The following is a 57,189-nucleotide window of genomic DNA, read 5'->3' as shown; positions in this document are numbered from 1 at the left end:
TGCGCGCCGCCGAACTGCTCGCCGGCCCCTGGCGCGAGACCATCGCCGCCTCCACCATGCTCGGCCAGTCCAAGACCGCCCAGCAGGCCGAGATCGACAGCCCCTGCGAGCTGGTCGACTTCTGGCGGTTCAACGTCCACTACGCCCGCCAGATCCTGGCCGAGCAGCCCCCGGCCAACTCCCCGGGCGTCTGGAACCGCCTCGACCACCGCCCGCTGGAGGGCTTCGTCTACGCGATCACGCCGTTCAACTTCAGCGCGATCGCCGGCAACCTGCCGACCGCGCCCGCGCTGATGGGCAACGTCGTGGTCTGGAAGCCGTCGCCGACCCAGACCCACGCCGCCGTGCTGCTCATGCGGCTGCTGGAGGAGGCGGGTCTCCCCAAGGGCGTCATCAACCTCGTCACCGGCGACGGCATCGAGGTCTCCAAGGTCGCCCTCGAACACCGCGACCTGGCCGGCATCCACTTCACAGGCTCCACCAAGACCTTCCAGTACCTGTGGAAGACGGTCGGCAACAACATCGAGAAGTACCGCTCCTACCCGCGTCTGGTCGGCGAGACCGGCGGCAAGGACTTCCTCGTCGCCCACCCGAGCGCCGACCGGGCCGTCCTCAAGACGGCACTCACCCGCGGTGCCTTCGAGTACCAGGGCCAGAAGTGCTCGGCGACCTCCCGCGCCTACCTCCCCGCGTCCATCTGGAACGACGGCTTCCGCGAGGAGTTCGCCGCCGAGGTCGACTACCTGACCATGGGTGACGTCACCGACCTGTCGAACTTCGTCGGCGCCGTGATCGACGACCGCGCGTTCGCCAAGAACAAGGCCGCGATCGACCGCGCGAAGACCGACCCGTCCTGCGAGATCGTCGCGGGCGGCTCCTACGACGACTCGGTCGGCTGGTTCGTCCGCCCGACCGTCGTCGTGTGCAGCGACCCGGAGAACGAGGTCTTCCGTACCGAGTACTTCGGCCCGTTCCTCGCCGTGCACGTCTACGAGGACGACGAGTACGACGAGATGCTGACCCAGATGGAGTCGGTGTCCGACTACGCGCTCACCGGCTCGGTCATCTCCAACGACCGCGCGGCGGCCGCGTACACGATGGAGAAGCTGCGCTACGCGGCCGGCAACTTCTACATCAACGACAAGTCGACCGGCGCCGTCGTCGGCCAGCAGCCCTTCGGCGGCGGCCGCTCCTCCGGCACCAACGACAAGGCCGGCGCCCCGCAGAACCTGCTGCGCTGGACGCTGACCCGCGCGATCAAGGAGACGCTGGTCGCGCCGACCGACTACGCGTACCCGCACATGGGCTGACCTTCAGCCCCCCGAGCACGGGCCGGGAAGCCTGACCCACGAGCAGGCTTCCCGGCCCGTTCCCATGAGACTCAGCCCGCCGGTGTCACCGCGTCCCGGAACCTGCCCTCCGCCTCGGTGTCCGGCGCCGCCGACAGGATCACGATCTTCAGCTCCGAGTCGCCGTCCGTCAGGACGTCGCAGTCCACCGGCACCGGCCCCACCCTCGGATGCTCGACCGTCTTGCGGTCCTCGCGGTGGCCCGCCACCGTGCCGCTCGCCCACATCCGGGCGAACCGCTCGTTGCCCTCGGACAGTTCCCTGATCAGCTCCGCCAGCCGGGCGTCCCGCGGAAAGCGGCCGGTCGCGCGGCGCAGGTCGGAGACGAGCGCGAGGTCCGAGCCGTCGACGTCGTCGACGTGCACCGGCCACCAGGTGACACGGGCGTCCGCGGCGCCCACCGGGAACCGCTCCCGGGCGAAGTTGCGCAGCTCCGGCGGGGTGGCCGACGGATCACCGAGGAGCGCGGCCCAGCGGGCGTTCCAGCACAGCAGCTGCCAGTGCGCGGTGAAGACGGCGACCGCGACGTCCCCGAGCCGGCCGAGCACGCGGCACACGCCCGGCGGGAGGTCGTCGGGGATCGGACCGCCGTCGGGCGGGACCAGGCCCGCCAAGCGGTAGAGGTGCTCGCGCTCGTCGGCGGTGAGCCGCAGGGCACGGGACAGGGCGGCGACCACCTGCCCGGACGGCGCCGTGGCGCGGCCCTGCTCCAGCCGTACGACGTAGTCCACCGACACCCCGGCCAGCTCGGCGAGTTCCTCGCGGCGCAGCCCCGTCGCGCGGCGGGCCCGGCCGGTCTCGGGCACGCCCACGGCGGCCGGTGACAGCCGCTCCCGCCAGGCCCGGATCGTCGGGCCCAGACCGGCTTCCTCTTTCCTGGCCATGGCCCCCATCCTGCCCCAACCCGGTGATCCTGGTACCGCCGTTCCTACGGTCGAGGCGTCCCTGGCTGCGGCCCCACGCCGGGCAGACGATCGACGCATGACCATCACCTTCATCACCGGGGCCAACAAGGGCCTCGGCCGCGAGACCGCCCGCCGCCTCGCCGCACTCGGCCACACCGTGCTCGTCGGTGCCCGCGACCCGGAGCGGGGCGCGGCGGCCGCCGACACGCTCGGCGCGCGGTTCGTGCGGATCGACGTGACCGACGACGCCTCGGTCGCCGCCGCGGCCGCCGACGTCGCCGCCCACGAGGGCCGGATCGACGTACTGATCAACAATGCCGGTGTGGCAGGCCCGCACGGCGACCCGGGCGAGCTCAGCGCCGCCGACGCCCTCGCCGTCTTCGACGTCAACCTCTTCGGCGTGATCCGCACGACCACCGCGTTCCTGCCCCTGCTGCGCCGGTCGGCGGACCCCGTCGTCGTCAACGTCAGCAGCGGACTGGGGTCGGTCGCCGTCACCCACGACCCGGCCCGCGTCGAGTCCACGGTCGTGGCGCCGCTCTACAACTCCTCGAAGGCGGCCCTCGTCATGCTCACCACCCAGTACGCCAAGGCCTTCAAGGACATCCGCGTCAACGCCGTCGACCCCGGCTACACGGCGACCGACCTCAACGCCCACAGCGGCCCGCAGACCGTGACCGAGGGCACCGACGCGATCGTCCGCCTCGCCACCGAGCCGTCCGGCGCCGGGACCGGCCGCTTCGTCGACCGCGACGGCCCCGTCGCCTGGTAGGCCGTACGGCCCCGCGGTGCGGTGGCCCCGTACGACACTGGGGCCATGTCTCTCACCGTCGCCCACACCGCCGACCTCGACCCCGCCGACCTGCGCGCCGCCCGGGCCCTCCTGCACGAGGCGTTCGGCGGGGACTTCGCCGACAGCGACTGGGAGCACGGCCTGGGCGGCCTGCACGCCCTCGTGCACGACGAGGCGGGGCTCGCCGCCCACGGCTCGGTCGTCATGCGCCGCGCCCGGCACCGGGGCCGCTGGCTGCGCGTCGGCTACGTCGAGGCGGTGGGCGTACGGCCCGACGCCCGCCGCCGGGGTCTGGGCGGTCAGGTGATGGCGGCGCTGGAGGGGATCGTCGGCCGGGCCTACGACCTCGGCGCGCTGTCCGCCAGCGAGGACGGGGCCCGGCTCTACACCGCCCGGGGGTGGGGGCGCTGGGACGGACGGGTCTGCGCGGTGTCCCCGGAGGAGGGGATCGTGCGGCTGGCTGACGAGGAGGGGGACGTGTACGTGTGGCCCGGCCTCGCCGGGGACGTCCTCGACCCCGCCCACGAGCTGGTCTTCGACTGGCGGGACGGGGACGTCCTGTAACCCGTTCGCCCCATCCGTTTCAGACCTCAAAACCCCAGGTCACTGTCGTGTGACCGGCTTCGCCGTCTCAGATAGTAGGAAGTCCGAGTAATTGTGCAGACAGAAGCGGGCCGCTCCCTTACTTTTGTAGGAGCCGAACGTCTCGCTCGATCAAGCGAATGGCGGTCGTGAGCCGGGCCCCGTGCAGGCAACCCCTGCGGCACCGCTCCCCGCCCCTTCCGGCGTCTCGTATCCCCCCTGCCGTACTCCATGTATGTCGAAGGAGTCGATTTCCATGGCCGAGACGACCGTCCGCCGCCGAGTCCGCCACGTGTCCCGCACGAGCGATTCCGACCGCAAGAACGCCGCCGCCGCCCTCCAGCGCGCCCTCGACCGCCGCGACAACGGCGGCGAGACCGGCCACTGAGCGGCCGCTGAGCACGCCTCACCACGTCGGTAACACGTGTCACACCCGCCAGACGGGAGCCGCACCCGCACGGGGTGCGGCGCGGCCGGGACAGCCGCGCCGTACCCTGCGGAGCACTCCCCGCGTCACTGCCCGCGCCGTACCTCGAAGTGGTCGATCCGCGCACCGCTCTGCGCCAGCGCCGACACCTTCAGCCTCGGGGCCGTGCCCGCTTCCGCCTCCACCTTGAGGAAGGAGAAGCCGGTGTACCGCACCCGCGACCACTCCACCGTCTCCGCCACGTTGTGCTGCCCCTTGGCCCAGTGGAAGCTGTCCACCGCGCCGTGCCGGGGGACGTGCCCCTCGTAGCTGTCCTTGACCCCGGACGGGAACCCGTAGAGGTTCCGCCCGCCGCCGCCCGCCGTGACGTACACGATCCCGTCCCGCGTCGGGTCGGTCGAGCCGCCGACCGGGACCGCGCGGCCGACCCCGCCGTTCCGCACCGCGTCCGTGCGCTCGTAGACGTGGTTGTGGCCGTTGATCACCAGGTCCACCTGGTACTTGGCGAACAGCGGCAGCCAGGCCGCCCGGATCCCGCCGTCGGAGGCGTGCGAGGACGTCGAGTACGCGCAGTGGTGGAAGAAGACGACGACGAAGTCGACCTCCTTCGCCGCCCGCAGCTCCTTCAGCTTCTTCTCCAGCCACTTCGTCTGCCGGCCGCCGCTGTAGCCGAGGTTGGCGGGGATCTCGTACGACACGTCGTTCGCGTCGAGCGCCACGAAGCCGACGTTGCCGTAGGTGAACGCGTACACGCCCGGCGAGCCGTGCGGGTCGAAGCCGTTGTCCGGGAGGGCGAAGCGGGCGTACTGGCCGCCGTAGCCGTCGGGGGAGTACCAGGCCTCCATGTCGTGGTTGCCGGTCGTCACCATCCACGGGACGGACCGCGCCACCGGGTCGTTCTGCTTCAGGAACCGGTCCCACTCCCGGGCGTCGTAGCCGTCCGAGGTCTTCCCGGCGCCGTTGCCGTCCGCGTAGCAGATGTCGCCGGCGTGCAGGTGGAAGGCGGGGCTCTGCTTCAGCAGCGCGTTGTCACTGGCCTTGCCGGCCTGGCTGACGCCCTGGTCGCCGAAGGCGGTGAAGACGAACCGCTCCGGGCTCGCGGGCGCGGTGTGGAACGGGGTGATGGCGGAGCGGTGGCTCGGCGCGGCCGGGTCCCAGCCGTCGTGGCCGACGCCGTAGTAGTACGTGGTGCCGGGCGTGAGGCCGTCCAGGGCCGCGTGCACGTAGTACTGCTCGACCACCGGGCGCACCCCCTGCACCCCGGGCGTGTGCAGATGCCGGATCTCCGCGGCGACACGCGTGCCCAGCTCGTCCGGGCGCGTCCCGATCCGCACGAACGGCTTGCGCACCGCGGACGGCACCTGCCAGGAGATCCGCATCCGGGTCCGCGGGTCGGAGCCGAAGGCGAGATGGCGGCCGAACGGCACGACCGCCGCGCCCCGCACCGCCGAGGTGGCCGGCGCCGGACTCGCCGACTTCGCCGCACAGCCGGCGACCAGCCCGCCGCCCGCCACCGCGCCCGCCGTCACCAGGGTGCGGCGGCTCACCAGCCGGGTGCGCAGGTACTCGTACTGCTCGGCCATGCTCATCCGGGCGGCCAGCCGCGGCGGGATGCCGAAGTCGGGGATGTCCATGAGGAGGACGCTGCCCAGCGCAGGCCAACACCAGCCACACATACGGGTGAACGCAGGTCGACGGAACGACCCGCCGTGTCCGTATGCCGGACGATGTGTGTCATCCCATGGGACGAGGAGTAGGGTGCCCGCATGTCTCGCAGCATCAATCTCGCAGTGATCCCCGGTGACGGCATCGGGCAGGAAGTCGTGGCCGAAGGCCTCAAGGTCCTCTCCGCCGTCCTCCCGCAGGATGTGAAGCTGGAGACCAAGGAGTACGACTTCGGCGCCCAGCGTTACCACGCCACCGGTGAGACCCTCACCGACGCCGACCTCGACGCGCTGAAGCAGCACGACGTCATCCTGCTGGGCGCCATCGGCGACCCGAGCGTCCCCTCCGGCGTCCTGGAGCGCGGCTTCCTGCTGAAGCTCCGCTTCGCCTTCGACCACCACGTCAACCTGCGTCCGTCGAAGCTGCTCCCGGGTGTCGCCACCCCGCTCGCCGGCGAGCCGCAGATCGACTTCGTCGTGGTCCGCGAGGGCACCGAGGGCCCGTACACCGGCAACGGCGGCACCATCCGCAAGGGCACCGAGCACGAGGTCGCCACCGAGGTCTCCGTCAACACGGCCTTCGGTGTCGAGCGCGTCGTCCGGGACGCCTTCGCCCGTGCCCAGGCCCGCCCGCGCAAGAAGCTCACGCTGGTCCACAAGAACAACGTGCTGACCTTCGCCGGGCACCTGTGGACGAACATCTTCAACAAGGTCGCCGCGGACTTCCCCGAGGTCGCGACGGACTACATCCACGTCGACGCGGCGACGATCTACCTCGTCACCGACCCCGGCCGCTTCGACGTCATCGTCACCGACAACCTCTTCGGCGACATCATCACCGACCTCGCCGCGGCCGTCTCCGGCGGCATCGGCGTCGCGGCCAGCGGCAACATCAACCCGAGCGGCGAGTTCCCGTCGATGTTCGAGCCGGTGCACGGTTCCGCGCCCGACATCGCCGGCCAGGGCAAGGCGGACCCCACCGCCACGGTCCTGTCCGTCGCCCTGCTGCTCCGCCACCTCGGCTACGAGGCCGAGGCCGCCCGGATCGACGAGGCCGTCACCGCCGACCTCACCGAGCGCCAGGGCAAGCCCGCCCGCTCCACCTCGGAGATCGGCGACGCGCTCGCCGTACGAGTAGCCGGCTGACCCGCCGAGCTTCTCGAAGTACTTCGAAGCCGCCGGGTCGCACAAGCGCTCGGCGGCTTCCCCATGCCTGCCGCCGGGTGCCACCATCTACCCCGGTCCGCATTCACCCCGATTCCTTCCACCCCGGCCCCCGCGCGATAATCGAACGCGGAGCCGCGCCATGAGGGAATGCTCGGACGTCCTACGACAGGGCACTCGCCCTGCTACCGGACACCGGCCGTACGGGTGTGAGCGCGGCCCCATCACTACAACCGGTGCTGCATCTCCCGGGGGACAACCCCCGGACCCCCGGCCGAAAGACCGCAGCCGCCCCGGCCCAAGCCTGGAAGCGAAGGACCCTACCGATGACGACGCCCACGATCGAGCTCAAGCCGTCCGCACACCCGCTGCCCGCCGCGGAGCGGCAGGCGATCCTGGCCAACCCCGGATTCGGCCGCCACTTCACCGACCACATGGTCACCATCAAGTGGACCGAGGGCCGCGGCTGGCACGACGGCCAGCTCGTTCCGTACGCGCCGATCCCCCTCGACCCGGCCACCAACGTCCTGCACTACGCCCAGGAGATCTTCGAGGGCCTGAAGGCCTACCGCGGCCCCGACGGCTCGGTGGCCACCTTCCGCCCCGACCAGAACGCCAAGCGCTTCCAGCGCTCCGCCCGCCGGCTCGCCATGCCCGAGCTGCCGGTGGAGACCTTCATCGAGGCCTGTGACCTGCTCGTCCAGCAGGACAAGGACTGGGTGCCGGCGCACGGCGGCGAGGAATCCCTCTACCTGCGCCCCTTCATGATCGCCACCGAGGTCGGCCTGGGCGTCAAGCCGGCCAACGAGTACCTCTTCCTGGTCATCGCCTCCCCGGCCGGCGCCTACTTCCCCGGCGGGGTCCGGCCGGTCTCCATCTGGGCCTCCGAGGACCGCGTCCGCGCCGTCCCCGGCGGCATGGGCGACGCCAAGACCGGCGGCAACTACGCGGCCTCCCTGCTCGCCCAGGCCGAGGCTGCGGCCCAGGGCTGCGACCAGGTCTGCTACCTCGACGCGGTCGAGCACAAGTGGGTCGAGGAGCTCGGCGGCATGAACCTGTACTTCGTGTACGGCGCTGCGTCCAATGAAAAGCCGGTGATCATCACCCCGACCCTCACCGGTTCGATCCTCGAAGGCGTCACCCGCGACTCCCTCCTCACCGTCGCCCGCGACCTCGGTTACGAGTCCGAGGAGGCCCGGGTCTCCATCGAGCAGTGGCAGCGCGACTCGGAGAACGGCACCCTCACCGAGGTCTTCGCCTGCGGCACCGCCGCCGTGATCACCCCGGTCGGCACCGTCAAGCGCACGAACGCCGAGTGGCAGCAGTCGGGCGGCGAGCCCGGCGAGGTCACCCTCAGGCTCCGCGAGGCGCTCCTCGACATCCAGCGCGGCACGGTGGAGGACAAGCACGGCTGGATGCACCGGCTCGGCTGAGCCGGCCGACCGCACCACCGGTGGCCCCTCCGGCCGCACCAACGGGCGATCTTCGACCGGTCGTTCGACGCGTAGTGCCTCCCCCGTGCGGGTATCTCCTGAGTCCACGGGGGAGGGAGCACGCGTGAGCGGACGATCGCCGATGCCACGGCTGCGCTGGCTGATGCGCACGTTACGCACCCCGCGCCGCCCGCAGAGCCTCACCGTGCTCGCCCTGCTCACCGCCGTCGCGGCCATGCTGCTGTGGCGGGCCTCGTCCATGGGCAACTACGGGCAGAACCTCGCCCTCAACCTCGGCACCGACATCGTCGGCGTGGTCGTCACCGTGTTCGTCATCGGCCCCCTGATATCCCGGGCCCAGGAGGGCCGGGTCCGCGAACACACCCGGCTGGACTACGAGTGGTTCGCCGGGCAGGTGCACGGCTCGACCTCCAACGTGAAGGTCCTGGACACCTTCTCCAACCTGTTCGGACCCCAGTTCTCCGAGCGCCTGTTCCGGGGCGTCAGATCCGCCACCGCGAGCGGCGCCCGGGTGCAGATCCTGCTCCTGGACCCCGACTCCCTCGCGGTCATCCTGCGCGGCCGCGAACTGGGCGAGCAGAGCGCGGACATCCGCCGCGACATCATGCGCAACCTGCGCACCCTGGACGCGTTCGCCCGCCGCCTCGACACCACCTCCCGGCCGCTGCTGGAGGTACGGCTGTGCTCCACCTCCCCCGGTGTCACCCTCTACCGCTGGGACGAGCGCTGCCTGGTCTCCTTCCTGACCGTCGGCCGGCTCTCCGGCGAGGGCGTCCAGCTGGAGGTCGCGGTCCGCTCCCCGCTGGGCACCTTCGTCGAACAGCGCTTCGACGAACTCTGGCAGCAGGGCAAGCCGATGGAACGGTTCACCCGCATTCCCGTCACCCTCGTCGACGCCACGGACGGGCGACGGGAGTTCGTCTGCCACTTCGTCTTCCTCGACGACCGCCTGTACGTCGCCGCCCCCGACCTCGTCACCTACCTGGCCCGCCACCGGCTCGACCAACTCAGCGCCTACAGCGAGGCACTGAGCGGGTCCGGCGCGCACGACGTCATCGTCGTGGACGACGAGAGCGAGCTGCACCGACGGCTCATCCAGCACTTCGGGGAGAAGTACGATGCGCGGGCGGCCGCCTTCGTGGAGTTGCGGCCGTCCACGGTCCTGGTCACGGAATGACGGTCCGGGTCAAGGAATGACGGTCCTGGTCACGGAATAGAGGGCCCCGCCACACATGAGCTCAGCGCACCACCCCCGCTTTCGCGCCTTCACGCCCCGTGACCTGGACGGTCTGCTCCGGCGTGTCCCCCTGACGGACGATCAGCGGCTGGCGCTGCGGGCGGTCTCCTCGGTACTGCCGTTCCGTACCAACGCGTATGTCGTCGACGAGCTGATCGACTGGTCCGCCGTGCCCGAGGACCCGGTCTTCCGGCTGACCTTCCCGCAGTCCGGGATGCTGCCCGCGCCCGACGTCCGCCGGATGGCCGAACTGCTGGCCGCGGACGCCCCGCGCGCCGAGATCCAGCGCGCCGCGCACGAGATCCGGATGCGGCTCAACCCGCACCCCTCCGGCCAGCTCGACGCCAACGTCCCCGTGCACGAGGGACAGCGGCTGACCGGCCTGCAGCACAAGTACCCGGAGACGCTGCTGCTCTTCCCGCGCCAGGGCCAGACCTGCCACGCCTACTGCACCTACTGCTTCCGCTGGCCGCAGTTCGTCGGCGAGGCCGACCTGCGCATCGCCACCGACGACATCGCGGCCACCGGCTCCTATCTGCGCGCCCACCCCGAGGTCGCCAGCATCCTGGTCACGGGCGGCGACCCCCTGGTGATGAGCACACAGGTGCTGCGCCGCTACGTCGAGCCGCTGCTGCGGATCGACACCGTCCGCTCGATCCGCGTCGGCACCAAGTCCCTCGCCTTCTGGCCGTACCGCTTCACCACCGACCGCGACGCCGACGACCTGCTGCGCCTCTTCGAGGAGGTGGTGGCGAGCGGCCGGCACCTCGCCCTGATGGCCCACTTCACCCACCCGCAGGAGCTGCGCCCGCCCGTCGTCCGGGAGGCGATGCGGCGCGTCCGTGACACCGGGGCCGTGATCCGCTGCCAGGGCCCGCTGGTGGCCGGGATCAACGACAGCGCGGACGCCTGGGCCGAGCTGTGGGAGGAGACGACCACGCTCGGCGCGGTGCCGTACTACCAGTTCGTGGAGCGGGACACCGGCCCCCAGGGCTACTTCGGCGTCCCGCTCGCCCGCGGCCACGCCATCTTCCGCGACGCCTACGCGCGGGTCTCCGGCCTCGCCCGCACGGTCCGCGGCCCGGTCATGTCGGCGATGCCCGGCAAGGTCTGTGTGGACGGCGTCACCGAGGTGGCCGGCGAGAAGGTCTTCGCCCTCCATCTCATCCAGGCCCGCGACCCGGACCTGGTCGGCCGCCCCTTCTTCGCCGCGTACGACGAGGGCGCGACCTGGTTCACCGACCTCAAACCGGCGTTCGGGGCGACCCGGTTCCTGCCGGGGCTGGAGGCGGGCTGACCCGTTTCGGGGAGAAGTGCGATGCCCCCGGTGACCGGAGCGCGCTGTGAACGCCCCCGTCGCCACGGCGGGTGGCACCCTCGCCATATCGCTCACGGCACTCGCCCACACGCCGTGGCCGATCGTCAGCGTCGTCACGGGCTGCTTCGTCGTGGTCAGCAGCGCCCAGCGTCTCGTCAACGCGTGGAACACACTCATGCGCGGCGTCTATGAACGACGGGCGCTGCGAGCCTCGGAACCGGCCGAGGTGCTGGCGCACCTGAGCAGAACCCCCGCGAGTGGCGACGAAGACCCTGCCGAGCCGGAGGAGCCTCGGTAGGGCCTCGTCCTCAGACGCCGGACGGGCTGGGATGCGGGGCCGAACGGTCTTCGTTCTCGGGGACCGGTCGGGCCGGGTTTGCCGGTTTCGATGTGAGCAGCAGGTAGACCGCTCCGCCCACCAGCCCTGACAGCAGGAAGCTGCAGTCCACCCCGCCCGTCAGCGTGAGCAGCGGGCCCTCGTACGACGGGAGCGACACCGCCAGCAGGCCGACGCCCGCGCCCAGGGCCCAGGACGCCGTGGCCCGGATGTTCCAGCCGGCCCGGTACCAGTAGATCCCGCCCCGTGAGCGGCGGTTGAAGACCTGCAGGGCGTCCGCGTCGTACACGCCCCGGCAGCGGACGAAGCCGATCAGGGTGATGACCGCCCACGGGGTGCCGATGGCGGTGAGCAGGAGGACGAAGGACGTCATCGCCGACTGCGCGTTCCAGGCGTAGTGGCCGGCGAAGACGCAGGCGGTGGCGACGACCGCGACCGTGCAGGTGGCGCGGGCGCGGGACGCGCGGGGCAGGATCGCGTCCAGGTCCAGGCCCATCGAGTAGAGCATCAGGCCCGCGTTGCCGACCGAGCCCGCGGAGGCGGAGAGCAGGAGCGGGACCAGGTACCAGGCGGGGGAGGCCGACACCAGCGGGCCGGCGTAGTCCGTCGCCGCCCGCGCGGCGTACGCGGTGAACGTGCCGAACAGCTGCGGGACCAGGAGGCCCAGGACCAGGCCCAGCCAGGTTCCGTGCAGGACCCGGCGGGAGGTGTGGCGGGCCGGGGAGATGTAGCGGGTGTAGTCGCCGAGGAGGGTGATGAAGGCGACCGGCCCGGACAGCCCGGCGGCCACCGCCGCCAGACACCACGTCGGCCAGAAGCCGCCCAGCAGGTAGCCGCCCGCCTCCGGCAGCGCGGAGGTGGTGAAGTGCGGGGCGTAGGCGAAGATCCCGAGGACCAGCAGGGCCGTCATGCCGATGGCGAGGACCTTGGACATGGCGAGCAGCACCCGGTAGCCGTACACCGCGCCCGCCACCGTCGCCGCCGCGAGCACCGTGTAGACCGCGGCGTACGCCACCCCGTCCGCCGGCATCCCGAACAGCCGTCCCAGCACGCTCACCATCACGTCGCCGCCGATCCACACGGTCAGCGCGGTGTAGCCGAGGGCGAGCAGCAGGCCCACCACCGAGCCGACCAGCCGCCCGCGCACCCCGAACTGGGCGCCGGAGGAGGTGGACAGGTTGGTCGCGGTGCGCAGCGAGACCAGGGCCAGCGGGGCCGTGAACACCGTGCCGACCAGCGTGCCCGCCACGATCGCGGTCACCGACGCCCACCAGCCGAGCCCGAAGGACGGCGGCAGCCAGCCGAAGATGATCACGCCGAGGCAGAGGTTGGAGCCGAGCAGGATCGAGACCAGGTCCTTCGGCCCGCTGCTGCGTTCCCCGTCCGGGATGGTGTCGACTCCGCGCTGTTCTATCGGCATGGCTGGTCTCCTCCGACGGCCGCCTAGGGGTTAGAACGACGTTCAATGTGAGTGACCATCCAGGCGATGTCAATGGTTCCCTTCTCGTAATCCGGCATTTAGAGTGTTGTTCTAAGTCGAGTCAGGCAAGAGGAAGCGAAGGAGGTGCCGGGCGTGCGACTGACCCCCACGGAACGTGACCGGCTGCTGCTCTTCGGAGCCGCCGAGCTGGCCCGTGCCCGCCGCGCCCGGGGCCTCAGGCTCAACGTGCCGGAGGCCACCGCGCTGATCGCGGACACCGTCTGCGAGGCCGCCCGGGACGGCCGGCGGCTCGCCGAGGCGATCGAGGCGGCCCGCGCCGTCCTCGGCCCGGCCGACGTACTGCCCGGCGTCGCCGACGTCGTCACCGAGGTGCATGTCGAGGCCGTCTTCGACGACGGATCGCGGCTCGCCGTCGTCACCGACCCGATCGGCGGCGGCGGACTGGGCGAGGACGCGCCCGGCGCGCTGCTGCCGGGGCCCGAGCACGCCGACCCGGAGGCGGTCGTACGGCTGACCGTCACCAACACCGCGACCGTGCCCGTCTCCGTCACCTCGCACTTCCACTTCTTCGAGGCCAACCCGCGCCTCGACTTCGACCGCGCCGCGGCCTACGGCCTGCGGCTCGCCGTGCCCGCCGGGTCGTCCGTGCGGTTCGGGCCGGGGGAGTCGCACGAGGTCGGTCTCGTCCCGATCGGCGGCGCCCGGGTCGCCATCGGCTTCGCCGGGCTCGTGGACGGGCCGCTGGACGCGCCCGGCGCCCGCGAGGAGGCGCTGCGCCGCGCCGCCGCCTGCGGATACCTGGGCATTCGAGAGCAGGAGACCGAGCGATGAGCCGCCCCGGAGGCCACCCCGCCGAGGACCGCCGCCTCACCCCGCACGAGTACGCGGCCACCCACGGCCCCCGCGCCGGCGACCGCGTCCGGCTCGGCGACTCGGGGCTCGTGATCCGCGTCGAGGACGACTCCCAGCGCCACGGCGACGAGTTCCTGGCCGGCTTCGGCAAGACGGCCCGGGACGGGCTGCACCTCAAGGCCGCCGCCGTCCGTGACACCTGTGACGTCGTGATCAGCAACGTCGTCGTCATCGACGCCGTGCTCGGGATCCGGAAGGTGTCCATCGGGATCCGCGAGGGGCGGATCTGCGCGATCGGGCGGGCCGGGAACCCCGACACCCTCGACGGGGTGGACGTCGTGGTCGGCACCGGTACGTCCATCGTGTCCGGCGAGGGGCTCATCGCCACCGCCGGGGCCGTCGACACGCACGTCCACCTGCTGTCGCCGCGCATCATGGAGGCCTCGCTGGCCTCCGGTGTCACGACGATCATCGGGCAGGAGTTCGGGCCGGTGTGGGGCGTCGGCGTCAACTCGCCCTGGGCGCTGAAGCACGCCTTCAACGCCTTCGACGCCTGGCCGGTCAACATCGGCTTCCTCGGCCGGGGTTCGTCCTCGCACGCGGCTCCGCTGGTTGAGGCGCTGGCCGAGGGGGGTGCCTCCGGCTTCAAGGTGCACGAGGACATGGGCGCCCACACCCGGGCGCTGGACACGGCCCTGCGGGTCGCCGAGGAGCACGACGTCCAGGTCGCCCTGCACAGCGACGGGCTGAACGAGTGCCTGTCGGTGGAGGACACCCTCCGCGTCCTAGAAGGCCGCACCATCCACGCCTTCCACATCGAGGGCTGCGGCGGCGGACACGTGCCCAACGTCCTGAAGATGGCCGGTGTCCCCAACGTCATCGGCTCCTCCACCAACCCCACCCTGCCCTTCGGCCGGGACGCGGTCGCCGAGCACTACGGGATGATCGTCTCCGTCCACGACCTCAAGACCGACCTGCCCGGCGACGCCGCCATGGCCCGCGACCGCATCCGCGCCGGGACCATGGGCGCCGAGGACGTGCTGCACGACCTGGGCGCGATCGGCATCACCTCGTCCGACGCGCAGGGCATGGGCCGGGCGGGGGAGACCGTCCGCCGCACCTTCGCCATGGCCGGCAAGATGAAGGCCGAGCTCGGCGCCCCGGACGACGGCCACGACAACGAGCGCGTCCTGCGCTACCTGGCCAAGCTGACCATCAACCCCGCCATCGCCCACGGCCTCGCCCACGAGGTCGGCTCGATCGAGGTCGGCAAGCTGGCCGACATCGTGCTGTGGAACCCGGAGTACTTCGGCGCCAAGCCGCAGCTCGTCCTCAAGTCCGGTTTCCCCGCGTACGGCGTGACCGGCGATCCGAACGCGGCCACCGACACCTGCGAACCCCTCGTCCTGGGGCCGCAGTTCGGGGCGTACGGCGCCACCCCCGCCGACATCTCCGTCGCGTTCGTGGCCCAGGCCGCCCTCGACCAGGGCCACGACACCATGCCCACCCGGCGCCGCCGGGTCGCCGTCCGCGGCACCCGCGGCATCGGCCCCGCCGACCTGCGGCTCAACACCCGGACCGGAGCGGTCGACGTGGACCGGCGCACCGGCCTGGTCACCCTCGACGGCGAGCCGCTCAGCTCGGAGCCCGCCGACTCCGTCTCCCTCAACCGCCTCTACTTCCTGTAAATGCCAGAGCCTCTAAGGACCCCCATGAACAAGGCTGCCTCCGACGGCTTCCGGATGCCCGCCGAGTGGACCCCGCACGAGCGGACCTGGATGGCGTGGCCGGGCCCCAACCCCACCTTCGACGACGCCGACGACCTCATCGCCGCCCGGATGGCCTGGGCGTCGGTGGCCCGCACGATCCTCCGCTTCGAACCGGTGACGGTCGTGTGCGGCCCGGGCCAGTCGGCCGAGGCGCAGGCGCTGCTCGGGCCCGGCGTCGACACCGTCGAGCGTGACCTCGACGACGCCTGGATGCGGGACATCGGCCCCACCTTCCTCACCAACGGCCGCGAACTGGCCGCCGTGGACTGGACGTTCAACGGCTGGGGCGCCCAGCACTGGGCCCGCTGGGAGCACGACGCGAAGATCGCCGCGTATGTCTCGGACCTCGCGGGCGCGCGGACGTACGCCTCGAAGCTGGTGAACGAGGGCGGTGCGATCCACGTCGACGGCGAGGGGACCGTCCTGCTGACCGAGACCGTGCAGCTCGGCCCCGAGCGCAACCCGGGCTGGACCAGGGAGGAGGTCGAGGCGGAGATCCACGGGATGCTCGGCACCCGCAAGGCGATATGGCTGCCCCGCGGCCTCACCGGCGACTACCCCCCGTACGGCTTCGGCACCCTCGGGCACGTCGACATCGTCGCCGCCTTCGCCCGCCCGGGCGTCGTGGTGGCGCACTCCCAGCCCGACCCCGCGCACCCCGACCACGAGGTGTCCCAGGAGATCATCGGCCTGCTGCGGTCCCGGACCGACGCGCGCGGCCGGACCCTGGAGGTCGTCGAGGTGCCGGCCCCGACCGCCCTGGAGGCCGACGGCCACTGGGCCGACTACTCCTACATCAACCACTACCTGTGCAACGGCGGGGTCGTGCTGTGCGGGTTCGACGACCCGCGCGACGAGATCGCCGCCGGGATCTTCCGCCGTCTCTTCCCCGAGCGGACGGTCACCCTGGTGGACGCCCGTACGATCTTCGCGGGGGGTGGAGGCATCCACTGCATCACCCAGCAGCAGCCGAGGATCTAGTTCCAGGGGACCTGGTTCTGGTCGTAGTTCGAGGAGCCGAAGATGGCCGGTGGGCGCAGACAGGCCCCGCCCCGCGAGGAGGTGCTCGCCGCCGCCATGACGATGATCGCCGCACGGGGCCTGGAGAAGCTCACCATGGCCGCGCTCGGCCGCGAGGTCGGGATGAGCAGCGGCCATCTCCTCTACTACTTCCACTCCAAGGACGAACTGCTGCTGCAGACCCTGGAGTGGAGCGAGGGCCGGCTGGGCGCCGAGCGCGGCCGGCTGCTCACCCGGCGCGGCACCGCCCGCGAGCGCCTCGACGCCTACGTCGACCTGTACGTGCCCGACGGGCACCGGGACCCGCACTGGACGCTCTGGCTGGAGGTCTGGAACCGCTCGCAGAACGCCGACGAGGCGGCCCGCGACCGGCAGGCCGCCATTGAGGGCGCCTGGCACCGCGACCTGGTGGCGCTGCTCGCCGAGGGCGTCTCACGCGGCGAGTTCCGGCCCGTCGACCCCGACCGCTGCGCCGCCCGCCTGCGCGCCCTGCTCGACGGCTTCTCCATCCACGTGGCGATCGGGCTGCGCGGCACGGACCGGGCGCAGGTTCTCGGCCACGTACGCGAGTTCCTGGAAGCGGATCTTCTCGCGGACGCGTGACCTTACGACCCGGTTGTACGCAATACGGGTGATTGACCCGGGTTGGGCGGCACGGTTTCATCCTGTCGAGCCCTCGGCGCAGGGCCGGGGGCACGGGGATCGACACGATCACCGGCGACGCCATCGCTCACAGGGGGAACAGACCATGGACATCGGCGCACGAGCCTTACTGGCCACCGCCCTCGTCACCGCCGCGGTGACTCTGGCGGGCACGACGGCGACCGCGGCACCCGAGGTGCCGTACACCGAGCGCGCCAGCATCGCCCAGGGCGACGGGCAGCTGGCCGAGGCGTCGTTCGGGGCGGCGGCCACGGACCTGGGCGTCGCGTTCACCTCGAACGGGGCCGCCTACAGCGGGGACGCCAACGGACAGTCCGACGTGTACTACCGCAGCTCGGCCGGGACGTCCGTGGTCAGCTACGCGGCGCAGGCCGGCGGCGGCACGGGCGACGGCCCCTCCTACGATCCCTCGGCCTGCTCCACCGGCCGCTTCATCGCCTTCGTCTCCCAGGCCGCCAACCTGACGACCACCCCGCGCCAGGACCACGAACCGCTGATCTACCTGCGCAACCGCAGCGTCGGCAAGATCGGCTCGCTGCCCCGCAGCTACGAGGGCGTGCCGTTCACGTCGATGGGCGATCCGGCGATCAGCTTCGACTGCCAGTGGGTCGCCTTCGTGGCCACGCTCCCCTCCACCCCCGACCACGTGGAGCAGTCGCGCGTCTACCGGTACCGCGTCTACGACGGCTCGGTCACGCCGGTCAGCCAGGTCTCCGAGGACGGTTCGCGCGCCGCGGGCCGGCCCTCGATCAGTGCCGACGGCCGGTACATCGCCTACCAGTACGCGATCCCGCACCGTGGCGGACCGGCCAACCACAGCGACGTCTACGTCCGCGACATGGACACCGGGACCCTGGAGAAGGCCTCCGTGGCGCGCGACGGGGGAGCGGCGAACCGCGAGTCCACCGGACCGTCGATCAGCGCCGACGGCCGCACGGTGGCCTTCGACTCGTACGCCTCGAACCTCACCCGCGGGGACACCAACGGCAGTGCCGACGTCTTCGTCCGCGATCTCGACCGCGGCCGCACCCGGCTGATCAAGGGCCAGGGCAAGGGCGCGGGCAGGGGCACCTTCACCTACGGGGCCTCGCTCAGCGCGGACGGGCTCCGGGTCGCCTACGAGTCCGGGCGCCTGGCCGATCCGTCGGCACCGCGCCAGGTCTGGCTCGCGGATCTGTCCACCGGCAGGGCGCGGCTCGTCAGCGCGGACCCGCGGGGCGGCCCGGGCGACGGCTCGTCGACGAGCCCGTCCATCCGGCCGGACGGACTGGCGGTCTCCTTCGAGTCGTACGCCGACGACCTGGTGACGGGCGACACGAACGGCACCGCCGACGTGTTCGTACGGCACCTGGGCTGACGCCCGCGCCGACACCTGTGCCGCACTCCACAGTGTTCGCATCATGAGACGGACGGTGAGCACGGGGCGGTCTGTGCCAGACTGCCTCCGTGCTCTCGTTCGCCACGATTATTGGCAGCAGGCGCGCCGGTCCGCAGTGACCACCACGTACGACCAGGTACGGGTGGCCATCGTCGTCCTCGACCCGCGCGCAGACCTCTCGCACCCGCGAGGGGTTTTTTCGTTTTCCGGCCCACCTTCAGCCGGACGGCGAGCGCGAGGGACCATGGAGGGACGGTGGAGCCGGTCATTCCGGTACGACCGAGAAAAGACATCAGGAGCCTAGGGACCATGACCGAGACGGAAACCCACGAGCTGGACGACTCGTTCCACGTCTTCGACACCACCCTGCGCGACGGCGCGCAGCGCGAGGGCATCAACCTCACCGTCGCGGACAAGCTGTCCATCGCACGGCACCTGGACGACTTCGGCGTGGGCTTCATCGAGGGCGGCTGGCCGGGCGCCAACCCCCGGGACACCGAGTTCTTCGCCCGCGCCCAGCAGGAGATCGACTTCAAGCACGCCCAGCTGGTCGCCTTCGGCGCCACCCGCCGGGCCAACGCCAAGGCGGCGGAGGACCCCCAGGTCAGGGCGCTGCTGGAGTCCGGCGCCCCGGTCATCACCCTGGTCGCCAAGTCCCATGACCGGCACGTCGAGCTGGCGCTGCGCACCACCCTCGACGAGAACCTGGAGATGGTCCGCGACACGGTGTCCTTCCTGAAGGGCCAGGGCCGCCGGGTCTTCGTCGACTGCGAGCACTTCTTCGACGGCTACCGCGCCAACCCCGAGTACGCCAAGGCCGTCGTACGGGCCGCCTCGGAGGCCGGCGCCGACGTGGTCGTCCTCTGCGACACCAACGGCGGCATGCTCCCCGCCCAGGTCCAGGCCGTGGTCTCGACGGTCCTCGCCGACACCGGCGCCCGGCTCGGCATCCACGCCCAGGACGACACCGGCTGCGCGGTCGCCAACACCCTCGCCGCCGTCGACGCGGGCGCCACCCACGTCCAGTGCACGGCCAACGGCTACGGCGAGCGGGTCGGCAACGCCAACCTGTTCCCGGTGGTAGCCGCCCTGGAGCTCAAGTACGGCAAGCCGGTGCTGCCGGAGGGCCGGCTCCGCGAGATGACCCGCATCTCGCACGCCATCGCCGAGGTCGTCAACCTCACGCCCTCCACCCACCAGCCCTACGTGGGCGTCTCGGCCTTCGCGCACAAGGCCGGCCTGCACGCCTCCGCCATCAAGGTCGACCCCGACCTCTACCAGCACACCGACCCCGCCCTCGTCGGCAACACCATGCGCATGCTGGTCTCCGACATGGCCGGCCGCGCCTCGATCGAACTCAAGGGCAAGGAACTCGGCGTCGACCTCGGCGGCGACCGCGAACTGGTCGGCCGGGTGGTGGAGCGGGTCAAGGAGCGCGAGCTCCAGGGCTACACCTACGAGGCCGCCGACGCCTCCTTCGAGCTGCTGCTGCGCGCCGAGGTCGAGGGCAAGCCGCGCTCGTACTTCCGCGTGGAGTCCTGGCGGGCCATCGTCGAGGACCGCCCCGACGGCACCCACGCCAACGAGGCCACGGTCAAGCTCTGGGCCAAGAGCGAGCGCATCGTCGCCACGGCCGAGGGCAACGGCCCGGTCAACGCCCTGGACCGCGCCCTGCGCGTGGGCCTCGAGAAGATCTACCCGCAGCTCGCCAAGCTGGACCTGGTCGACTACAAGGTCCGCATCCTGGAGGGCAAGCACGGCACCGAGTCCACCACCCGGGTCCTGATCTCGACCTCCGACGGCACCGCCGAATGGTCGACGGTGGGCGTCGCGGAGAACGTCATCGCCGCCTCCTGGCAGGCCCTGGAGGACGCGTACACCTACGGCCTGCTGCGCGCGGGGGTCGAGCCGGCGGAATAGTCGGGAGGACTGCCCGGCGTCGGCTCGGCCGACGCCGGGTGGGTAGGGGTTGTGAACAGGTGGTGACCGCCGTTGATTGAACGCGTTCTGGCGCGCATGAGTGAGCGTGCCGGGCGCTGGCAGGCGTGCCCCGGGCAGGGAACGGAAGTTCTTGCGTCGAATACGTGACCTTCACTGGTGGCGGTCGTTGGGCGGGGTGACGGATTTCGGTGACACCGGGTCGGGGGTGTGGGCGGTGGGTGGGCTGCGGGAGGCGGCGGCACCGTTCGTGGTGTCCGGTCCTGCGGGGGTCACGGTCCGTACCCGGTTCAGAGGTCTGACCAGTGAGGACGCGAGGGTGCTGTGCCTGGTCGGTGACTACCTCGCATCGCTTGCCTCCCGTGATCTGAAGACCCGGTGCGCGGCCGGGCCGGACCACGACAGTGAGCAGTGGGCGCGGCGCAAGCGTGCCCTGAGCGAGGAGTCGTCTTCCCGCTGGGCCGGGTCGGTCACGAAGGTCAGCCACGACCAGCGGGCGCTCGCCCGGCGCGGCCAGCTCGCGTACATCCAGAGCCTTCAGACAGGGATCGCCACGATCACGCATCGGTTGTCCCTGCCTCTGGGCGAGAAGGGCGGCAAGCACGCTCCGGGCGGCTACCGCTCACGCAAGGAGTGGCACTCCAAGTCCCGCCGTCTGCACGTTCTCAAGGACCGGCTGGAGGCGGCGCGGGCCGACTGGCAGGCCGGGGTCGTACACGTGGTGCGCGGCGGCAAACGCCTGCTGACCACACGGCACCACCTGAAGGCGGCGCGGCTGACCGAAGAGGAGTGGCGTCGGCGGTGGCAGGCCGAACGACGGTTCCTCCAGGCCGACGGCGAGTCCGGCAAGCGCTACGGCAACGAGACCATCCGCGTCACCCTCGACGGCGAAGTCTCCCTCAAGCTCCCCGCGCCGCTGGCGCATCTGGCGAACGCCCCGCACGGCCGGTACGTCCTCACCGCCCGGGTGTCCTTCGCACACCGGGGCGAGCAGTGGGCCGACCGTGTCACCGCGAACCGGGCCGTGGCCTACCGCATCCACGAAGACACCGCACGCGGCCGCTGGTACCTGACCGCCTCCTGGACCCTTCCGCCCGTCCGGACGATCCCGTTGGCGACGGCCCGCGCGAACGGGCTGGTCGGCGTCGACACCAACGCAGACCACCTCGCCGCCTGGCGCCTCGACCGGCACGGCAACCCGGTCGGTGAACCGCTCCGGTTCGCATACGACCTCACCGGCACTGCTCAGCACCGCGACGCACAGGTGAGGCACGCGCTGATCCGGCTGCTGCACTGGGCCAGACGTCATGGCCTTGCGATCGCCGTCGAGGACCTCGACTTCACCGCGGAGAAGACCCGGGAGAAGTACGGGCGCAGGAAGCGGTTCCGGAAGCTGATCTCCGGCATGCCCGTGGCCAGGCTGCGGGCCCGGCTCGTGTCCATGGCGGCCGAACTCGGCATTCCAGTCATCGCTGTCGACCCCGCCTACACCTCCCGGTGGGGTGCCCAGCACTGGCAAAAGGCTCTCACCAGTAAAACTCGTAAGACCGCTCGTCACGACGCGGCAGCGGTGGCGATCGGAAGGCGCGCCCTGGGGCACCCGATCCGGCGTCGGACGGCACCGCCCCGTACCCACCAGAGCGATGGGTGCGGGCATCGGACCGTCCAGGCCCGACCGGGCACCCCGGGGCGTGAGGGAAGCCGCCCCCGCATCCCCGGACCACGGACACGATCCGTCGGCGCCGGACGCGGAGCGAACGCGGTCGACCAGAACGCCCAGCACCGTCCGGGGCGTTCGGCTGAGCGTGAATCCTGGCAACAGGACTCACTCCCGCTCAGTCTCTAGGAACGGTTCAGCTGGAGCGCCTGCCTGCTCAGCGGGACGACGTCCGCGAGATCGTGGGAGATCGAGAAGCTGTTGAGGTTCGGGTCGGTCTGCCTGGCTGGTACGTCCTCGTACATGTGCCCGTACCGTGCCAGGTCCGAGGCGCCCATCGGATTGCGCAGGAACGACAGGCCGATCCCGTTCGTCGGCGAGAATCGGAGCGTACGGGGGGCTCCTCGTCGGCACGTGGGGGGTGCTTCGCATGGGCACATCGCCCTTCCTGACGGGACGTCTTGACGGGTGTGCGAGCCGTTAGTTAACTCACGTCGTGATCTAAGCCATGAGTGAACTGTGAGAGCCCCGAGTGAACCAGAGAGTCGAGGGAAGGTCCATGCCAAGAGCCGCCCTGCTCGTCTCCACCGCCCTACTCGCAGCCCTGATCCCCCTGTCGGCCGCCAGCGCCGCCGACGACCCGGCCCCCACCCCCGTCGACCGCTTCGAGGGCGAGGTCCCCTTCGCCTCCCAGCCCGCCGAGGGCATCTTCACCTGGGGGAGCGACAGCGACGACCCGCCCGCCCTCCAGTTCGCCGACCGCGCCGACGCCCCCGAGGGCGCCAAGGTCCTCGCCGGGACCTACGACATCAGCGGCTACGGCGGCTTCACCCACGACTACGCCGCCACCGAACCCGCCCACGACTGGTCCGCCCACCAGGGCATCCGCTTCTGGTGGGACGGCCAGGACAACGGCAAGAAGATCGCCTTCGAGATCAAGGACGGCGGCGCCAACGGCGAGGCCTCCGAGCTGTGGACGACGTCCTTCACCGACGACTTCACCGGCTGGAAGCAGATCGAGATCCCGTTCTCGGACTTCGTCTACCGGACCGACTACCAGCCGGTCGGAGGCATCGACCACCTCCTCGGCCTGACCCAGATGTGGGGCTACGCGGTCACGCTCCCGGTCGGCGTGCAGGGCCATTTCGCCATGGACGACGTGGAGTTGTACGGCAAGGCGGACCAGGCACTGCGGGCCTCCGTCACCACGGACGCGGCCGTCTACCCGGTCAAGGAGGGCGGTACGGCGACCGTGAAGGTCACCGTCGCCACCACCGGCTCGGCCCCGATCGACGACCCGGTGACCGTCGCCTACGAGACGTCCGGCGGGACCGCCGCCGCCGGCAAGGACTACAAGACGGTCTCCGGCACCGTCACCTTCCCCGCCGGCACGGCCTCCGGGGCCACGCAGACCATCAAGGTGCCCACGCTGAAGGACCGTTCGGCCGAATCGGCAGAGACCATCCCGCTGAAGCTCGCGGTCACCGGCGCCAAGGCCCCCGCCGAGACCCCGCAGGTGGTCATCGACGCGCACGGACTGCCGTATCTGGACAGCAAGTTGCCGGTGAAGAAGCGGGTCGCCGATCTCCTCTCCCGGATGTCCCTGGCGGAGAAGGTCGGCCAGATGACCCAGGCCGAGCGCGGTGCGGTGGGCACCGGCGGTGACGTCACCGCGTACGACCTCGGCTCCCTGCTCTCCGGCGGCGGCTCGACCCCCACGCCCAACACGGCCGCGGCCTGGGCGCAGATGATCGACTCCTTCCAGCTCCGGGCGCAGGCGACCCGGTACCAGATCCCGCTGATCTACGGCGTCGACGCGGTGCACGGCCACAACAACCTGGCCGGTGCCACGATCATGCCGCACAACATCGGCATCGGCGCCACCCGCGACCCCGGGCTCGCCGAGAAGACCGGCGCGGTGACCGCCTCCGAGGTCCGCGCCACCGGCATCCCCTGGGACTTCGCGCCCTGCCTCTGTGTCACCCGTGACGAACGCTGGGGCCGTTCCTACGAGTCCTTCGGCGAGGACCCGGCCCTGGTGAAGTCCATGGAGACCATCATCCAGGGCCTCCAGGGACGGGCCGACGGACGTGACCTGAAGGACGACGACAAGGTCCTGGCCACCGCCAAGCACTTCGTCGGCGACGGCGGCACCGCCTACGGCTCCTCCACGACCGGGTCGTACACCGTCGACCAGGGCGTCACCACGGTCACCCGGCAGCAGCTGGAGGCCGTCCACCTGGCACCGTTCCAGACCGCCGTCGACCGGGGCATCGGCACCGTCATGCCCTCCTACTCCTCCCTGGACATCGTCGGCGACGGCCAGGGCCCGGTGAAGATGCACGCCCGCACCGACATGATCACCGGGGTGCTGAAGGGGCAGATGGGCTTCCAGGGCTTCGTGATCAGTGACTGGAACGCCATGGACCAGCTCCCCGGCGACTACGCCGCCCACGTGCGCACGGCCGTCGACGCGGGCGTCGACATGATGATGGTCCCGTACGGCTACAAGGACTTCACGGCGTCCCTGACCGACCAGGTGACGGCGGGCACCGTCAGCGAGCAGCGCATCGACGACGCGGTGTCCCGCATCCTCACCCAGAAGTTCAGGCTGGGCCTCTTCGAGCACCCGTACGCCGACACCAGCGGTGCCGCGCAGATCGGCTCCGCCAAGCACCGGGCCGTCGCCCGGCAGGCGGCCGCCGAGTCCCAGGTGCTGCTGAAGAACTCCGACAGCGTCCTGCCCCTGAAGAAGTCGGAGAAGGTGTACGTCGCCGGGTCCAACGCCGACGACCTCGGCAACCAGACCGGCGGCTGGACCCTCACCTGGCAGGGCCAGTCCGGTACCCACACCACCGGCACCACCATCCTCCAGGGCATGAAGAACGCCGGGGGAGACGTCACCTACTCCAAGGACGCCTCGGCGCCCACGAGCGGTTACGACGTCGGGGTGGTCGTGGTCGGCGAGACCCCGTACGCCGAGGGCGTCGGAGACGTCGGCAACGGCAACGACCTCACGCTGACCCCCGCCGACCAGGCCGCCGTGGACAAGGTGTGCGCGGCCATGAGGTGCGCGGTGCTGATCGTCTCCGGGCGCCCGCAGCTGATCGGCGACCGGCTCGGCGAGATCGACTCCCTGGTGGCGTCCTGGCTGCCGGGCACCGAGGGCGACGGCGTGGCCGACGTGCTCTACGGGAAGAAGGCCTTCACCGGGCAGCTCCCGGTCACCTGGCCGAAGTCCGAGGCGCAGCTGCCGATCAACGTGGGCGACGCGTCGTACGACCCGCAGTACCCCTACGGCTGGGGTCTGACCACCCTGACCAGGGCCCCCAAGGGCGGCGAGGCCACCCTGAAGTCGCTCGGCGCGGCCGCGAGGGCGGCTGAACGGGCGGGCTCCGACGCGGCCGGCCGGAGGCTGGTCGCCAAGGCGCGGCTGCTGGTCCAGGCGAAGATCGGGCAGTCGATCACGACCGCCGTCTCCAAGCCCTTCGCCGACGCCGACCACCTGCTGCTGACCGGCAAGTACGGCGCGGCGGTGGAGAAGCTGACGGAGGCGTACCGGGCAGCGTAGAGGGAGAGCGCTCTTTGGGAGGCTTCGGGGTAGTTTCGAAGCATGAAGGCGGTGCGACGGACCACCCGAAGCCTCCCGGGGCTGCTGTTCCTGGCGTTCGCGCTGGCGCTGGTCGCCCTGACCGCGTCCGTCCCGCGGGCGTCCGCGGTCACCGGCGTCTCGGCGATCGCGGACGCCCTGCGCAAGAACCCGGTGTACGTCGACCCGGCGGCCGCGGCCCAGCTCTCCACGGCCGACGCCGACACCCTGGCCCGGCAGATCAAGGACGCCGACAAACCTCTGTTCATCGCCGTCCTGCCGGCCGGCTACCCGACCCAGAACCTCTTCACGAACCTGCGCACCGCCACCGGCGTCACCGGCCTCTACGCGATCCGCCTCGGCGACCGCTTCGACGCCCGCGCCGACTCCTCGGTGCTCTCCCGGACGGCCGTGCAGAACCTGGTCACCAGCGTCCAGGGCGAGACCGCCAGGACCCAGCTGACCGACTTCACCGACCGCGCCCTGACCAACATGGGCGGCAAGGCCCCCGCGGCCTGGGGCGGCGGCAGCTCGGGCGGTTCGGGCGTCTCCGGTACGGCGCTGATCACCATCGGGGCCGTGGTCGTGGCCGGCGGGGCGGGCGCCTACGCGCTGGTCCGCCGTAACCGCCGGCGCCACGAGGAGGAGCAGCGGGCCGCCCTGGACCGGCTCCGGGTGGTCGTGGACGAGGACATCACCGCGTTCGGCGAGGAACTGGACCGCCTCGACTTCCACCCGGCCGAGCCCGGCGCCGACGACGCGATGCGCGCCGACTACGAGCGCGCCCTGAACGCCTACGAGCAGGCGAAGTCCGCCATGGCCGAGGCCCGCAGACCGGAGGACGTCCGCGGGGTCACCCAGGCCCTGGAGGACGGCCGCTTCTCGCTCGCCCAGCTGGCCGCCCGCCGCGAGGGCCGCCCGCTCCCGGAGCGCCGCCCGCCCTGCTTCTTCGACCCCCGGCACGGCCCCTCGGTCACGGACGCCACCTGGGTCCCGCCCGGCGGCGCACCCCGCGAGGTCCCGGTCTGCGCGGCCGACGCGACCCGCCTGGCCGACGGCCGCGACCCGGTGGTCCGCGAGGTCGACACCGACTACGGCCGCCGCCCCTACTGGGACGCGGGCCCGGCCTACGGCCCCTGGGCGGGCGGCTACTTCGGCGGCGGCATCCTCCCCGGTCTCCTCCTCGGCACCGCCCTGGGCGGCTGGATGTCCGCGCCCGCCTACGCGGCCGACTACGGCACCGGGTACGGCGACTTCGGCGCCGGCGGCTACCAGGGCGGCGACCTGTCGGGCGCGGACTTCGACCCCGGGGACTTCGGGGACTTCGGCGGGGGCGGCGACTTCGGCGGCGGGGGCGGGGACAGCGGGGACTTCGGCGGCGGTTTCTGAGCCGCGCCGGCTACTCCAGGCCCCCCAGCCGCTCCAGCACACCGGCGGCGAGCAGCAGCACCCCGCGCTCGGTCTCGCCCAGCGCCCCGAACGCCCCGGCCAGCCAGGCGTCCCGCTGGGCCATGTCGGCCTCCAGCGCGCGCCGCCCCGCCTCGGTCAGGCTCAGCACGGACTGCCGCCCGTCGGTCGGGTCCGGCGCCCGGCCGACCAGCCCCTCCGCCTCCAGCTCCGCGAAGACCCGGGTCAGCGACTGCGGCCGCTGCCGCTCGGCCGCCGCCACCTCGCCGGGCGTGGACGGCCCGTGCCGGTACAGATGGCCGAGCACCGTCAGCTGATTCGCACTGAGGCTCCCGTCCCCGCGCTCCTGCCGCAGCCGACGGTTGAACCGGAGGACGGCACGACGGACACGGGCGGCTTCGGCGAGATGCTCCATGAGCTTGATCGTACGCTATTGCTTACTATCTATCCGGCAACCATCCCGTAGTCTGCATCAAGTGACCGCCAAACTCATACGCAACGCGTACGAAGCAGGGTTGACGATGACGGCCGTGCTGCTCTCCTGGGGAGCCGCGCTGGTACTGGAGGGGGCCGCCGGGCTGCACACCGACGTGCTGGTCCTCGCGGTCGCCCTCACCCTGACCCTCGCCGCCGGCCAGCGCACCGCCGACACCCGCCGACGGCTGACGTCACTGGTGGTGCTGCCCGTGACGGCCGCCGCCTCGGTCTTCGTCGGCCGGCTGCTCGCCTCCCACTACGCCGAGGGCGCGGCCGTCTACACGGCCGGCATGGCACTGGCCATCTGGATCCGCCGCTACGGCCCGCTCGCCACCAAGACCGGCACGCTGCTGGCCCTGCCCCTGGTGGCCCTGCTGGTGGTCCCCGGCCCCGCACTACCGCCAGAGGCGCAGAGCGGCCTTGTGACCTGGGGCTGGTCCGCGCTGGTCGGGCTCATGGCGTGCTGTTCGGTGTGGCTGGTGCAGGCCCTGGGCGACCGCTTCGGCCCCTGGCGCGCGGCCCCGGCCCCCGAGCCTCCCCCACGCCCTTCCCGCCTCCACCCGCGCCCGAGCACCCGCATGGCCCTCCAGATGGCCGCCGCGATCGCCGCCGCCTTCACCCTCGGCCACCTGCTCTTCGACGACCACTGGCCCTGGGTCGTGCTGACCGCCTACGTCGCCGCGAGCGGCAACCGCGGCCGGACCGACGTCCTGCGCAAGGGCATCGAGCGCCTGGCGGGCGCCTGCGTGGGCACGCTCCTGGCGGCGGGCGTCGCGGAGGCCGGCGTCACGGGCCGCACCGCGGTCGCCCTGATGTTCACGACCCTCGCGATCGCCCTCTGGCTCCGCCCCCTCACCTACGCCTACTGGGCCGCCGGCATGACCTGCGCCCTGTCCCTCCTCCTCGGCTACTTCGGCCAGGACGCCCTCCACCTCCTCCCCACCCGCCTGGAGGGCATCGCGGTGGGCGCGGTCCTGTCGGTGGTGTCGGCGTGGTGGCTGCTGCCGGTGCCGCGCAGCCGGGTCCCGGTCAGCCTGCCGGTACGACAGGATGCGAACTCTGTCAGCAGGCCGTAGGCCCGGGAATCAAGGCGGGCTCTGAGGAAGGCGTTTCACTGTACGAGCAGGTCCCGGACCCGCTGTGCTTCTACCGTGTCACCGGCGCGGTCATAGGCTTGAGCAGCCGCCGAAACGGCCCGCGCCGCTGCCATGTCGTCGTCCTCGGCCCGACGGATGGTGGCGACGCCCATCCAGGCATGTCCCACGCCGGGCCAGTCCTCGTTCGCCTCGAAGACGGCCCGGGCGTGCTGGAGCGCCGCGAGCGCTTCCTGGACTCGGCCGAGATGGAGCAACGCGAGACCGCAGTTGAAAGATGCCGTCGCTTCACCACATGCGTCACCGAGTTCGACGTTTCCGTGCTGTACGAACGATTGCAGGGTTGCCGCCGCTTCGAACTCCTGGAGCCTGTGCAGGGTCAGAGCCGCCCGGTCTGCCACCACGACCGAGGCGTAGAGGTTGTCCAGTTTGATGTAGAGAGTAAGTGCCCGCAGGTACTCGCGCAGGGCGTCTCTTGAATGATCGGCGGCTGACAGGACATCGCCCAGTTGGGCCCTGGCTTTGGCTTCTCCGAGTTTGTCCCCGAGGGAGACGAAGCCATCGAGTGCTTCGTCCGCAGCCTTGTGTGCTTCTTCCTGTCGGCCCAACTGCAGAAGCACGTCCGAGTAGTTTGCTTGAGCGCCGGATTCCTTGTGGGGATTCCCCGGCTCCCTGTACATACGGAGACCTTGCTCGTAGGCCGAGGCGGCCTCGGTGAATCGCCGCAGGTTGCGCAGGGTGGCCCCGATGTTGATCCACGTCCCCGCCTCATGGCTCGGATCGTCGGACTCGGAGAAGGCGCGCTGGGCGTCGCGCAGAAGGGCAAGGGCCTCCTCGTGTCGTCCCAGACCGTCGAGGGCGGTCCCCATGGCGTCGGCCGCGAGGGCGGCCCAGGGACCCTCGCCCCGTGCGATCGCTGCGGTGTTCGCCGCTTGAGCTGCGTGAAGTGCTTCGGTGTGGCGAAACCACAGGCAAAGGTGCCCACTGAGCAAGAGAGCCAGATCCATGGCTCGTCCCGACTCTTCGGGGTCGTGACTCCTGGTCCACGACACGGCGCTGAGGAGAGCGGGACGCTCGTGGACGAGCCACTGCAGCGCGCCCCGTGTGCTGCCCGAGAAGAGATCCGGGGAGCCTTCGAGCGGTGTACGCCGTATGCAATGGTTGGCCGCCATGAGACAGGCGATCTGCATCTCAAGGAAGCGCTGCCGTGCCGCAGCCGCCTCCCTTTGTGCTTCAGGGTCATCGGCCGCGAGCCTGTGGGCATAGAGCCAGACCAAGTCGTGCAACTTGAAGCAGTTGCCCAGCGGATCCACCGTGACCACTGACGCGGCCGCCAGATCGTCCAGTAAGGCCGCCACCTCGTGTCTGGGCAGGTCCACCAGCGCAGCGGCGGACTGCACCATGCTGTGGGGACTGGGTGCCTGGCCCAACAGGCGGAAAATCCGCCTGAGTTCCGGATCGAGCTGGCGGTACATGACATCGAACACCGGCTGGAGTGCGAGTTCTCGCCGGTACTGGTCGACGCCGGACGCGTGAAATGCCTGCACCCTGTCGGTCGCGGCCCGTAATTCAGCCGTCAGTGTGGCGATGGAACGCCACCTTTTGCGGCGTCGTAACAGGGCGACGGAGATCAGCAACGCAAGAGGCAGACCACCGCAGAGTTCCGCCAGTTCCCGTGTGGCGTCGGGTTCTCTACTGGCGCGGTGGTCGTCGGGGTCGGTTCTGCGTAGGGACTTGTCCACGAGGAGGCAGGCGGCGTCCGGGGTCAGGACCTCGATGACGAACTGCCGCACCGGCAGTGAGTCCTGTGCGTCCCGCGAGGTGACGATCAGGGAGTGCCCCCGGCCTTCTCCCGGTAGCAGGTGCGTGATGTGCGCGGGGGCGCCGACATTGTCGACCACGATCAGGAGGGTGTCACGGGCCGCGAGTTCGCTGCGATAGCGAGCAAAGAGGCCGTCGGCTGTCATCGGGAGCGCACCGGCCTCGTTCACGCCGAGCTGCCCCAGCAGTGTCAGCACTGCCTCCTCGGCCGTGCCGGGCGTCTCGTCATATCCGTGCAGGTCCACGAAGAGCGCGCCGCCGGGAAACCAGCCCTGGTCCCGCGCGACGTGGGCGGCGTGCAGCGCGAGGGCTGTCTTGCCCACTCCGGGCAGCCCGGCCAAGGCTATGACCGAGAGTCCGGAATCCCTGTCGTCCACCGGCCTGAGGGCGTCGAGCAACCGGGTGGAGTCCTCCTCTCGCCCGGTGAAGTCGGCAGGCCTGGCGGGCAGCCCGCAAGCCGTACCGTGCGGGGGCGGGGAGGAGGCCTGATGAACACTTCCGGCCACAGGCCCGTGGAAGGTGCTCCCCCGGAAGTCGATGTAGTCCCTGTTCCCCACCGGCTCACCGCCGTCCGTGCCTCTCTCGGCACCCGACATCTTGGACCGTCCGCTTCGTCGATCTTCGGATCTTCGGATCTGCGTGTCCATCCGAAGGTGACCTCGTTAAGGGAAGCGTATTTCCGGGAAACGTACTTCCCTAAGTTCCCCAGGAGGGATGCATGCCCCGCGGTCTCCGCCTTCCGAAGCCCCCCGACATGTTCGCCCGCGACTGGGAATGGAGTGAGCTCACCGCCTTTGCGGCCGACGAGGGATCGGAGGCCACCATGGCCGTCGTCTCCGGTCGACGGCGGCAGGGCAAGTCCTTCCTGCTCGATTCGCTCGCCCGGGCGGCCGGTGGTTTCTACTTCTGTGCCTACGAGGCGACGGAGGCAGAGTCCCTGCGTCGCTTCGGTGAGGAACTGGGCCAGTACAGCGACAGCATCGCCCCCATGCGGTTCGACCGCTGGGAGCAGGCCGTCGACGCACTTCTGGCCCTGGGAAGGGGGCGGCCCCTCCCCGTTGTCATCGACGAGTTCCCGTACCTCGCCAGAGCGACCCCCGCGCTGCCCTCGATCGTGCAGGTGGCGTACGGCCCGCGGCGGCCGGAGCGACTGGAGTCCCGTACTCGACTCCTCCTCTGCGGAAGCTCCCTCTCCTTCATGGGCAAGCTGCTCAGCGGCACTTCGCCGCTCCGCGGTCGCGCCGGTCTCGAACTCGTCGTCCAACCGCTCGACTTCCGCCAGGCCGCCGCCTTCTGGGGCATCGAGGACCACCGGCTCGCGCTTCTCGTCCACAGCGTCGTCGGCGGGACTCCGGCCTATCGCAGGGAGTTCGTACGTGACGACACCCCTGTCGACCTGGCCGACTTCGACGCCTGGGTCTGCCGTACCGCGCTCTCGCCCCGCTCTCCGCTCTACCGTGAGGCCCGCTATCTGCTGGCGGACGAGTCCGACCTGCGGGACCGGGCCCTGTACCACTCCGTTCTGGCGGCGCTCGCGTCCGGCAATGCCACGGCGGGGCGGATCGCAGGCTGTCTGGAGCGGCCCACCAGCGACATCACCCATCCCCTCACCGTCCTCCAGGACTGCGGACTGGTACGCCGGGAGACGGACGCCTTCCGCAGAAATCGCAGCGTCTACCGCGTCGGCGAGCCGCTCATCGCCTTCGACCATGCCATCTCCCGGCCCAGACTCCCTCTGCTGGACCGGGGCCTGGCGGAGCAGGTCTGGGAGAGTTCCCGTTCCCGGTTCCTCTCCGCTGTCGTGGGACCGCACTTCGAGCAGATCTGCCGCGAGTGGGTCACTCACTTCGCCGCTCCGGAGACTTTCGGAGGCATGCCGATCGATGTCTCGTACGGGACCGTCCCGGACCAGGCGGAGCGCACCGGACATGAGATCGACGTGGTCGTCCGGGGGGCTGTTGGCCAGGACAGCGGAGTGCTGCTGTCCCTGGGCGAGGCCAAGTGGGACCAGGTCATGGGGCTGGGGCATCTGGAGCGACTGCGTCACGTCAGCGCGTTGCTGGCCGGACGCGGAGTCGACGTGTCCGCCGTCCAGATCGCCTGCTACAGCGGAGCCGGGTTCACCGACGATCTCCGGGCTGCAGGCGACCGGGGAGAAGTGGTCCTGGTCGACCTGGCGCGCCTCTACGAAGGTGAGTGAGCCAGGCGACCGGCCTACACTTGAGGGTCTGGGGGAGGGGACCCCACCCCAGGAGGACGCGATGGTGCGGCAGACGAGGCTGGCCGGGGAGACCGAGGAGTACGTCGGCGCCCGTGAGGAGCTGCGGCTGGCCGAGACCGAGCTGATGCGGCACCGGGAGGAGGTCGCGGCGCTGCGGCGGGCGCTCCCGCAGGGGCCGGCCGTCGACGACTACGTCTTCCTCGAAGGGCCCGCCGACCTGGACGCGGGGGACACCCCGGTGCGCGAGGTCGCGCTGAGCGAGCTGTTCTCCGGCCCCGAACGGCCGCTGATCGTCTACCACTTCATGTACGGCAAGCTCCAGACCGGCGCCTGCCCGATGTGCACGATGTGGATCGACGGCTACAACGGCATCGCCCACCACCTGGCCCGGAACGCGGACCTGGTCATCGCCGCGGCTGCGGACCCGCCCACCCTCCGCCGGTACGCCCGCGATCGCGGCTGGCACCGGCTGCGGTTGCTCAGCTGTGGTGACAGCACGTTCAAGTACGACCTGGGCAGCGAGGACAAGGACGGCGCGCAGGACTCCACGGTCTCCGTCTTCACCCGTGCGGACGACGGCACCGTCCGGCACACCTACTCCGCCCATCCGCGCATGGCCGAGGACATCCAGGAGCGCGGCATCGACCTGCTGACGCCCGTATGGCACCTCCTCGACCTCACCCCACGGGGGCGCGGCGACTGGTACGCGAGCCTCGACTACTAGGACACGGCACGGCACCCGGGACATCCGGACGGATATGGCCGAGCGCCGCCCTCAGGGGAGTGGAGGGCGGCGCTCAGTGGTCGGGGCCGGCGGTACGGCGCCGCGGGGTCACGCGTTCTTGATCGCCGAGATGTCGAAGTTCAGCTTGATCTTGTCGGAGACGAGGACGCCACCGGTCTCCAGCGTCGCGTTCCAGGTGACGCCCCAGTCGGAGCGCTTGATCTCGGCCTTGCCCTCGAAGCCGACGCGCTCGTTGCCGAACGGGTCCTTGGCGGCGCCGTTGAACTCCAGGTCGATGGTGACCGGCTTGGTGACACCGAGGATCGTGAGGTCGCCGGTGATGCGGTAGTCCTCGCCGCCGAGGGCCTCCGCCTCGGTGGAGCGGAAGGTCATCGTCGGGAACTCTTCGATCTTGAAGAAGTCCGCCGACTTCAGGTGACCGTCACGGTCGGGGCTGCCGGTGGTGATGCTCGCCATCTTGATGTCGAGCGAGGCCGTGGACTTCGACGGGTTCTCGCCGTCCAGGTGCAGGGTGCCCTCGAACTCCTGGAAGCTGCCCTTGACGTTGGTGACCATCGCGTGGCGGGCCACGAAGCCGAGCGTGGTGTGCGCCGGGTCGATCGTGTAGTCGCCGGTCAGCGCAGCCGTGTCGGCGCCGGTGCCGGCGGCGGTCGTGTCGTCGTTCTTGCGGCCGAAGATGCCCATGAGGTGCTCCTTGGGGGGACGGGTCGCGGCTTCGAAGCGGTAGATACGGAAGGCGCGGCCTTGATGTTTAACGTTCAACGAACTCAACGAGAGACACCGTAGACCTATTCCATTCAACCTTCAACATCATCGGTTTGCGTGTCGCGGGAATTACTCACCGTAAGGTCGCGCCGACCGATATGGCGGCCGGGACCCGCTGGCGGGAGCGGCTAGGCTCTGTGTGGGTGAACCGCCGTCCGGAGTCCTGTGTCACTCCGCGGGTGGTATGGGCCACCGGGGAATGTGAGGCGCGTCTCAGTCGATGCCTTTGTGGTACCCCTACAACGGCGAGGCCCCCTGAGCAGTCGGAACGGCTGCATGCCGTTCTGGTTCTGTTCAGTGGTTCCAGGAAAACGCGTCGGAGACTGTACGGAGTCGACGTCTCGCATTCCTTGGTGTCCTTCGTAAGGTCACTACATGACCGTTTTGGAAGAGACGACGGGCGAGCCCACCGGTGAGCCGACGGACGCGCGCGGGCGGGTCGCCGAGCTGCACGAGATCCGTGCGGCGGCGGTGGCGGGACCCAGCGAGAAGGCGACCGAGGCGCAGCGGGCCAAGGGCAAGCTGACGGCCCGGGAGCGCATCGAGCTGCTCCTGGACCCGGGTTCCTTCCAGGAGGTCGAGCAGCTGCGCCGGCACCGCGCGGTCGGCTTCGGCCTGGAGGCCAAGAAGCCGTACACCGACGGTGTCATCACCGGCTGGGGCACGGTCGAGGGCCGTACCGTCTTCGTCTACGCCCATGACTTCCGGATCTTCGGCGGCGCGCTGGGCGAGGCCCACGCCACCAAGATCCACAAGATCATGGACATGGCCATCGCGGCCGGTGCCCCGCTGGTGTCGCTGAACGACGGCGCCGGCGCCCGCATCCAGGAGGGCGTCTCCGCCCTCGCGGGCTACGGCGGTATCTTCCAGCGCAACACCAAGGCCTCCGGCGTCATCCCGCAGATCTCCGTGATGCTCGGTCCGTGCGCGGGCGGCGCGGCCTACTCGCCCGCCCTCACGGACTTCGTCTTCATGGTCCGCGAGACCTCGCAGATGTTCATCACGGGACCGGACGTCGTCAAGGCGGTCACCGGCGAGGAGATCACCCAGAACGGGCTCGGCGGCGCCGACGTCCACGCGGAGACCTCCGGCGTCTGCCACTTCGCCTACGACGACGAGGAGACCTGCATCGCGGAGGTCCGCTACCTCCTCTCCCTCCTCCCGCAGAACAACCGCGAGAACCCGCCGCGCGTCGAGTCCACGGACGCGGTCGACCGCCGCAGCGACGTCCTCCTCGACCTGGTCCCGGCGGACGGCAACCGGCCGTACGACATGGCCAAGGTCATCGAGGAGATCGTCGACGACGGCGAGTACCTGGAGGTCCACGAGCGCTGGGCGCGGAACATCATCTGCGCGCTGGCCCGGATCGACGGCCAGGTGGTGGGCATCGTCGCCAACCAGCCGCAGGTGCTGGCCGGCGTCCTGGACATCGAGGCGAGCGAAAAAGCTGCGCGCTTTGTGCAGATGTGTGACGCTTTCAATGTTCCGATCGTCACATTCCTGGACGTACCGGGCTTCCTCCCCGGTGTCGACCAGGAGCACGGCGGGATCATCCGCCACGGCGCGAAGCTCCTCTACGCCTACTGCAACGCGACCGTGCCCCGGATCTCCCTGATCCTGCGCAAGGCGTACGGAGGTGCCTACATCGTCATGGACTCCCAGTCGATCGGCGCCGACCTCACGTACGCCTGGCCGACCAACGAGATCGCGGTCATGGGTGCCGAAGGTGCCGCCAACGTGATCTTCCGTCGGGAGATCGCCTCCGCCGAGGACCCCGAGGCCATGCGGGCCCGCATGGTCAAGGAGTACAAGTCCGAGCTGATGCACCCCTACTACGCGGCCGAGCGCGGCCTGGTCGACGACGTCATCGACCCGGCCGAGACCCGCGAGGTACTCGCCAGGTCGCTGGCGATGCTCCAGACCAAGCACGCCGACCTGCCGTCCCGTAAGCACGGCAACCCCCCGCAGTAATCCTGCGGAAACCTCTCTCACGGAGACTGACACCCATGAACGTGCCTGACATCCGCGTCGAGAAGGGCAATGCCGACCCGGAGGAAGTCGCCGCCATAACGGCGGTCCTCCTGGCCCGTGCGGCCGCCCGGCCGACCGCCGACACCGAGCAGACCCACCGTGGCCGCGCCAAGGCCGGCTGGCGCCGCCTGGAGCGCGAGAACGGCTTCCGCGCCCCGCACAGCTGGCACGGCTAGGGCTGCGCCGCCTGGCCGACAGCACGTAGGAGAAGGGCCCCTCTGGCTTCAGAGGGGCCCTTCTCTCGTGTGCGCCAAGGGCTGTCGGCCGGTTCGGCACCGCCGGACACCACCGTCGGGCTGAGCGCCGTTGCGGCGGAGAAAGACCTTCAAAGCTCGGGCCCCTTCAAAGAAGGGGCCCTGGAACGCGCCCCTTCAGGGGCGCGGGGAACTGCGCGACAAGCCACGGACTACCCGCAGTCGGCGAGCGGCCAGCCGTGGCAGCCCGAGAACCGGACCTAACGGAGCCGAGCCATCAGGGCGTGCTCCACGAGAGTGATCAGCGCCGACTTCGCATCGGCACGATGCCTCGCATCCGTCGTGATGATCGGCGTGTCCGGCCCGATCTGCAGGGCCTCGCGGACCTCTTCGGGGTTGTAGGGCTGGCTGCCGTCGAAGCCGTTGAGGGCGACGACGAAGGGCAGGCCCGAGTTCTCGAAGTAGTCGACCGCGGGGAAGCAGTCGGCGAGGCGGCGGGTGTCGACCAGGACGATCGCGCCGATCGCGCCGCGTACCAGGTCGTCCCACATGAACCAGAAGCGGTCCTGGCCGGGGGTGCCGAACAGGTACAGGATCAGGTCCTGGTCCAGGGTGATACGGCCGAAGTCCATGGCGACCGTGGTGGTCGTCTTGTCCCCGGTATGGGTGAGGTCGTCGATGCCGGCAGACGCGGACGTCATCACGGCCTCTGTGCGCAGCGGGTTGATCTCCGAAACGGCCCCGACGAACGTGGTCTTGCCCACGCCGAAGCCGCCCGCCACCACGATCTTCGCGGAGGTGGTGGAGCGGGAAGGACCGCCGCTAGAGCTTGCGAAGTCCACTGAGCACCCTTTCGAGCAGTGTCACGTCTGGCTGGCCACCGGCGTTCTCGTCGCCGCCGGGCTGATGGATGGCGACCAGGCCCGCCTCCGCCAAGTCGGCGACGAGGATCCTGGCCACGCCGAGAGGGATCGACAGCAGGGCCGAGACTTCGGCCACCGACTTGATCTCCCGGCAGAGGTTGCAGATCCGCTGATGCTCGGGCAGCTGGCCCTGCATCTGGTGCGGCTGCGCGGTGGTGTGCACCAGCGCCTCGATGGCGAGCTGGTACCGCGGGCGGGTCCGGCCACCGGTCATGGCGTACGGACGCACCAGGGGGTTGTTGGACCCCGAGGCCGGCGCCGGTTCGGGGCGGCGCTGCGGCTGCACCGGCTGGATGCGCGGCGCCGGCGGCTGGTCGTACGGCGAGGGGCCGGGGCCCTGCGGTGCGTACGGCTGCCGGTGGCTCGGCGTGGAGGGGAAGTTGTACCGGTTCCCGGAACCGTCGCCCTGGCCCTGCGCAGGACCGTACGACCAGTTGCCGTTATTAGAACCGCCTGGGGGTGTTGCCACTTTCTCTCCTCCTCCGACCGCGCCGGGCACCCATCCTTGTGGAGCCGCGTCCCGAAACCTTACGGCCCCGGGACGCCAAAACGCACCGTCTGACTGTTAGTTGAGAAGGCTTCCTTGGAGTTCCTGGCGCAGATCCGGGGTAAGAACGGTGCCCGCGCGGTCCACCAAAAGGGCCATCTCGTACCCAATCAGGCCGATGTCGGCCTCCGGGTGGGCCAGGACCGCCAGCGATGATCCATCGGAAACGGACATGATGAACAGGAATCCCCGCTCCATCTCCACAACCGTCTGATTCACGCTTCCCCCCTCGAAGATCCGGGAGGCGCCTGCCGTCAGGGACGTCAGACCGGAAGCCACGGCCGCGAGCTGGTCGGCGCGGTCGCGGGGGAAGCCTTCGGACATCGCCAGAAGGAGTCCGTCGGCGGAGACCACCACCGTGTGGGACACCCCCGGGGTGTTGTCCACGAAGTTGGTGATCAACCAGTTCAGGTTCTGTGCCGCCTGGCTCATCGGGCTCACACTAACGCTCCTGGTTGTAGGTGCTGTCAGGACCGAAGCCCTGGCCGTTCGTTTCACTGCCTGCGTTGCGCCCGCGCTCGACGCCGCGACGCAGGTTGCTCAGCCTGCCCCGGATGTCCTCCGGGGCGCGGGAGACCTGTGGGCCTCCCTGAGGGGTGCTCTCGGCGGCTCCCTCGACCAGGTTGGCCTTGGGTACCCGCCTGGGCAGACCGGAGGAGGTGACCCCGCCCGCCTTGGGCCTCCGCAGCGCCGAGGCCTGCTGCCAGCGCTCGTCGTTCTGCGAACGCCAGGAGCTGTCGCCGACCGGCTCCGGAGCGGAGGCCGCCGGTGCCGGAGCCGCCGGAGCGGAGGCCTGCTGCACGGGACCCGCGCCGTTCGCGCCGCCGGAGCCCCGGCGGGGCAGTCCGGCGTCGGTCAGCTGGTGGCCCGCTGAGGGGGCCGCTCCCGGACGGTCGAAGCCTACGCGGTTCCGCTCGGCCACGTCACCGGCCTGCGCCGACTCCGCTTCCGGAGCGTACTGGGCCGGGTAGCCGTTCGTGTAACCGTCCTGCTGCGGCCAGTCGTCCTGGTAGGCCTGCTCGCCGAAGGCGGCGAACGCCTCGGCGGGCGCGGCCGTGGGCTCCTCCTGGGCCGGCTCCGCATAGGCGGGCTCCGGGTAGCCGCCGTTCACGGAGAACGCGTCGGGCGAGAACGTGTCGTTCTGCGGCAGGCCGCCGTTCGGCGCGTAGTACTGCTCGTCGTACGCGTCCTGCGACTGCTCCTGGTACGCCGGCTGCCCGTCGTAGCCCGTGGGCTGCTCCTGGAAGCCCGTACCGTTCGTGCCGTAGCCCTGTCGGCCGCTGTCGAACTCGTCGACGTACGCCGGGATCTCAGCGGTCTCCTGCGGGGCCTGAGGGAGCTCTGCGCCCTGCGTGGGCTGCGCCTGGGCCTCCAGGGCCGCACGGCGCTCCTCGCGCATCAGGGAGCGGCCCACGGGGTCCAGGTCCCGGATGTCGTCGGGGACCTCGATGTAGCGGCTGTCGTCGAACCCGAGTTCGGCCGCCGTACGCATCGGCTGGAGCTGCGGCTGGCCGAAGTTCTCGGCCTGGAACTGCTGCTCCGGGATGATCTGCGAGACGGTGAACTCGTCGCGGTCCAGCTGCTGCTCGCCGCCACCACCGTGGGTGATCGCGTCCGGCAGCATGACCAGCGAGGTGGTACCGGCCTGCTCGCCGGAGGGGCGCAGCTGGACGCGGATGCCGTGCCGGTCGGACAGCCGGCCGACCACGAACAGGCCCATGCGCTGGGAGATCGCGGCGTCCACGGTCGGCGGGTTGGCCAGCTTGTGGTTGATGTCCGCGAAGTCCTCGGCGGTGAGGCCGATGCCCTTGTCGTGGATCTCGATCATGACGCGGCCGTCGGGGAGACGGGTCGCGGTGACGCGGACCTTGGTCTGCGGGGAGGAGAACGTCGTCGCGTTCTCCAGGAGCTCGGCGAGCAGGTGCACGAGGTCGGTGACCGCGCGGCCGTGGATCTCGGCCTCCGGGACGCCGGAGAGCTCGACGCGCTCGTACTGCTCCACCTCGGAGGAGGCGGCGCGGAGCACGTCGACCAGCGGGACCGGCTGGTCCCAGCGGCGGCCGGGCTCCTCGCCGGCGAGGACGAGGAGGTTCTCGCCGTTGCGGCGCATACGGGTCGCCAGGTGGTCCAGCTTGAAGAGGTTCTCCAGCTGGTCCGGGTCGGCCTCGTTGTTCTCCAGGTCGGTGATCAGGGTCAGCTGGCCCTCGATCAGCGACTGGTTGCGGCGCGAAAGGTTGGTGAAGATCGCGTTGATGTTGCCCCGCAGCAGGGCCTGCTCGGCGGCGAGCCGGACGGCCTCACGGTGGACCTGGTCGAACGCGCGGGCGACTTCGCCGATCTCGTCGGTCGAGGTGATCGGGATCGGCGCCACCCGGGTGTCGACCCGGCCGGGGTCGGTGCGGGAGAGCTGGTCGACCAGCATCGGCAGGCGCTGCTCGGCGATGCCGAAGGCGGCGTTGCGCAGCTGGCGCATCGAGCGGGACATCTGGCGGGCCACCATGCCGGCCAGGATGAACGCGGCGAGCAGGGCGACCATGACCGCGGCGGCGGTGATGAACGCGGAGGTCTTGGCGTCGTCGGCGATGCTGGAGGCCTCGCTCACCGCCTTGTCGGCCATGTCCGACTCGATCGTGCGGTAGGCCTGGTACTTGAGGGTGTTGACCGTCCACCAGTTCTCGGCGGTGATGCCCTTCGCGGCCAGCGCCTGCCGGGTGGCGGGGTCGGTGTCCTGCAGGGTGGCCAGCGCCGTGACCATGGCGTTGTCGCCGGACGGCGGGGCCACGTAGTTCGGGTCCTTGGCCTTCGCCTGCTGGACCAGCGCCGCGCCGTCGGTCTTGATCTTCTTCGAGAGATCGGTCAGCTTCTGGGCGTCCGCCTCGGTACCACCGCCGATGTACTCCTCGACGGCGATGCCCTCGAGGTAGGCGTACGAGGAGAGGGCGACCCGCTGGTTGGCCAGGTTGCCGGCGTCCGGGCCGGGCTTGACCAGCAGGTGCATGCCGATCGACCGCTCCAGCGACAGGGACGCCTTGGTGAGCGCGATGGCGTAGACGGTACGGCCGTAGGAGGTGATGTTTCCGGTGCCCAGACCGAGCTCGTTGGCGAACTCCATCAGCGGGTGGGCGACCAGGGTGTATCCCTCTTCGGTCTTCACACCGCCGAGCTTGCTGGTGTACGCGGCGGCGCGCAGGTTCGTGAGGGTGGGCTCCTCTTCGCGGAACAGCTTCAGCCGGCGCTCCAGGCCCGGCTTCTGCGGCATGTTCTGCACGGCCGCGTCGAAGGCGTCGGCGGCCTTGTCGGTCTCGGCGCGTGCCTCCGTGACCGTCTTCTTGTCCTTGTCCAGGAGCAGCGGTGCCGCACTGACGTCACGCTCGTTGTAGAGGGCGTCGCCATAGGTGAGGGCGGCGCGGACCAGGCGCGCGGTGTTCTCCGCGTCCCGGGCCTCCTGCCAGGTGTCGATGGAGCTCTTCACCTGGAAGCCGCCCATGACCAGGCCGACGACCACGGGTATGAGCAGAATCGCGTTCAGCCTGGTCGGCACTCGCCAGTTCCGCGGGGAGAAGCGGCCGCCGCTCTTCGCGGGCGCGGCCAGTGGTTCCGCGGCTGGCACAGGGGTGGGCGCCGCAGCGCGCGGCGGCGGGGTGAAGTTGCCCCGTGCCGACGGCTCGGGACCGTTCTTGCTTCGCCTCACTCGACCAACAACCTCTCGGCGGCGGGCACCTATCGTCGTGCCGCAGTCTCTCAGAGCCCGGTGTGTCTCAGACCACTACTCAGTACGTCTTTGACTATTGGGCAGTTCAGGCATTCCAGCACGTGGTCCGGTGCACTTCCAAACAGTCCATTGGGGCAGAGAGCGCCGATGTAAGCCCCAGATAAAACGGTCATAAAGAGCGAGCCCCGCCAAATGGCGGGGCCAATGTGAGCGCAGCGGCACCACGCGACCGCGACGCGTGGCGATACCACTGGATTCCTCTGCCGAAACGTTATGAACACCGAAGCCGACCGTGTCAAAGGCCACAGTCGGCTCCGGTTTCCATACGACAACTGCCGTACACGATGACGGATTTGGCTACGCCGTCGTGGCTACCGCAGGCGCGCCATGAGGGCGTGCTCGACCAGCGTGATCAGCGCGCTCTTCGCGTCGGCGCGGTGCCGGGCGTCTGTCGTGATGATCGGCGCGTCCGGTCCGATCTGCAGCGCCTCGCGCACCTCTTCGGGTGTGTAGGGCTGGTGTCCGTCGAAGCCGTTGAGGGCGATGACGAACGGCAGGCCGCTGTTCTCGAAGTAGTCCACCGCCGGGAAACAGTCGGCCAGGCGCCGGGTGTCCACGAGCACCACCGCGCCGATGGCTCCCCTGACCAGGTCGTCCCACATGAACCAGAAACGGTCCTGACCGGGGGTGCCGAACAGGTACAGGATCAGGTCCTGGTCGAGGGTGATACGGCCGAAGTCCATGGCCACCGTGGTGGTGGTCTTGTCCCCGGTGTGGGTCAGGTCGTCGATGCCCGCCGAGGCGGACGTCATCACGGCCTCCGTGCGCAGCGGGTTGATCTCGGAGACCGCTCCCACGAACGTGGTCTTGCCGACGCCGAAGCCGCCCGCCACCACGATCTTCGCGGAGGTGGTGGCCCGACCTCCGTCAGAGCTTGCGAAGTCCACTGAGCACCCTTTCGAGCAGCGTCACGTCCGGTGCGCCGCCGTTGTTCTCGTCGCCGCCCGGCTGGTGGATGGCGACCAGGCCGGCCTCGGCGAGGTCGGCCACCAGGATCCGGGCCACACCCAGCGGCATGGCGAGCAGCGCCGAGACCTCGGCGACCGACTTCACCTCACGGCACAGGTGGCAGATGCGCTGGTGCTCCGGGAGCAGCCCCATGAGCGCTGCCGGGTCGGCCGTCGTGCTGATCAGCGCCTCGATGGCGAGCTGATAGCGCGGCCGGGTCCGGCCGCCGGTCATCGCGTAAGGACGTACCAGCGGCTGGTCGCCCTCGTCCCCGTACGGCTCCGCGTACGGATCATGAGAGGCGGTGGGCGGGGTCATCGTTCCTCCGGGCGGGACAGCAAGTCGGTCAGTCGTGCCGTCGGACGTGGCCGGTGGGGGGAATGTGGCGGCCGGACGGTGATTTGGTGAGGTGGGTTGGATCCAGGCTGTCAGTGGAGCAGACTGCCTTGCAGTTCGGCGCGCAGGTCGGGCGTGAGTACCGCGCCCGCGCGGTCGACCAGCAGTGCCATCTCGTAGCCGACGAGGCCGATGTCGCATTCCGGGTGGGCCAGTACGGCGAGGGACGAACCGTCGGAGACGGACATCAGGAAGAGAAAGCCGCGTTCCATCTCGACGACCGTCTGCGCCACGTTGCCGCCCTCGAAGATCCGGGAGGCCCCGGCCGTCAGCGAGGTGAGCCCGGACGCGACGGCCGCCAGCTGGTCGGCGCGGTCGCGGGGGAAACCTTCGGACATCGCCAGAAGGAGACCGTCGGCGGACACGACGACGGTGTGGGACACACCGGGGGTGTTGTCCACGAAGTTGGTGATCAACCAGTTGAGGTTCTGTGCCGCCTGGCTCATCGGACTCAACTAACGCTCCTGCTGGTGAGTGGGGCTCGGGAAGCTGCCGGTCTGCGGGCCGTTGCCGGCCTGCCTGCCCTGCGCGATACCCCGACGGAGATTGGTCAGCCGGCCGCGGACGTCATCAGGCGCACGCGAGACCTGCGGACCGGTGTGGTGCTGTTGCTGCTGTGCCGTGCCCGGAACCAGGTTCGCCCGGGGCACCCGGCGCGGCAGACCGGAGGTGGTGACACCGCCCGCCGCCGGCTGCCGTACGCGCTCCGCCTGCCGGACGAGGTCGTCGTTCGGGGAGGTGCGCCAGGCTGCCTGGGCGGGACGCTGGGGGGCCGCGGCGGCGGGGGCCGGCGGCTGGGAGGGCACCGGCGGGATCGGCGGAACCGACGCCGCCGAACCGTTGCCGTTGCTCTGCGGGCGCTGCTGCTCCTGCTGGCCGCCGTGGAACCAGTTGGTCTCCAGCGTGTCGTACAGCGGGGTACGACCGTCACCGGGACCGCTGGCCGGCGGCAGCGCCTCCGGCTCCTGGCGGACCGGCGGCGCGGGCGGGACCGGCGGACGCTGCGGCGTACCGAAGTCCATGCCGCGGCCGTTGGTCCCCGGACGCTCGAACTGGCCGGTGCCGTACTGGCCGGTGCCGTTCTGGCCGTTGCTCGCGTAGCCGTTCTGGCCGCCGGGCAGGGAGTGCTGCCCGGTGGAACCGCCGTCGAAGGACGGCGCGGCGAACTGGCCGGTGGAACCATTGTCGTAGGCCTGCGGGGCCGCGAACTGCCCGGTGTTCTGGGAGCCGTTCTGCGGCGCGGCCGGTGCGCCGAAGACGTCGGAGCGCACGAACTGGCCGTTGTCCTGCTGGCCGTTGACGTTCGGGCGCGGGAACGAGCCGGTGTCCTGCGGTCCGGTGGTACCCGGTCGCGGGAAGGAGCCGGTGTCGTGCTGGCCGTTGACGTTGGGGCGCGGGAAGGAACCGGTGTCCTGCGGTCCGGTGGTACCCGGTCGCGGGAAGGAGCCGGTGTTCTGCACGCCGTTCGGCGCGTTGAAGTCCGGGCGCGGGAACTCGCCGGTCGACGGGGCCTGGGGGATCGCCGGCATCTGCGAGGTGGCGCCGAGGCCCTGCCGGTCGTCGATGCGGGGCATCGGCGCGGTGTGGGTCGGGTCCAGCTCGTCGTGGCCGCGCGGGGTGTCCAGCGAGGCACGGGAGAGCGGCGGCTGGGCGTTGTCGTCGCTCCAGCTGGGGCGGCCCGCCTGCGGGTTGCCCCCGGGCAGTTCGGCCCGCGGACCACCGCGCGGCGGCAGCTGGGGCTGACGGCCCTGGTCGGAGGGGTTCGCGGAGCGCTGCGGCGAGGCCGGGGCACGGTTGCCGAAGGCGTCCTGGCCGCCGAAGGAGCCCTGCGCGTTGCCGAACGCGTCCTGGTTGCCGAAGGCACCGGCACCCGCGTTCGGCCGGCCCTGCTGGCCGCGCCCACCGGCCGGCGCACCCGGACGGCCGCCGTTCTGGCCGGCGCCGGGCAGCGCGGCCCGGGGACCCTGGCCGCCGCCGACCTGACCGCGCGGACCCGCACCGGCACCGAGCAGCCCGCCACCGGAGGGAGCACCGGAACCGAGGGCGCCACCGCGTCCGCCGGCCGGGGCGCCGCCGCCGAGCGCCGGAGCGGGAGCACCCGCGCCGAGCGAACCGGCACCGCCGCCCTGGCCGTTGCCGCGCCGGGCGGCGGCCGCACCGGCCGCGGCCTGCGTGGCCGCCGGGCCGCCGGACTGGGCCGGGACACCGGGCTTGCCGGGAGCCGGCTTCTTGCCGCCCTGGGCGACGTCGACCGGCAGCATGACCAGCGCGGTCGTACCGCCGGAGTCGGACGGGCGAAGCTGGATGCGGATGCCGTGGCGCTGCGACAGACGACCGACCACGAACAGACCCATGCGGCGGGAGACCGAGACGTCCACGGTGGGCGGCGAGGCGAGCCGCTCGTTGATCGCCGCGAGGTCCTCGGGGGAGAGGCCGATACCGGTGTCGTGGATCTCGATCAGGACGCGGCCGTCGGGCAGCGCGTGACCGGTCACCTTGACCTTGGTCTGCGGGGAGGAGAACGAGGTGGCGTTCTCGAGGAGCTCGGCGAGCAGGTGCACGAGGTCGTTGACCACGCGGCCGGCCACTTCGGTGGTCGGCACGGCGGCCAGTTCGATGCGCTCGTACTGCTCCACCTCGGACGCGGCGGCGCGGAGCACGTCGACCAGCGGGACCGGGCGGGTCCAGCGGCGGCCGGGCTCTTCACCGGCGAGGACCAGGAGGTTCTCACCGTTACGGCGCATACGCGTCGCGAGGTGGTCGAGCTTGAAGAGGGAGGACAGCTGGTCCGGGTCGGCCTCGCGGGACTCCAGTTCGGAGATGAGCGAGAGCTGACGCTGGATGAGGCCCTGGGAGCGGCGCGAGAGGTTGGTGAACATCGCGTTGACGTTGCCCCGGAGGAGGGCCTGCTCGGCGGCGAGGCGGACCGCCTCGCGGTGCACGTCGTCGAAGGCCGCGGCCACCTGGCCGATCTCGTCCCGGGAGTGCACACCGACCGACTCCACGGACGTGTCGACGTCCTGCGGGTCGGACTCGGAGAGCTGCTTGACCAGCTCGGGCAGGCGGTCCTGGGCGACCTTGGTGGCGGTCTCCTGGAGGCGGCGCAGCGAGCGGATCATGGAGCGGGCCACGATGAAGGCGCCGACCAGCGACACACCGAGGACGAGCAGGATCAGCGCACCGGAGATGATGGCGGACTGCTCGGAGGAGGCACGCAGCTCGCGGGCCTTCTGCTCCATGTCCTCGAGCAGCGTGTGCTCGATCTTCTTCATCTGGTCGATCTTGGTCGAGCTGTCGTCGACCCAGTCGAGGTACGAGCGCTTGCTGAGCTCGTTCAGACCGTTCTGGGCGCCGAGCGCACGCTTGGCGTAGGTGTCCGCGGCCTCGATCGTCGGGTTGTTGCCGTCGATCGGGCTGAGCAGGTCGGCCGCGTTGCCGGCGTAGATCTTCCGGAAGATCGTCAGCTCGGAGGTCTCGCTCTCCTGGGCGGACTCGCCGTAGAGGCGGTCGTTCTCGGAGAGGTCGCCGGCGCTCGTGCCGTTGGCGGGCAGGGCCGCGGCGATGACGGCGCGCTGCACGGACGCGTACTCCTTGGCGGTGGAGAACGCCGCCAGGGCGCGGGTGCGCTGGATCATCTCCGGGTTGCTGGAGGCCTGCGCCATGTCCTGGGAGAGGTCGATCAGCTGGGTGATCAGCCGGTGGTAGGCCTCGACCGTCTGGGTCGAGTTCTCGTTCTGCTGGTAGGCGTCCTTGCGGATCTTCGCCAGGTCGTCCAGCTGGCCGGCCAGACCGACGAGGCTGTCGCGGACGCCCTGGAGCTGACCGTTCTTGCTCGCGGTGTCGATTTCCTCGGAGGCGTTGAGGAAGTTCTCGCGGGCGCGGTCGGTCTGGTCCTCCAGACCCTTGATCGCGGCGTTCGTGGGCGATCCGCCGTGCGCCAGCGGGCCCGCCGTCCGGTCGCGCTCGGTCTGGAGCGCGGTGGCCAGCTCGGTCGCCTGCGTGGTCATGTCCGTCAGCAGCTGCATGTTGTCGAGCTGCTGGATGTCGTCGAGCGACTGGTTGATGCGCACGGCGCCCAGCGTCGTCGCCGCCACCACGGGGAGCGCGAGCAGCGACACCAGGCGCGTGGAGATGCGCCAGTTGCGCAGGGCTATGCGCGAGCCCGCGTTGGACGGGCCCGTCGGGGGCTTGATCGTCGGAGTCGGTGTGGTGGTCGGCTGGGGGCCCGAAGACGCCGACACGGCGGGGCGCCCGGAGCGCTCACCGCCGTCACCACCACCGCCGACCGGGGCCGGGCCCGGGTTCTGGGCGTGCTGGGGCGAGGAACCGCGGTCGGTCCCGCCGTGCGCCTCCGGCTCCGCCGGAGCGCTGCCATCCCTCTTGAAACGTCCCTGCACTAGCGTCGCAACCTCTGGACCAGGCGCCCTTCCGGGAACGGAAGGACACGGTGTCGGCGTTGTACGGGGAGCGCCCTGAATACGCCCCCTGTTGGTCGTGAGTGTGACCGGCGCTGGCTCCCCCTGTCTCGCCGCCACTCGGCGCTGCGTTGCGCCCTCTGCGCGCCGGCTCGATCCTGCGGCGGTTCCGTGGAATTCCAGCACAGTGCCGGATCTCCAACAAGGGCCGTGGACCGAGCTGTGACCTCCGTGACAGCGTGTGAGTGACACGTTACGAGATGTGGAAGCCGATCGCGTACATAAAGGGCGTATCCCTGTCAGTTGGCAGTGTGCGGACCGTGTCCCAGTCGCCATGATCAGGAGCGGAATGACAGGTTCAGTTCGTCAATGTCCGTTTCGTTGCGCCTGGCTGTCGGCCGGATATGACCGCTTTGCCCCTGGGGTCGTGAGCAAACTCACATGCAGATCCGGGCCTCTTGGCGGCTTCGGCCGGGAATTCGATGTTTAGCCTGGCGCTTTACAAGAGGGAAGTCTCTGCCAACCCACACACGACGGGGTCCACTGCAACCGTGAAGACGACGATGATGTTCCGCAACATAGCCAACCCCCGCCGCACCACCCTCGCCCACCTCGAGGACGCCGAGGAGCTGCAGACCCCCGAACTGCCCGAGCACTCCCTCGACCTCCCGGCCCAGACCGCCAACCCGCGGCGCACGATCCTCATGGAGATCCCGGCCGGGACCTCGGTCGCGGAGTAGTACGGGGCCCGGCCGCCGTTCACTCACCCACCCGGTCACCGGGTTATTCCGCGGCGGCCACCCCTTACCGCGTTAGCCTGGAGCGTCAGACTCCAGCCGGCTCAGTGAGGGGCGCAAGGATCCCGTGCGCATCGCCAGGTTCTCCATCGACGGGAACGTCGCCTTCGGCGCCGTCGAGGGCGACAAGCAGGACGAACTCGTCCTCGACATCATCAAGGGCATTCCGTTCGCGGACTTCGAGCTCTCCGGTACCAAGGTCCCGCTGAGCAAGGTCCGCCTGCTCCCGCCGGTGCTCCCCAACAAGGTCGTCGCCTACGGCCGCAACTACGCGGAGCACGCGAAGGAGCTGGGCAACGAGGTCCCGGACGCCCCCTTCGCCTTCTTCAAGCCGTCCACCTCGGTGATCGGCCCCGGCGACGACATCCAGTACCCGACCTTCTCCCAGGACCTCCACCACGAGGCCGAGCTGGCCGTGGTGATCGGCCGCATGTGCCGCGAGGTCCCGCGCGAGCGCGTGGCGGACGTCATCCTCGGCTACACCTGCGCCAACGACGTCACCGCCCGCGACGTCCAGAAGCGCGAGAAGCAGTGGGCCCGGGCCAAGGGCTTCGACACCTCCTGCCCGCTCGGCCCCTGGGTGGAGACGGACCTGGACCTCGCCACCGCGTCCGACCTGACGATCCAGCTCACGGTCAACGGCGAACAGCGCCAGCTCGGCCGTACCAGCGAGATGATCCACTCCATCGCGGACCTGGTCGTCAACATCACCGAGGCCATGACGCTGCTCCCCGGCGACGTCATCCTCACCGGCACCCCGGCAGGGGTCGGCCCCCTCAGCGTCGGCGACGAGGTCGCCGTCACCATCGAAGGCATCGGCACTCTCACCAACAAGGTTGTCAAGCGTGGCTAGCGCACCCGGCACTCCCGTTCGCGTACGTTTCTGTCCGTCCCCCACCGGTAACCCCCACGTGGGCCTGGTCCGCACCGCCTTGTTCAACTGGGCGTTCGCCCGGCACCACCAGGGCACGCTGGTCTTCCGCATCGAGGACACCGACGCGGCCCGCGACTCCGAGGAGTCGTACAACCAGCTGCTCGATGCGATGCGCTGGCTGGGCTTCGACTGGGACGAGGGCCCCGAGGTCGGCGGCCCGCACGCGCCGTACCGCCAGTCGCAGCGGATGGACATCTACCGGGACGTCGCCGCCAAGCTGCTCGACGCCGGTCACGCCTACCACTGCTACTGCTCCCAGGAGGAGCTGGACACCCGCCGCGAGGCCGCCCGCGCCGCCGGCAAGCCGTCCGGCTACGACGGCCACTGCCGCGACCTCACCGAGGAGCAGGTGGCGGAGTACAAGGCCCAGGGCCGCACCCCGATCGTCCGCTTCCGGATGCCCGACGAGACGATCACCTTCACCGACCTGGTCCGCGGCGAGCTCACCTTCACCCCGGAGAACGTCCCGGACTACGGCATCGTCCGCGCGAACGGCGCCCCGCTGTACACGCTGGTCAACCCGGTCGACGACGCCCTGATGGAGATCACCCACGTCCTGCGCGGCGAGGATCTGCTCTCCTCCACCCCGCGCCAGGTCGCCCTCTACAAGGCGCTCGTCGACCTCGGCATCGCCCAGCAGGTCCCGGCCTTCGGCCACCTCCCCTATGTCATGGGCGAGGGCAACAAGAAGCTGTCGAAGCGCGACCCGCAGGCGTCCCTCAACCTCTACCGCGAGCAGGGCTTCCTGCCCGAGGGCCTGCTCAACTACCTCTCGCTGCTGGGCTGGTCGCTCTCCGCCGACCAGGACATCTTCTCGATCGGCGAGATGGTCGCGGCCTTCGACATCTCCGACGTGAACCCCAACCCGGCCCGCTTCGACCTGAAGAAGTGCGAGGCGATCAACGCCGACCACATCCGCATGCTGGACGTGAAGGACTTCACGGAGCGCTGCGCCCCCTGGCTGAAGGCCCCCTTCGCCCCCTGGGCCCCGGAGGACTTCGACGAGGCGAAGTGGGAGGCGATCGCCCCGCACGCCCAGACCCGTCTGAAGGTCCTCTCGGAGATCACCGAGAACGTCGACTTCCTGTTCCTGGCGGAGCCGGCCGAGGACGAGGCGTCCTGGACCAAGGCGATGAAGGAGGGCAGCGACGCCCTCCTGGCCACGGCCCGCGAGAAGCTGGAGGCGGCCGACTGGACCTCCCCGGAGTCCCTGAAGGAGGCCGTCCTGGCCGCAGGCGAGGCCCACGGCCTCAAGCTCGGCAAGGCCCAGGCCCCGGTCCGGGTGGCCGTCACCGGCCGCACGGTCGGCCTGCCCCTCTTCGAGTCCCTCGAGGTCCTGGGCAAGGAGAAGACCCTGGCACGGATCGACGCGGCACTGGCGAAGCTGACCGCGTAGACACGCGCGCGTGAAGGGGCGGCAACCGGATCACCGGGAGCCGCCCCTCACGCGTCCCCCAGTAGCCCCCGAGCCGTCTCCGGGAGTTAACCCCTCCGGCCAACTTCCGCTTCCTGGGCGGACGTTGGATGTTTCCTGTGCGCATGATGTGCATGCGTGACCGGTACAGGGGGTGGGGGACGTGACCCGTTCACGGCACGAAGTGATCCGTTCGCGCAGACTGGCCACGGCGGTCGTCGCCGGAGCAGCGGCGCTGACCTGCGTCGCGGGGACCTCGCCCGCGCAGGCCGGGCCCGCGGACCCGTCGCAGGTCGGGTTCGTCACGCTCAGGTCGTGGGAGCCGACCTACGTGTCCTACATGTGGGCGGGGGCGTCCGGGTTCCAGTGGGAACCCCGGACCTCCGTCGGCCCCGGCACCTGGGTGGACTACCCGGGCTTCGTCCCGCCCGCGCACGCCGGGCCGGGCGACCTGGCCACCGGCACCGACGTGGTCAGCACCTGGGACGGGGGTGCCGAGGTGACGCAGCGGCACCGTTCCACCGGTGTGACCGCCACCGTCACCGTCCCGGCGGGCCAGACCTACCAGGCCACGTCCGGCTGGAGCGTGCTCACCCAGGACGCCTCCGGCACCCCGCACGTCCTGCGGGCCGCGGCCGACGGCTCCACCACCGACCTCGCCGTGACCGGACTCCCCGCGGGCGCCCGGCCCACCGGATACGTCCCGGGCGGCTCGGTCCGCCGCGCCGCGATCGTCTACACCCTGGACGGCACCACCTCCGTCGGGCTGGTGGACCTCGGCGACGGCGCCTTCCGCACCTACGTCACCGGAGTGGCCGCCGATCCGCCGGTCCGCTTCAACGACCGCTGGCTGGTGGCCGACTGGAAGTACATCCGCGTCGACGCGGCCCCGGGCACCCAGCCCACCGGTATGACCCCCTGGGGCGCCGAACTGGTGGCCGTCGTCGGTGACCAGCTCCTCACCGGCAACCCGACCTTCGTCCAGGGCGGCACCAAGCCCGCGCTGACGGCCCGCTCGCTGACCACCGGGGAGACCCGCACCGTCCTCGCGAACTCCTCCGGAGGCATGGGCCCCACCCCGGACGGCGGCGCACTCGCCACCGCCGGCACCTCCAGCCTCGACTGGAACGTCCACCGCGTCACCCCCACCGCGGACGGCGGCACCGCGACCGAGAAGGTGGCCCAGATCCCGGCCGACCGGATACGGGCCGAGGGGCTGGCCATGGCCGGCGGCGAGCTGTTCCTGGACGGCAGGCAGGGCAGCGGCCACGTGATCTCCAGCTTCGCGCTCGACGCCGGCGGCGTGCCGGTCGGGCCCCAGACCCGCCGCAGCCCCGCCCTGGCCGACCCCACCTGCCTCCCGGGCGACGCCGCCTGCCCCCAGCTGGAGGCGCTCGGCGGCGGACACGTCGTCCACCTCTTCACCGACTCCTCCGGCCGGGAGTACGTGGTCGAGACCGGCCTCGACACCGCCTCCCTGCAGAACGTGCAGACGGGCGACTCCGGCGGCCGCATCGCCGGCGCCACCGGCCGCTACGTCCTCTACAACGGCGGCACGCCCGGCGTGCAGAAGATCCTCGACTTCCCGCGCGGCGCCACGTCCGGCAGGGTCGCGCTCAGCCGGAGCCGCACCACGGCGGCCCTGTGGGGCACCGTCCTGTGGACGCCCGGCACCACCAAGGGGTCGATCACCGGCCACGACCTGAAGACCGGCAGGACCACGACCACGGTCACCACCGGCGCCCACTGCACCCCCACCGACATCCAGGCCGTCAACAGCCGCCTCTACTGGAGCTGCGGCGCCTCCGGCCCGGCCGGGGTCTACGACCGGGCGGCCAGGCGGAACGTCCCGGTCCCCGCCGGCCCCTCCCCGGCCCGCCTCGGCGACGGCTTCCTGGTGCGCGAGAACCGGACCACCCACGAACTGCTGCTCACCGACGTCCACACCGGGACCGCGAAGACGCGGGTCGTCGCCGCGCTGCCCAGGACCGACCAGAACACGGGTGCCGGCAACGGCCGTTGGGCCGTGGACCGGTTCGGCGGCCAGATCGCCTACCTGGGCGCGTCGTACGGGCAGGTGTGGCTCGCCCCCAGCGGCGTCCCCACCTCGCCGCTCGCCCAGATGGACGCGCAGGTCTACTCGCCGTCCGTCATCACCAGGTCGGCGCCCTGGTCGCCGGTGTGGCAGCTGAACAAGCCGTCCACCTGGACCCTGACGCTCGCCACGCCCTCGGGCACGGTCCGGCGCACCCTGACCGGCGCCGCCACGGGCGCGGCCGTACGCCCGGCCTGGGACGGCACCACCGACAGCGGCGCCGCGGCCCCGACCGGCACGTACACCTGGAAGCTCACCGCCCGTCCCCGCGACGGCCAGGGCCGGACCCTGACCCTGACCGGCACGATCACCGTGGGCTGACGGCGCCCGCGGGGTACGGTCGGTGTCATGACGATCAGGGCCGTGGTCTGGGACGTGGACGACACTCTCTTCGACTACACGAGTGCCGACCGCGAGGGCATGCGGGCGCACCTGGCGGCGGAGGGGCTGCTCGCGGGGTGGGGGAGCGCGGAGGCGGCGCTGGTGCGGTGGCGGGAGATCACCGACCAGCAGTGGGCGCGGTTCGCGGCGGGCGAGCTCACCTTCGAGGACCAGCGCCGCGACCGGGTGCGGGTGTTCCTGGGGGCGGAGCTCACCGACGCCGAGGCCGACGACTGGTTCCGCCGGTACCTGACGCACTACGAGGCCGTCTGGAGCCTGTTCCCGGACGTCCTGCCCGCCCTGGACGCCCTCGCGGCCGGCTACCGGCACGCCGTGCTCTCCAACTCCAGCCTGCACGTCCAGGACCGCAAGCTGCGCACGCTCGGGGTGCACGACCGCTTCGAGGCCGTCCTGTGCGCAGCCGAACTGGGCGTATCCAAGCCCGCGGCCGGCGCCTTCCTGGCGGCCTGCGAGGCGCTGGAACTCGCCCCGCACCAGGTCGCGTACGTCGGCGACCACCCGGAGATCGACGGGCGGGGCGCCGCGGACGCCGGGCTGCTGTCGGTCTGGATCGACCGCCGGGGACCGGCCGCCGCACCGGCCTTCCGGCCGTCCATCGGCCCGGCCGCCGACCCGGCCACCGGGGCCGACGCTCCCGCCGGCCCGCACCGGATCGCCTCCCTCGCCGAACTGCCCGCGATCCTCCGCGCGGATACCCGTTTTGGAGCCCCGTCCACCTTCGGGTAATGTTCTTCCTGCGCCGCCGGAGAGCGGGCCGAAAGGCCGGAACCGGAGGCGCGAAACTAGAACAAGATCCCCTCAGGGGCTTGCGTTCCAGTGGCCTATGGTGTAATTGGCAGCACGACTGATTCTGGTTCAGTTAGTCTTGGTTCGAGTCCAGGTAGGCCAGCTCGCAGAGCTCATCTGCAAAGCCCCCGTTGTGTAGCGGCCTAGCACGCTGCCCTCTCAAGGCAGTAGCGCCGGTTCGAATCCGGTCGGGGGTACGGAGATCTTCCACGGATGATCGCTAGGGCCCCCGTTGTGTAGCGGCCTAGCACGCCGCCCTCTCAAGGCGGTAGCGCCGGTTCGAATCCGGTCGGGGGTACGAACTGGTCTAAACCACATTGGTCTATGGTGTAATTGGCAGCACGACTGATTCTGGTTCAGTTAGTCTTGGTTCGAGTCCAGGTAGACCAGCTCGGGTCTGCGGAAACGCAGATCTTCGCCCCCGTTGTGTAGCGGCCTAGCACGCCGCCCTCTCAAGGCGGTAGCGCCGGTTCGAATCCGGTCGGGGGTACACACAGAAGGCCCTCTGCTTCGGCGGAGGGTCTTTGTCGTGCCGCAAGGCGTACGGCACTGGGTGTGCGGTGCCTTACTCGAAGCCGTAACGCCGGGCCGTCTCCTCCTCCTGGGCCAGTCGGTGCAGCGCCTGGAGCATCGGCTCCACCAGCACCGCGCTGGCCACCGCGGCCTCCACCTTCTCCGCCTCCGACGGATGCGTCTCCAGGAAGTCCAGGTCGGCGACGGCCGCCTGGTACATCAACTGCGCACGCGGCAGCAGGAGTTCGGCGTCCCAGTCGTAGCCGAGCCGGCGGAACGCGGCCAGCGCGACCACCAGCCGGCGGTACGCGGGGGAGATCGTCGTCAGCTGCTTGGCGTTCTCCCAGCCGAGCCTGTCGAGGAGGGCGTCGGCCTCCCGGTGCGCGGCCCGCACGTACTCGTCGTCCTCGTCCGGCTCCGGGAGCTGCGGCAGCGCCCACAGGGCGGCGCCCACCCGGATCGTGCGGCCCAGCGAGTCGTCGTCCACATGCCCGAGCACCTCGCGGACCGTCGCCACGGGGATCCGCCCCACCTGGATCATCGCCCGCACCAGCCGCAGCCGCCGCAGGTGCTCCTCGTCGTACTCCGCGGTCGTGGCGTTGACCTGGCGGCCGGGCGGCAACAGCCCCTCGCGCAGGTAGTACTTGATCGTCGCGGCGGACACCCCGCTGCGCTCGCTCAACTGGGCAAGCCGCATGTCTTGCGCGCCTCCTTGGTAAGTGCCACTATCCAAACATCGACAGAAGGATAGTGTCGCTATCCGACAGGCTCCGGGGGTGTCGTTCCACATGGTCTCCATGTTCACCAAACCGATTCCGGGCCGTACGACCGCTGCCCGCGAGGGTGACGCGGTGGTCCTGCTCATCGGCATGCGCATCAACCACTTCTGGGCGGTCCACCAGTGGCTCCCGGTCATGCTGTCGATGTTCCGCATGCTGAGGGAGCTGGCGCGCGACCCCGGCCGGGGGCTGCTCGGCCGCATCCTGCTGACGGCTTCGCCGCGGACGTACTACGTCGTCCAGTACTGGGAGTCGAAGGAGAAGCTGTACGCGTACGCGAGTTCGCCGGAGATGCTGCATCACGGGATGTGGAGCACCGTGAACCGCAAGGAGCGTGAAGGGAAGCTGCGGCAGCACGTGGGCCTGTGGCACGAGACGTACGTGGCGCCCGAGGGCGCGTACGAGTCGATCTACTTCGACATGCCGGAGTTCGGGATGGGTGCGGCGAGCGGGGTACTGCCGCTGGAGCGCCGGGGGCGTTACGCGAAGGACCGGTTCGCTTATAGAAGCGCTGACAGCAGCGCCCCGTAAGGGGCGCGGGGAACTGCGCGATCAAGCACGACGGCGTCGCGGACGGCTGACGACCCGGTGGGGGCAGACGCTGCGCCGTGGTGGGCTCCGGTCACTGGGCGGGTGCGGGCAGCATGTGGCTGGTCGCGCAGTTCCCCGCGCCCCCAGGGGGTTGCACTCCCGTCGGGAGAGGCCTGCCGCGGCGTTGAGGCCGGCCTCTCCCGGTGGGGAGCCTCAGCCGGAACGGCGCAGCGCCTCCGACAGGCGGGCCGCTGCGTCGATGACGGCCTGGGCGTGCATGCGGCCCGGGTGGCGGGTCAGGCGCTCGATGGGGCCGGAGACGGAGACGGCCGCCACCACCCGGTTGGAAGGCCCTCGCACCGGCGCCGACACCGACGCCACGCCCGGCTCGCGCTCGCCGATGGACTGGGCCCAGCCGCGGCGGCGGACGCCCGAGAGGGCCGTCGCCGTGAAGCGGGCGCCCTGGAGGCCGCGGTGCAGCCGCTCCGGCTCCTCCCAGGCCATCAGGATCTGCGCCGAGGAACCGGCCTTCATCGTCAGCGTCGAGCCGACCGGAACCGTGTCCCGGAGTCCGGACAGCCGTTCCGCCGCGGCCACGCAGATCCGCATGTCCCCCTGGCGGCGATACAGCTGCGCGCTCTCTCCGGTGATGTCACGGAGGTGCGTCAGCACCGGGCCCGCCGTCGCGAGCAGGCGGTCCTCGCCGGCCGCCGCGGCCAGTTCCGCGAGTCGCGGACCGAGAATGAAACGGCCCTGCATGTCGCGTGCCACCATGCGGTGGTGTTCCAGGGCCACGGCCAGCCGATGGGCCGTGGGCCGTGCCAGTCCGGTGGCCCCGACCAGACCCGCGAGGGTGGCCGGACCGGACTCCAGGGCGCTCAGGACAAGGGCCGCCTTGTCCAGAACGCCGACGCCGCTACTGTTGTCCATGCAACGATACTCACGTCTCACTCTGTGAAACGCAAGTTCAATTTTCCGTGGAACGCGCCACCCTGGAATCACACAGTGGCCCGCAGACCAACGGGCCCGGCGGCGGACGCCCGGAACCACGACTTCAGGGGCCCGGTACTCGGGCAGCCGCCTCCTCAAGATCTCTAGTTGGGCCGGTGCACGTCTGCCGGCCGGAGGGAAAGCGATGGGTAGGACACTCGCGGAGAAGGTCTGGGACGACCACGTCGTCCGGCGCGCCGAGGGCGAGCCCGACCTCCTCTTCATCGATCTGCACCTGCTGCACGAGGTGACCAGCCCGCAGGCCTTCGACGGGCTGCGCCAGAACGGCCGCCAGGTGCGCCGCCTCGACCTCACCATCGCGACCGAGGACCACAACACCCCGACCCTCGACATCGACAAGCCCATCGCGGACCCGGTCTCCCGCGCCCAGCTGGAGACGCTGCGCAAGAACTGCGCCGAGTTCGGGGTGCGCCTGCACCCGCTGGGCGACGTCGAGCAGGGCGTCGTGCACGTCGTCGGCCCCCAGCTGGGCCTGACCCAGCCCGGTACGACCGTGGTCTGCGGCGACTCCCACACCTCCACGCACGGTGCCTTCGGCGCGCTGGCGTTCGGTATCGGCACCTCCCAGGTGGAGCACGTGCTGGCCACCCAGACGCTGCCGCTGGCCCGCCCCAAGACCATGGCCATCACGGTC

The 57,189-nt window shown here is 70.8% G+C and carries 46 protein-coding genes, 5 tRNA genes and 1 pseudogene (2 of these 52 cut by a window edge); 35 read left to right on the top strand and 17 right to left on the bottom strand.

The window, feature by feature from the left end; translation table 11 throughout:
- On the top strand, window positions 1-1,310 hold the 3' portion of the coding sequence (gene pruA / locus ABZ887_RS17860; RefSeq protein ID WP_361289826.1) for an L-glutamate gamma-semialdehyde dehydrogenase. Its footprint begins 322 nt before the window's first position; only the last 1,310 of its 1,632 coding nucleotides appear in the window; its start codon lies beyond the left edge, outside the window; the stop codon is at window positions 1,308-1,310.
- Between the two features lie 71 nt (window positions 1,311-1,381).
- Here the strand turns inward: pruA and ABZ887_RS17855 are convergent, their stop codons facing one another.
- Window positions 1,382-2,233, bottom strand: a complete 852-nt coding sequence (locus ABZ887_RS17855) for a helix-turn-helix transcriptional regulator (RefSeq protein ID WP_361289823.1) — start codon at window positions 2,231-2,233, stop codon at window positions 1,382-1,384.
- Between the two features lie 97 nt (window positions 2,234-2,330).
- Between ABZ887_RS17855 and ABZ887_RS17850 the strand changes: the two genes are divergently transcribed.
- The 3 genes from ABZ887_RS17850 (at window position 2,331) to ABZ887_RS17840 (ending at window position 4,017) form a co-directional block, all read left to right on the top strand.
- On the top strand, window positions 2,331-3,026 hold the full coding sequence (locus tag ABZ887_RS17850; RefSeq protein ID WP_361289820.1) for an SDR family NAD(P)-dependent oxidoreductase: 696 nt from the start codon (window positions 2,331-2,333) through the stop codon (window positions 3,024-3,026).
- A 45-nt stretch (window positions 3,027-3,071) separates the two neighbouring features.
- Complete coding sequence (locus tag ABZ887_RS17845; RefSeq protein ID WP_361289818.1) at window positions 3,072-3,611, top strand: GNAT family N-acetyltransferase; 540 nt, start codon at window positions 3,072-3,074, stop codon at window positions 3,609-3,611.
- A 274-nt stretch (window positions 3,612-3,885) separates the two neighbouring features.
- Window positions 3,886-4,017 (top strand): hypothetical protein, encoded by a 132-nt coding sequence (locus ABZ887_RS17840; RefSeq protein WP_294004210.1) that lies wholly within the window; start codon window positions 3,886-3,888, stop codon window positions 4,015-4,017.
- Window positions 4,018-4,142: 125 nt separating this feature from the next.
- On the opposite strand, the gene ABZ887_RS17835 is transcribed toward ABZ887_RS17840, so the two are convergent.
- Window positions 4,143-5,690 carry a metallophosphoesterase family protein gene (locus ABZ887_RS17835; RefSeq protein WP_361289814.1) on the bottom strand — a complete coding sequence of 516 codons (1,548 nt, stop codon included), beginning with the start codon at window positions 5,688-5,690 and terminating at the stop codon, window positions 4,143-4,145.
- A 132-nt stretch (window positions 5,691-5,822) separates the two neighbouring features.
- On the opposite strand from ABZ887_RS17835, the gene ABZ887_RS17830 reads away from it, so the two are divergent.
- From ABZ887_RS17830 to ABZ887_RS17810, 5 genes are all read left to right on the top strand, one after another.
- Entirely contained in the window at window positions 5,823-6,866 is a 1,044-nt protein-coding gene (locus tag ABZ887_RS17830; protein ID WP_361289811.1) for a 3-isopropylmalate dehydrogenase, read from the top strand.
- 344 nt (window positions 6,867-7,210) lie between these two features.
- Window positions 7,211-8,317, top strand: coding sequence for a branched-chain amino acid aminotransferase (locus ABZ887_RS17825; protein WP_361289808.1), 1,107 nt, complete (start codon window positions 7,211-7,213; stop codon window positions 8,315-8,317).
- Between the two features lie 124 nt (window positions 8,318-8,441).
- Window positions 8,442-9,515 carry a hypothetical protein gene (locus tag ABZ887_RS17820; protein ID WP_361289805.1) on the top strand — a complete coding sequence of 358 codons (1,074 nt, stop codon included), beginning with the start codon at window positions 8,442-8,444 and terminating at the stop codon, window positions 9,513-9,515.
- A gap of 55 nt (window positions 9,516-9,570) precedes the next feature.
- Window positions 9,571-10,872: a lysine 2,3-aminomutase gene (locus ABZ887_RS17815; protein WP_361289802.1), complete on the top strand. Its 1,302-nt coding sequence runs from the start codon at window positions 9,571-9,573 to the stop codon at window positions 10,870-10,872.
- 46 nt (window positions 10,873-10,918) lie between these two features.
- Window positions 10,919-11,191, top strand: coding sequence for a hypothetical protein (locus tag ABZ887_RS17810; RefSeq protein ID WP_361289799.1), 273 nt, complete (start codon window positions 10,919-10,921; stop codon window positions 11,189-11,191).
- A 10-nt stretch (window positions 11,192-11,201) separates the two neighbouring features.
- Here ABZ887_RS17810 and ABZ887_RS17805 read toward each other — a convergent pair whose 3' ends face one another.
- Window positions 11,202-12,650: a cytosine permease gene (locus tag ABZ887_RS17805; RefSeq protein WP_361289796.1), complete on the bottom strand. Its 1,449-nt coding sequence runs from the start codon at window positions 12,648-12,650 to the stop codon at window positions 11,202-11,204.
- A 153-nt stretch (window positions 12,651-12,803) separates the two neighbouring features.
- Between ABZ887_RS17805 and ureA the strand changes: the two genes are divergently transcribed.
- The 7 genes from ureA to ABZ887_RS17770 all read left to right on the top strand — a co-directional run bounded on the left by ureA (window position 12,804) and on the right by ABZ887_RS17770 (window position 22,137).
- Entirely contained in the window at window positions 12,804-13,502 is a 699-nt protein-coding gene (ureA, locus tag ABZ887_RS17800) for an urease subunit gamma (RefSeq protein ID WP_361289793.1), read from the top strand.
- The gene (locus ABZ887_RS17795) at window positions 13,499-15,211 is read left to right on the top strand and encodes an urease subunit alpha (protein ID WP_361289790.1); all 1,713 of its coding nucleotides are present in this window, start codon (window positions 13,499-13,501) and stop codon (window positions 15,209-15,211) included. The genes ureA and ABZ887_RS17795 overlap by 4 nt, the downstream gene beginning before the upstream one ends.
- A gap of 24 nt (window positions 15,212-15,235) precedes the next feature.
- Window positions 15,236-16,273 carry an agmatine deiminase family protein gene (locus ABZ887_RS17790; protein ID WP_361289787.1) on the top strand — a complete coding sequence of 346 codons (1,038 nt, stop codon included), beginning with the start codon at window positions 15,236-15,238 and terminating at the stop codon, window positions 16,271-16,273.
- Between the two features lie 42 nt (window positions 16,274-16,315).
- Window positions 16,316-16,915 (top strand): TetR/AcrR family transcriptional regulator, encoded by a 600-nt coding sequence (locus ABZ887_RS17785; RefSeq protein ID WP_361289784.1) that lies wholly within the window; start codon window positions 16,316-16,318, stop codon window positions 16,913-16,915.
- A gap of 145 nt (window positions 16,916-17,060) precedes the next feature.
- Window positions 17,061-18,332, top strand: coding sequence for a hypothetical protein (locus ABZ887_RS17780; protein ID WP_361289780.1), 1,272 nt, complete (start codon window positions 17,061-17,063; stop codon window positions 18,330-18,332).
- Window positions 18,333-18,662: 330 nt separating this feature from the next.
- Window positions 18,663-20,273: a citramalate synthase gene (gene cimA, locus ABZ887_RS17775; RefSeq protein ID WP_361289777.1), complete on the top strand. Its 1,611-nt coding sequence runs from the start codon at window positions 18,663-18,665 to the stop codon at window positions 20,271-20,273.
- Window positions 20,274-20,508: 235 nt separating this feature from the next.
- Window positions 20,509-22,137, top strand: a complete 1,629-nt coding sequence (locus tag ABZ887_RS17770) for an IS200/IS605 family accessory protein TnpB-related protein (RefSeq protein WP_361289872.1) — start codon at window positions 20,509-20,511, stop codon at window positions 22,135-22,137.
- 5 nt (window positions 22,138-22,142) lie between these two features.
- Here the strand turns inward: ABZ887_RS17770 and ABZ887_RS17765 are convergent.
- Window positions 22,143-22,331, bottom strand: a pseudogene (locus ABZ887_RS17765) (glucosylceramidase); the annotation flags it as partial.
- A 176-nt stretch (window positions 22,332-22,507) separates the two neighbouring features.
- Between ABZ887_RS17765 and ABZ887_RS17760 the strand changes: the two are divergent.
- Together ABZ887_RS17760 and ABZ887_RS17755 are read left to right on the top strand one after the other, a co-directional pair.
- Window positions 22,508-25,519, top strand: a complete 3,012-nt coding sequence (locus tag ABZ887_RS17760; protein ID WP_361289774.1) for a glycoside hydrolase family 3 N-terminal domain-containing protein — start codon at window positions 22,508-22,510, stop codon at window positions 25,517-25,519.
- 42 nt (window positions 25,520-25,561) lie between these two features.
- The gene (locus ABZ887_RS17755) at window positions 25,562-26,926 is read left to right on the top strand and encodes a hypothetical protein (protein WP_361289771.1); all 1,365 of its coding nucleotides are present in this window, start codon (window positions 25,562-25,564) and stop codon (window positions 26,924-26,926) included.
- Between the two features lie 10 nt (window positions 26,927-26,936).
- Here the strand turns inward: ABZ887_RS17755 and ABZ887_RS17750 are convergent, their stop codons facing one another.
- The gene (locus tag ABZ887_RS17750) at window positions 26,937-27,359 is read right to left on the bottom strand and encodes a MarR family transcriptional regulator (RefSeq protein WP_361289768.1); all 423 of its coding nucleotides are present in this window, start codon (window positions 27,357-27,359) and stop codon (window positions 26,937-26,939) included.
- Window positions 27,360-27,420: 61 nt separating this feature from the next.
- Between ABZ887_RS17750 and ABZ887_RS17745 the strand changes: the two genes are divergently transcribed.
- Window positions 27,421-28,497, top strand: a complete 1,077-nt coding sequence (locus tag ABZ887_RS17745) for an FUSC family protein (RefSeq protein WP_361289765.1) — start codon at window positions 27,421-27,423, stop codon at window positions 28,495-28,497.
- A gap of 35 nt (window positions 28,498-28,532) precedes the next feature.
- Here the strand turns inward: ABZ887_RS17745 and ABZ887_RS17740 are convergent, their stop codons facing one another.
- Window positions 28,533-30,734: a tetratricopeptide repeat protein gene (locus ABZ887_RS17740; RefSeq protein WP_361289762.1), complete on the bottom strand. Its 2,202-nt coding sequence runs from the start codon at window positions 30,732-30,734 to the stop codon at window positions 28,533-28,535.
- A gap of 320 nt (window positions 30,735-31,054) precedes the next feature.
- On the opposite strand from ABZ887_RS17740, the gene ABZ887_RS17735 reads away from it, so the two are divergent.
- Both ABZ887_RS17735 and ABZ887_RS17730 read left to right on the top strand, forming a co-directional pair.
- Window positions 31,055-32,536, top strand: a complete 1,482-nt coding sequence (locus tag ABZ887_RS17735) for an ATP-binding protein (protein WP_361289759.1) — start codon at window positions 31,055-31,057, stop codon at window positions 32,534-32,536.
- Between the two features lie 61 nt (window positions 32,537-32,597).
- Window positions 32,598-33,281: a DUF899 family protein gene (locus tag ABZ887_RS17730; protein WP_361289756.1), complete on the top strand. Its 684-nt coding sequence runs from the start codon at window positions 32,598-32,600 to the stop codon at window positions 33,279-33,281.
- A 108-nt stretch (window positions 33,282-33,389) separates the two neighbouring features.
- Here ABZ887_RS17730 and ABZ887_RS17725 read toward each other — a convergent pair whose 3' ends face one another.
- A complete protein-coding gene (locus tag ABZ887_RS17725; protein WP_361289753.1) occupies window positions 33,390-33,986 on the bottom strand; it encodes a YceI family protein in 597 nt (198 codons plus the stop codon).
- Window positions 33,987-34,442: 456 nt separating this feature from the next.
- Between ABZ887_RS17725 and ABZ887_RS17720 the strand changes: the two genes are divergently transcribed.
- Both ABZ887_RS17720 and ABZ887_RS17715 read left to right on the top strand, forming a co-directional pair.
- Entirely contained in the window at window positions 34,443-36,038 is a 1,596-nt protein-coding gene (locus ABZ887_RS17720) for an acyl-CoA carboxylase subunit beta (RefSeq protein ID WP_361289750.1), read from the top strand.
- 35 nt (window positions 36,039-36,073) lie between these two features.
- On the top strand, window positions 36,074-36,274 hold the full coding sequence (locus tag ABZ887_RS17715; RefSeq protein WP_046729245.1) for an acyl-CoA carboxylase subunit epsilon: 201 nt from the start codon (window positions 36,074-36,076) through the stop codon (window positions 36,272-36,274).
- 278 nt (window positions 36,275-36,552) lie between these two features.
- Here the strand turns inward: ABZ887_RS17715 and ABZ887_RS17710 are convergent, their stop codons facing one another.
- From ABZ887_RS17710 to ABZ887_RS17675, 8 genes are all read right to left on the bottom strand, one after another.
- Complete coding sequence (locus ABZ887_RS17710; RefSeq protein WP_123973912.1) at window positions 36,553-37,134, bottom strand: ATP/GTP-binding protein; 582 nt, start codon at window positions 37,132-37,134, stop codon at window positions 36,553-36,555.
- Window positions 37,115-37,684, bottom strand: a complete 570-nt coding sequence (locus ABZ887_RS17705) for a DUF742 domain-containing protein (RefSeq protein ID WP_089098549.1) — start codon at window positions 37,682-37,684, stop codon at window positions 37,115-37,117. Before ABZ887_RS17705 ends, ABZ887_RS17710 begins: the two co-directional genes overlap by 20 nt.
- A gap of 96 nt (window positions 37,685-37,780) precedes the next feature.
- Window positions 37,781-38,194 carry a roadblock/LC7 domain-containing protein gene (locus ABZ887_RS17700; RefSeq protein WP_093825739.1) on the bottom strand — a complete coding sequence of 138 codons (414 nt, stop codon included), beginning with the start codon at window positions 38,192-38,194 and terminating at the stop codon, window positions 37,781-37,783.
- Window positions 38,195-38,204: 10 nt separating this feature from the next.
- Window positions 38,205-41,453, bottom strand: coding sequence for a nitrate- and nitrite sensing domain-containing protein (locus ABZ887_RS17695; protein ID WP_361289744.1), 3,249 nt, complete (start codon window positions 41,451-41,453; stop codon window positions 38,205-38,207).
- Window positions 41,454-41,845: 392 nt separating this feature from the next.
- Window positions 41,846-42,421, bottom strand: coding sequence for an ATP/GTP-binding protein (locus ABZ887_RS17690; protein WP_046729249.1), 576 nt, complete (start codon window positions 42,419-42,421; stop codon window positions 41,846-41,848).
- Window positions 42,402-42,800 (bottom strand): DUF742 domain-containing protein, encoded by a 399-nt coding sequence (locus ABZ887_RS17685; protein WP_019058642.1) that lies wholly within the window; start codon window positions 42,798-42,800, stop codon window positions 42,402-42,404. The genes ABZ887_RS17690 and ABZ887_RS17685 overlap by 20 nt, the downstream gene beginning before the upstream one ends.
- Before the next feature lie 110 nt (window positions 42,801-42,910).
- The gene (locus ABZ887_RS17680) at window positions 42,911-43,324 is read right to left on the bottom strand and encodes a roadblock/LC7 domain-containing protein (RefSeq protein WP_003973453.1); all 414 of its coding nucleotides are present in this window, start codon (window positions 43,322-43,324) and stop codon (window positions 42,911-42,913) included.
- 9 nt (window positions 43,325-43,333) lie between these two features.
- On the bottom strand, window positions 43,334-47,275 hold the full coding sequence (locus ABZ887_RS17675) for a nitrate- and nitrite sensing domain-containing protein (protein ID WP_361289740.1): 3,942 nt from the start codon (window positions 47,273-47,275) through the stop codon (window positions 43,334-43,336).
- Window positions 47,276-47,844: 569 nt separating this feature from the next.
- Between ABZ887_RS17675 and ABZ887_RS17670 the strand changes: the two genes are divergently transcribed.
- From ABZ887_RS17670 to ABZ887_RS17625, 10 genes are all read left to right on the top strand, one after another.
- Window positions 47,845-48,033 (top strand): hypothetical protein, encoded by a 189-nt coding sequence (locus ABZ887_RS17670; RefSeq protein ID WP_361289737.1) that lies wholly within the window; start codon window positions 47,845-47,847, stop codon window positions 48,031-48,033.
- A gap of 124 nt (window positions 48,034-48,157) precedes the next feature.
- The gene (locus tag ABZ887_RS17665; protein ID WP_361289734.1) at window positions 48,158-48,943 is read left to right on the top strand and encodes a fumarylacetoacetate hydrolase family protein; all 786 of its coding nucleotides are present in this window, start codon (window positions 48,158-48,160) and stop codon (window positions 48,941-48,943) included.
- Window positions 48,936-50,420 carry a glutamate--tRNA ligase gene (gene gltX, locus ABZ887_RS17660; protein ID WP_361289731.1) on the top strand — a complete coding sequence of 495 codons (1,485 nt, stop codon included), beginning with the start codon at window positions 48,936-48,938 and terminating at the stop codon, window positions 50,418-50,420. The genes ABZ887_RS17665 and gltX overlap by 8 nt, the downstream gene beginning before the upstream one ends.
- A gap of 181 nt (window positions 50,421-50,601) precedes the next feature.
- Window positions 50,602-52,854, top strand: a complete 2,253-nt coding sequence (locus tag ABZ887_RS17655; RefSeq protein ID WP_361289728.1) for a FlgD immunoglobulin-like domain containing protein — start codon at window positions 50,602-50,604, stop codon at window positions 52,852-52,854.
- Between the two features lie 27 nt (window positions 52,855-52,881).
- The gene (locus tag ABZ887_RS17650; protein WP_361289725.1) at window positions 52,882-53,661 is read left to right on the top strand and encodes an HAD family hydrolase; all 780 of its coding nucleotides are present in this window, start codon (window positions 52,882-52,884) and stop codon (window positions 53,659-53,661) included.
- A 91-nt stretch (window positions 53,662-53,752) separates the two neighbouring features.
- Window positions 53,753-53,824 (top strand) — tRNA-Gln (locus ABZ887_RS17645).
- A 21-nt stretch (window positions 53,825-53,845) separates the two neighbouring features.
- Window positions 53,846-53,918 (top strand) — tRNA-Glu (locus ABZ887_RS17640).
- 28 nt (window positions 53,919-53,946) lie between these two features.
- A tRNA-Glu gene (locus ABZ887_RS17635) sits at window positions 53,947-54,019 on the top strand.
- Between the two features lie 20 nt (window positions 54,020-54,039).
- A tRNA-Gln gene (locus ABZ887_RS17630) sits at window positions 54,040-54,111 on the top strand.
- A 27-nt stretch (window positions 54,112-54,138) separates the two neighbouring features.
- Window positions 54,139-54,211 (top strand) — tRNA-Glu (locus ABZ887_RS17625).
- Between the two features lie 75 nt (window positions 54,212-54,286).
- Here the strand turns inward: ABZ887_RS17625 and ABZ887_RS17620 are convergent.
- Window positions 54,287-54,931 carry a MerR family transcriptional regulator gene (locus tag ABZ887_RS17620; RefSeq protein WP_361289723.1) on the bottom strand — a complete coding sequence of 215 codons (645 nt, stop codon included), beginning with the start codon at window positions 54,929-54,931 and terminating at the stop codon, window positions 54,287-54,289.
- A 100-nt stretch (window positions 54,932-55,031) separates the two neighbouring features.
- On the opposite strand from ABZ887_RS17620, the gene ABZ887_RS17615 reads away from it, so the two are divergent.
- Window positions 55,032-55,544 (top strand): DUF4188 domain-containing protein, encoded by a 513-nt coding sequence (locus tag ABZ887_RS17615; RefSeq protein WP_361289869.1) that lies wholly within the window; start codon window positions 55,032-55,034, stop codon window positions 55,542-55,544.
- Window positions 55,545-55,757: 213 nt separating this feature from the next.
- Here ABZ887_RS17615 and ndgR read toward each other — a convergent pair whose 3' ends face one another.
- On the bottom strand, window positions 55,758-56,474 hold the full coding sequence (gene ndgR / locus ABZ887_RS17610; RefSeq protein WP_123973900.1) for an IclR family transcriptional regulator NdgR: 717 nt from the start codon (window positions 56,472-56,474) through the stop codon (window positions 55,758-55,760).
- A 205-nt stretch (window positions 56,475-56,679) separates the two neighbouring features.
- Here ndgR and leuC point away from each other — a divergent pair, with 205 nt between their 5' ends.
- Window positions 56,680-57,189: the start of a 3-isopropylmalate dehydratase large subunit gene (gene leuC / locus ABZ887_RS17605; RefSeq protein ID WP_361289719.1), read on the top strand. The gene runs 921 nt beyond the window's last position; only the first 510 of its 1,431 coding nucleotides appear in the window; the start codon lies at window positions 56,680-56,682; the stop codon falls past the right edge of the window.

This window comes from Streptomyces sp. NPDC047061 (assembly GCF_040643955.1).
Lineage (GTDB): Bacteria > Actinomycetota > Actinomycetes > Streptomycetales > Streptomycetaceae > Streptomyces.
The sequence above is the reverse complement of the archived record's forward strand: the minus strand, read 5'-3'. Positions and strand labels throughout refer to the sequence as shown.

What these genes read in the sequence shown, in the direction of transcription:
- ABZ887_RS17680 (WP_003973453.1), bottom strand. Translation starts at nt 43,324, where the DNA reads ATGAGCCAGGCGGCACAGAACCTCAACTGGTTGATCACCAACTTCGTG.
- cimA (WP_361289777.1), top strand. Translation starts at nt 18,663, where the DNA reads ATGACCGAGACGGAAACCCACGAGCTGGACGACTCGTTCCACGTCTTC.
- ndgR (WP_123973900.1), bottom strand. Translation starts at nt 56,474, where the DNA reads ATGGACAACAGTAGCGGCGTCGGCGTTCTGGACAAGGCGGCCCTTGTC.
- ABZ887_RS17840 (WP_294004210.1), top strand. Translation starts at nt 3,886, where the DNA reads ATGGCCGAGACGACCGTCCGCCGCCGAGTCCGCCACGTGTCCCGCACG.
- ABZ887_RS17760 (WP_361289774.1), top strand. Translation starts at nt 22,508, where the DNA reads ATGCCAAGAGCCGCCCTGCTCGTCTCCACCGCCCTACTCGCAGCCCTG.
- ABZ887_RS17835 (WP_361289814.1), bottom strand. Translation starts at nt 5,690, where the DNA reads ATGGACATCCCCGACTTCGGCATCCCGCCGCGGCTGGCCGCCCGGATG.
- ABZ887_RS17830 (WP_361289811.1), top strand. Translation starts at nt 5,823, where the DNA reads ATGTCTCGCAGCATCAATCTCGCAGTGATCCCCGGTGACGGCATCGGG.
- ABZ887_RS17805 (WP_361289796.1), bottom strand. Translation starts at nt 12,650, where the DNA reads ATGCCGATAGAACAGCGCGGAGTCGACACCATCCCGGACGGGGAACGC.
- ABZ887_RS17795 (WP_361289790.1), top strand. Translation starts at nt 13,499, where the DNA reads ATGAGCCGCCCCGGAGGCCACCCCGCCGAGGACCGCCGCCTCACCCCG.
- ABZ887_RS17620 (WP_361289723.1), bottom strand. Translation starts at nt 54,931, where the DNA reads ATGCGGCTTGCCCAGTTGAGCGAGCGCAGCGGGGTGTCCGCCGCGACG.
- ABZ887_RS17815 (WP_361289802.1), top strand. Translation starts at nt 9,571, where the DNA reads ATGAGCTCAGCGCACCACCCCCGCTTTCGCGCCTTCACGCCCCGTGAC.
- ABZ887_RS17735 (WP_361289759.1), top strand. Translation starts at nt 31,055, where the DNA reads ATGCCCCGCGGTCTCCGCCTTCCGAAGCCCCCCGACATGTTCGCCCGC.
- ABZ887_RS17715 (WP_046729245.1), top strand. Translation starts at nt 36,074, where the DNA reads ATGAACGTGCCTGACATCCGCGTCGAGAAGGGCAATGCCGACCCGGAG.
- ABZ887_RS17750 (WP_361289768.1), bottom strand. Translation starts at nt 27,359, where the DNA reads ATGGAGCATCTCGCCGAAGCCGCCCGTGTCCGTCGTGCCGTCCTCCGG.
- ABZ887_RS17720 (WP_361289750.1), top strand. Translation starts at nt 34,443, where the DNA reads ATGACCGTTTTGGAAGAGACGACGGGCGAGCCCACCGGTGAGCCGACG.
- ABZ887_RS17790 (WP_361289787.1), top strand. Translation starts at nt 15,236, where the DNA reads ATGAACAAGGCTGCCTCCGACGGCTTCCGGATGCCCGCCGAGTGGACC.
- ABZ887_RS17755 (WP_361289771.1), top strand. Translation starts at nt 25,562, where the DNA reads ATGAAGGCGGTGCGACGGACCACCCGAAGCCTCCCGGGGCTGCTGTTC.
- ABZ887_RS17825 (WP_361289808.1), top strand. Translation starts at nt 7,211, where the DNA reads ATGACGACGCCCACGATCGAGCTCAAGCCGTCCGCACACCCGCTGCCC.
- ABZ887_RS17725 (WP_361289753.1), bottom strand. Translation starts at nt 33,986, where the DNA reads ATGGGCATCTTCGGCCGCAAGAACGACGACACGACCGCCGCCGGCACC.
- ABZ887_RS17730 (WP_361289756.1), top strand. Translation starts at nt 32,598, where the DNA reads ATGGTGCGGCAGACGAGGCTGGCCGGGGAGACCGAGGAGTACGTCGGC.
- ABZ887_RS17850 (WP_361289820.1), top strand. Translation starts at nt 2,331, where the DNA reads ATGACCATCACCTTCATCACCGGGGCCAACAAGGGCCTCGGCCGCGAG.
- ABZ887_RS17615 (WP_361289869.1), top strand. Translation starts at nt 55,032, where the DNA reads ATGTTCACCAAACCGATTCCGGGCCGTACGACCGCTGCCCGCGAGGGT.
- ABZ887_RS17855 (WP_361289823.1), bottom strand. Translation starts at nt 2,233, where the DNA reads ATGGCCAGGAAAGAGGAAGCCGGTCTGGGCCCGACGATCCGGGCCTGG.
- ABZ887_RS17700 (WP_093825739.1), bottom strand. Translation starts at nt 38,194, where the DNA reads ATGAGCCAGGCGGCACAGAACCTGAACTGGTTGATCACCAACTTCGTG.
- ABZ887_RS17785 (WP_361289784.1), top strand. Translation starts at nt 16,316, where the DNA reads ATGGCCGGTGGGCGCAGACAGGCCCCGCCCCGCGAGGAGGTGCTCGCC.
- ABZ887_RS17780 (WP_361289780.1), top strand. Translation starts at nt 17,061, where the DNA reads ATGGACATCGGCGCACGAGCCTTACTGGCCACCGCCCTCGTCACCGCC.
- ABZ887_RS17845 (WP_361289818.1), top strand. Translation starts at nt 3,072, where the DNA reads ATGTCTCTCACCGTCGCCCACACCGCCGACCTCGACCCCGCCGACCTG.
- ABZ887_RS17685 (WP_019058642.1), bottom strand. Translation starts at nt 42,800, where the DNA reads ATGACCCCGCCCACCGCCTCTCATGATCCGTACGCGGAGCCGTACGGG.
- ABZ887_RS17650 (WP_361289725.1), top strand. Translation starts at nt 52,882, where the DNA reads ATGACGATCAGGGCCGTGGTCTGGGACGTGGACGACACTCTCTTCGAC.